The sequence below is a fragment of the Methylobacterium sp. SD274 genome (assembly GCF_017355285.1).
In the GTDB taxonomy this organism is placed as follows: domain Bacteria; phylum Pseudomonadota; class Alphaproteobacteria; order Rhizobiales; family Beijerinckiaceae; genus Methylobacterium.
In genome coordinates this window covers 1-53,383 of record NZ_JADIJP010000031.1, presented here as the reverse complement: position 1 = coordinate 53,383, position 53,383 = coordinate 1, and the positions used below count along the sequence as shown (strand labels likewise).

At 65.5% G+C, this 53,383-nt stretch carries 53 protein-coding genes and 1 pseudogene; 27 read left to right on the top strand and 27 right to left on the bottom strand.

Annotated features, from left to right (window positions below):
• From IPV08_RS20810 to IPV08_RS20800, 3 genes are all read right to left on the bottom strand, one after another.
• Positions 1–382, bottom strand: a 382-nt coding sequence (locus IPV08_RS20810) for a hypothetical protein (protein ID WP_207413388.1), incomplete at its 3' end; no start/stop codon positions are given.
• Positions 375–1,211, bottom strand: coding sequence for a hypothetical protein (locus tag IPV08_RS20805; RefSeq protein ID WP_207413386.1), 837 nt, complete (start codon positions 1,209–1,211; stop codon positions 375–377). The genes IPV08_RS20805 and IPV08_RS20810, both read right to left, overlap by 8 nt.
• A gap of 12 nt (positions 1,212–1,223) precedes the next feature.
• Positions 1,224–1,451 (bottom strand): DUF6471 domain-containing protein, encoded by a 228-nt coding sequence (locus IPV08_RS20800; protein ID WP_207413384.1) that lies wholly within the window; start codon positions 1,449–1,451, stop codon positions 1,224–1,226.
• 110 nt (positions 1,452–1,561) lie between these two features.
• Between IPV08_RS20800 and IPV08_RS20795 the strand changes: the two are divergent.
• The 3 genes and pseudogenes from IPV08_RS20795 to IPV08_RS20785 form a co-directional block, all read left to right on the top strand.
• Positions 1,562–1,858 (top strand): annotated as a pseudogene (locus IPV08_RS20795) (transposase); the annotation flags it as partial.
• 349 nt (positions 1,859–2,207) lie between these two features.
• Positions 2,208–3,830 (top strand): Na+/H+ antiporter, encoded by a 1,623-nt coding sequence (locus IPV08_RS20790; RefSeq protein ID WP_207413382.1) that lies wholly within the window; start codon positions 2,208–2,210, stop codon positions 3,828–3,830.
• A 278-nt stretch (positions 3,831–4,108) separates the two neighbouring features.
• On the top strand, positions 4,109–4,375 hold the full coding sequence (locus IPV08_RS20785; protein ID WP_207413380.1) for a hypothetical protein: 267 nt from the start codon (positions 4,109–4,111) through the stop codon (positions 4,373–4,375).
• 34 nt (positions 4,376–4,409) lie between these two features.
• On the opposite strand, the gene IPV08_RS20780 is transcribed toward IPV08_RS20785, so the two are convergent.
• The gene (locus tag IPV08_RS20780) at positions 4,410–6,425 is read right to left on the bottom strand and encodes a PAS domain-containing sensor histidine kinase (protein WP_246748104.1); all 2,016 of its coding nucleotides are present in this window, start codon (positions 6,423–6,425) and stop codon (positions 4,410–4,412) included.
• A gap of 137 nt (positions 6,426–6,562) precedes the next feature.
• Entirely contained in the window at positions 6,563–6,973 is a 411-nt protein-coding gene (locus IPV08_RS20775) for a DUF1236 domain-containing protein (RefSeq protein WP_207413376.1), read from the bottom strand.
• Between the two features lie 296 nt (positions 6,974–7,269).
• On the opposite strand from IPV08_RS20775, the gene IPV08_RS20770 reads away from it, so the two are divergent.
• On the top strand, positions 7,270–7,494 hold the full coding sequence (locus tag IPV08_RS20770) for a hypothetical protein (protein ID WP_207413374.1): 225 nt from the start codon (positions 7,270–7,272) through the stop codon (positions 7,492–7,494).
• Positions 7,495–7,581: 87 nt separating this feature from the next.
• On the opposite strand, the gene IPV08_RS20765 is transcribed toward IPV08_RS20770, so the two are convergent.
• Both IPV08_RS20765 and IPV08_RS20760 read right to left on the bottom strand, forming a co-directional pair.
• The gene (locus tag IPV08_RS20765; RefSeq protein ID WP_056422073.1) at positions 7,582–7,818 is read right to left on the bottom strand and encodes a hypothetical protein; all 237 of its coding nucleotides are present in this window, start codon (positions 7,816–7,818) and stop codon (positions 7,582–7,584) included.
• 255 nt (positions 7,819–8,073) lie between these two features.
• Entirely contained in the window at positions 8,074–9,111 is a 1,038-nt protein-coding gene (locus tag IPV08_RS20760) for a calcium-binding protein (RefSeq protein WP_246748102.1), read from the bottom strand.
• A gap of 367 nt (positions 9,112–9,478) precedes the next feature.
• On the opposite strand from IPV08_RS20760, the gene IPV08_RS20755 reads away from it, so the two are divergent.
• Complete coding sequence (locus IPV08_RS20755) at positions 9,479–9,700, top strand: hypothetical protein (RefSeq protein ID WP_311275828.1); 222 nt, start codon at positions 9,479–9,481, stop codon at positions 9,698–9,700.
• A gap of 103 nt (positions 9,701–9,803) precedes the next feature.
• On the opposite strand, the gene IPV08_RS20750 is transcribed toward IPV08_RS20755, so the two are convergent.
• On the bottom strand, positions 9,804–10,163 hold the full coding sequence (locus IPV08_RS20750; RefSeq protein WP_056422068.1) for a hypothetical protein: 360 nt from the start codon (positions 10,161–10,163) through the stop codon (positions 9,804–9,806).
• 294 nt (positions 10,164–10,457) lie between these two features.
• Here IPV08_RS20750 and IPV08_RS20745 point away from each other — a divergent pair, with 294 nt between their 5' ends.
• On the top strand, positions 10,458–11,345 hold the full coding sequence (locus IPV08_RS20745) for an MBL fold metallo-hydrolase (RefSeq protein WP_207413370.1): 888 nt from the start codon (positions 10,458–10,460) through the stop codon (positions 11,343–11,345).
• Between the two features lie 266 nt (positions 11,346–11,611).
• Positions 11,612–12,505 carry a hypothetical protein gene (locus tag IPV08_RS20740; RefSeq protein ID WP_207413368.1) on the top strand — a complete coding sequence of 298 codons (894 nt, stop codon included), beginning with the start codon at positions 11,612–11,614 and terminating at the stop codon, positions 12,503–12,505.
• Between the two features lie 108 nt (positions 12,506–12,613).
• Here the strand turns inward: IPV08_RS20740 and IPV08_RS20735 are convergent, their stop codons facing one another.
• Together IPV08_RS20735 and IPV08_RS20730 are read right to left on the bottom strand one after the other, a co-directional pair.
• Complete coding sequence (locus IPV08_RS20735; protein ID WP_207413396.1) at positions 12,614–14,665, bottom strand: hybrid sensor histidine kinase/response regulator; 2,052 nt, start codon at positions 14,663–14,665, stop codon at positions 12,614–12,616.
• Positions 14,665–16,182 (bottom strand): ATPase domain-containing protein, encoded by a 1,518-nt coding sequence (locus IPV08_RS20730; protein WP_207413394.1) that lies wholly within the window; start codon positions 16,180–16,182, stop codon positions 14,665–14,667. Before IPV08_RS20730 ends, IPV08_RS20735 begins: the two co-directional genes overlap by 1 nt.
• Positions 16,183–16,516: 334 nt before the next feature.
• On the opposite strand from IPV08_RS20730, the gene IPV08_RS20725 reads away from it, so the two are divergent.
• Positions 16,517–17,407 (top strand): NAD(P)H-dependent oxidoreductase, encoded by an 891-nt coding sequence (locus tag IPV08_RS20725; protein ID WP_246748100.1) that lies wholly within the window; start codon positions 16,517–16,519, stop codon positions 17,405–17,407.
• A gap of 169 nt (positions 17,408–17,576) precedes the next feature.
• Here the strand turns inward: IPV08_RS20725 and IPV08_RS20720 are convergent, their stop codons facing one another.
• Positions 17,577–18,317 carry a 3-oxoacyl-ACP reductase family protein gene (locus IPV08_RS20720; protein WP_207413364.1) on the bottom strand — a complete coding sequence of 247 codons (741 nt, stop codon included), beginning with the start codon at positions 18,315–18,317 and terminating at the stop codon, positions 17,577–17,579.
• Positions 18,318–18,398: 81 nt separating this feature from the next.
• On the opposite strand from IPV08_RS20720, the gene IPV08_RS20715 reads away from it, so the two are divergent.
• From IPV08_RS20715 to IPV08_RS20705, 3 genes are all read left to right on the top strand, one after another.
• Positions 18,399–19,046 (top strand): TetR/AcrR family transcriptional regulator, encoded by a 648-nt coding sequence (locus IPV08_RS20715; protein WP_207413362.1) that lies wholly within the window; start codon positions 18,399–18,401, stop codon positions 19,044–19,046.
• A 218-nt stretch (positions 19,047–19,264) separates the two neighbouring features.
• Positions 19,265–19,444 (top strand): hypothetical protein, encoded by a 180-nt coding sequence (locus IPV08_RS20710; protein WP_207413360.1) that lies wholly within the window; start codon positions 19,265–19,267, stop codon positions 19,442–19,444.
• A 109-nt stretch (positions 19,445–19,553) separates the two neighbouring features.
• Positions 19,554–19,787 (top strand): hypothetical protein, encoded by a 234-nt coding sequence (locus IPV08_RS20705; protein ID WP_207413358.1) that lies wholly within the window; start codon positions 19,554–19,556, stop codon positions 19,785–19,787.
• Between the two features lie 115 nt (positions 19,788–19,902).
• Here IPV08_RS20705 and IPV08_RS20700 read toward each other — a convergent pair whose 3' ends face one another.
• From IPV08_RS20700 to IPV08_RS20680, 6 genes are all read right to left on the bottom strand, one after another.
• Positions 19,903–20,172, bottom strand: coding sequence for a hypothetical protein (locus IPV08_RS20700; RefSeq protein WP_207413357.1), 270 nt, complete (start codon positions 20,170–20,172; stop codon positions 19,903–19,905).
• Positions 20,173–20,407: 235 nt separating this feature from the next.
• A complete protein-coding gene (locus IPV08_RS24975) occupies positions 20,408–20,533 on the bottom strand; it encodes a hypothetical protein (protein ID WP_281435356.1) in 126 nt (41 codons plus the stop codon).
• Between the two features lie 229 nt (positions 20,534–20,762).
• On the bottom strand, positions 20,763–23,339 hold the full coding sequence (locus IPV08_RS20695; protein WP_207413392.1) for a TonB-dependent receptor: 2,577 nt from the start codon (positions 23,337–23,339) through the stop codon (positions 20,763–20,765).
• 119 nt (positions 23,340–23,458) lie between these two features.
• On the bottom strand, positions 23,459–24,403 hold the full coding sequence (locus IPV08_RS20690) for a FecR domain-containing protein (protein WP_207413355.1): 945 nt from the start codon (positions 24,401–24,403) through the stop codon (positions 23,459–23,461).
• Between the two features lie 96 nt (positions 24,404–24,499).
• Positions 24,500–25,009 (bottom strand): sigma-70 family RNA polymerase sigma factor, encoded by a 510-nt coding sequence (locus IPV08_RS20685; protein WP_056422051.1) that lies wholly within the window; start codon positions 25,007–25,009, stop codon positions 24,500–24,502.
• Positions 25,010–25,338: 329 nt separating this feature from the next.
• Entirely contained in the window at positions 25,339–27,279 is a 1,941-nt protein-coding gene (locus IPV08_RS20680) for a PAS domain-containing protein (protein ID WP_207413352.1), read from the bottom strand.
• A 579-nt stretch (positions 27,280–27,858) separates the two neighbouring features.
• Here IPV08_RS20680 and IPV08_RS20675 point away from each other — a divergent pair.
• Both IPV08_RS20675 and IPV08_RS20670 read left to right on the top strand, forming a co-directional pair.
• Entirely contained in the window at positions 27,859–28,125 is a 267-nt protein-coding gene (locus IPV08_RS20675; protein ID WP_207413390.1) for a hypothetical protein, read from the top strand.
• A gap of 261 nt (positions 28,126–28,386) precedes the next feature.
• Positions 28,387–28,725: a hypothetical protein gene (locus tag IPV08_RS20670; RefSeq protein WP_056422045.1), complete on the top strand. Its 339-nt coding sequence runs from the start codon at positions 28,387–28,389 to the stop codon at positions 28,723–28,725.
• Between the two features lie 134 nt (positions 28,726–28,859).
• Here the strand turns inward: IPV08_RS20670 and IPV08_RS20665 are convergent, their stop codons facing one another.
• Positions 28,860–29,009: a hypothetical protein gene (locus IPV08_RS20665; RefSeq protein ID WP_156467615.1), complete on the bottom strand. Its 150-nt coding sequence runs from the start codon at positions 29,007–29,009 to the stop codon at positions 28,860–28,862.
• Between the two features lie 530 nt (positions 29,010–29,539).
• Here IPV08_RS20665 and IPV08_RS20660 point away from each other — a divergent pair.
• The 8 genes from IPV08_RS20660 to IPV08_RS20635 all read left to right on the top strand — a co-directional run bounded on the left by IPV08_RS20660 (position 29,540) and on the right by IPV08_RS20635 (position 34,631).
• Entirely contained in the window at positions 29,540–30,049 is a 510-nt protein-coding gene (locus IPV08_RS20660) for a ferritin-like domain-containing protein (protein WP_056422041.1), read from the top strand.
• 176 nt (positions 30,050–30,225) lie between these two features.
• Entirely contained in the window at positions 30,226–31,380 is a 1,155-nt protein-coding gene (locus IPV08_RS20655) for a zinc-dependent alcohol dehydrogenase (RefSeq protein WP_056422038.1), read from the top strand.
• Positions 31,381–31,391: 11 nt separating this feature from the next.
• Entirely contained in the window at positions 31,392–31,913 is a 522-nt protein-coding gene (locus tag IPV08_RS20650; RefSeq protein ID WP_207413350.1) for a hypothetical protein, read from the top strand.
• Positions 31,914–32,181: 268 nt separating this feature from the next.
• The gene (locus IPV08_RS20645; RefSeq protein WP_207413348.1) at positions 32,182–33,042 is read left to right on the top strand and encodes an SDR family oxidoreductase; all 861 of its coding nucleotides are present in this window, start codon (positions 32,182–32,184) and stop codon (positions 33,040–33,042) included.
• 311 nt (positions 33,043–33,353) lie between these two features.
• Positions 33,354–33,539, top strand: a complete 186-nt coding sequence (locus IPV08_RS24770; protein WP_246748098.1) for a hypothetical protein — start codon at positions 33,354–33,356, stop codon at positions 33,537–33,539.
• On the top strand, positions 33,539–33,757 hold the full coding sequence (locus tag IPV08_RS24765; protein WP_056422031.1) for a hypothetical protein: 219 nt from the start codon (positions 33,539–33,541) through the stop codon (positions 33,755–33,757). Before IPV08_RS24770 ends, IPV08_RS24765 begins: the two co-directional genes overlap by 1 nt.
• Positions 33,758–33,802: 45 nt before the next feature.
• Positions 33,803–34,123 carry a hypothetical protein gene (locus IPV08_RS20640; protein ID WP_056422029.1) on the top strand — a complete coding sequence of 107 codons (321 nt, stop codon included), beginning with the start codon at positions 33,803–33,805 and terminating at the stop codon, positions 34,121–34,123.
• 148 nt (positions 34,124–34,271) lie between these two features.
• Positions 34,272–34,631 carry a hypothetical protein gene (locus IPV08_RS20635; protein ID WP_056422027.1) on the top strand — a complete coding sequence of 120 codons (360 nt, stop codon included), beginning with the start codon at positions 34,272–34,274 and terminating at the stop codon, positions 34,629–34,631.
• Positions 34,632–34,710: 79 nt separating this feature from the next.
• On the opposite strand, the gene IPV08_RS20630 is transcribed toward IPV08_RS20635, so the two are convergent.
• The 3 genes from IPV08_RS20630 to IPV08_RS20620 are packed head-to-tail and all read right to left on the bottom strand — an operon-like array spanning position 34,711 to position 37,137.
• Positions 34,711–35,205: a DUF2243 domain-containing protein gene (locus IPV08_RS20630; RefSeq protein WP_207413346.1), complete on the bottom strand. Its 495-nt coding sequence runs from the start codon at positions 35,203–35,205 to the stop codon at positions 34,711–34,713.
• 27 nt (positions 35,206–35,232) lie between these two features.
• A complete protein-coding gene (gene egtD, locus IPV08_RS20625) occupies positions 35,233–36,180 on the bottom strand; it encodes an L-histidine N(alpha)-methyltransferase (RefSeq protein ID WP_207413344.1) in 948 nt (315 codons plus the stop codon).
• Positions 36,181–36,198: 18 nt separating this feature from the next.
• Positions 36,199–37,137 (bottom strand): methyltransferase, encoded by a 939-nt coding sequence (locus tag IPV08_RS20620; protein ID WP_348646167.1) that lies wholly within the window; start codon positions 37,135–37,137, stop codon positions 36,199–36,201.
• A gap of 488 nt (positions 37,138–37,625) precedes the next feature.
• Between IPV08_RS20620 and IPV08_RS20615 the strand changes: the two genes are divergently transcribed.
• The 4 genes from IPV08_RS20615 to IPV08_RS20600 all read left to right on the top strand — a co-directional run bounded on the left by IPV08_RS20615 (position 37,626) and on the right by IPV08_RS20600 (position 43,230).
• Positions 37,626–39,632, top strand: coding sequence for an oligopeptide transporter, OPT family (locus tag IPV08_RS20615; protein ID WP_207413340.1), 2,007 nt, complete (start codon positions 37,626–37,628; stop codon positions 39,630–39,632).
• A gap of 452 nt (positions 39,633–40,084) precedes the next feature.
• Complete coding sequence (locus IPV08_RS20610) at positions 40,085–40,603, top strand: MucR family transcriptional regulator (RefSeq protein WP_207413339.1); 519 nt, start codon at positions 40,085–40,087, stop codon at positions 40,601–40,603.
• A gap of 189 nt (positions 40,604–40,792) precedes the next feature.
• Positions 40,793–41,479 (top strand): YoaK family protein, encoded by a 687-nt coding sequence (locus tag IPV08_RS20605; protein WP_207413337.1) that lies wholly within the window; start codon positions 40,793–40,795, stop codon positions 41,477–41,479.
• Between the two features lie 494 nt (positions 41,480–41,973).
• Positions 41,974–43,230 carry a histidine kinase dimerization/phosphoacceptor domain -containing protein gene (locus IPV08_RS20600; protein WP_207413335.1) on the top strand — a complete coding sequence of 419 codons (1,257 nt, stop codon included), beginning with the start codon at positions 41,974–41,976 and terminating at the stop codon, positions 43,228–43,230.
• Positions 43,231–43,548: 318 nt separating this feature from the next.
• Here the strand turns inward: IPV08_RS20600 and IPV08_RS20595 are convergent, their stop codons facing one another.
• The 3 genes from IPV08_RS20595 to IPV08_RS20585 all read right to left on the bottom strand — a co-directional run bounded on the left by IPV08_RS20595 (position 43,549) and on the right by IPV08_RS20585 (position 47,455).
• Positions 43,549–45,015 (bottom strand): UdgX family uracil-DNA binding protein, encoded by a 1,467-nt coding sequence (locus IPV08_RS20595; protein ID WP_207413333.1) that lies wholly within the window; start codon positions 45,013–45,015, stop codon positions 43,549–43,551.
• Positions 45,016–45,240: 225 nt separating this feature from the next.
• Positions 45,241–46,455, bottom strand: a complete 1,215-nt coding sequence (locus IPV08_RS20590; RefSeq protein ID WP_027171783.1) for a putative DNA modification/repair radical SAM protein — start codon at positions 46,453–46,455, stop codon at positions 45,241–45,243.
• Positions 46,456–46,810: 355 nt separating this feature from the next.
• A complete protein-coding gene (locus IPV08_RS20585; protein ID WP_207413331.1) occupies positions 46,811–47,455 on the bottom strand; it encodes a RecX family transcriptional regulator in 645 nt (214 codons plus the stop codon).
• Positions 47,456–47,544: 89 nt separating this feature from the next.
• On the opposite strand from IPV08_RS20585, the gene IPV08_RS20580 reads away from it, so the two are divergent.
• Both IPV08_RS20580 and IPV08_RS20575 read left to right on the top strand, forming a co-directional pair.
• Positions 47,545–48,975: a TAXI family TRAP transporter solute-binding subunit gene (locus IPV08_RS20580; protein ID WP_207413329.1), complete on the top strand. Its 1,431-nt coding sequence runs from the start codon at positions 47,545–47,547 to the stop codon at positions 48,973–48,975.
• Positions 48,976–49,256: 281 nt separating this feature from the next.
• Entirely contained in the window at positions 49,257–51,503 is a 2,247-nt protein-coding gene (locus IPV08_RS20575) for a calcium-binding protein (protein ID WP_207413327.1), read from the top strand.
• 120 nt (positions 51,504–51,623) lie between these two features.
• Here IPV08_RS20575 and IPV08_RS20570 read toward each other — a convergent pair whose 3' ends face one another.
• The 3 genes from IPV08_RS20570 to IPV08_RS20560 all read right to left on the bottom strand — a co-directional run.
• The gene (locus IPV08_RS20570) at positions 51,624–51,842 is read right to left on the bottom strand and encodes a SlyX family protein (RefSeq protein ID WP_207413325.1); all 219 of its coding nucleotides are present in this window, start codon (positions 51,840–51,842) and stop codon (positions 51,624–51,626) included.
• Between the two features lie 13 nt (positions 51,843–51,855).
• Positions 51,856–52,605 carry a rhodanese-like domain-containing protein gene (locus IPV08_RS20565; RefSeq protein ID WP_207413323.1) on the bottom strand — a complete coding sequence of 250 codons (750 nt, stop codon included), beginning with the start codon at positions 52,603–52,605 and terminating at the stop codon, positions 51,856–51,858.
• 28 nt (positions 52,606–52,633) lie between these two features.
• A partial coding sequence (locus tag IPV08_RS20560) for an AprI/Inh family metalloprotease inhibitor (RefSeq protein ID WP_207413321.1) occupies positions 52,634–53,383 on the bottom strand: 750 nt, incomplete at its 5' end.

Sequence of the window (53,383 nt, the reverse complement as noted above, 5' to 3'; positions counted from 1 at the left end):
AGGCAATCGTGATGAGGGCGAGCCCGTTCACCGCCGCCTGCCAAACCGCTACGTCGGGAATCAGTCCTTTGGTGAAGACGGTGGCGAGCGCCACGCACAGGGCCACAATCAGCGCCATGGCCGAATGGCGTAGATCGGCACGAGAGCGTTCAAAGGCGCTCTTGCCCAAGGCCTCATCATAACGGTTCAGTTCGATATGGATGTTGGCAGCCGAGGCTAGCGTGATGGTCACGAGCACGCCCATGAAGCCGAGGTATTCATGGTTCACGAAGTTCTTCAGGAACAAGTTTTCATCGCTCAGCACGGATGGCATGGTGAAGGTCAAAATGACCACTGCTGTCACCAAGCAAAAGAACGCACATATGGCAAAGGTCTTATTCATGATCCAAAATCTTTGCCAAGCTCCTTAACGCTCTAGCTAATGCAGAGCGCGGGGAGCCCTTGAACTCATACTGCACAATAGCCCTTTTAGATTTTGTTGTCGAGTTAAATGTTGCCCCATCGCGAGTTCTTGCCACGGCAGAACCACTACCATTTTCAATGTATGATATGGCTTCGGCAACTGGCTTACTATCAGTTCGTATCCCTTGCTCGCTTTTTATAGTGGTGACAATCTCTTCTGCATTCATTGTCTCCCCGGCAGAGCGGAGATCATCTTTGATATGTGAGTCTGTATTCCAGAGTCCGTTCGGGACAACAAAATCAAAAGTCAGAGAAGTGATGTTGCCTTTGTTTTTCGCGGCAAAATCCCAAAATGTTTCAGAGCTAAAAATTGGCTGGACCTCAAGCGTATAAGGAGCCTCAAGATTTAGATTGATATGCTTCACGAGCGATCTAAGAACAGAGAAGGGCTTTCCGACCTTTCTGTCGCGCAGCATGGATATTTTCTGGCCATCCTCGGTAGAGCTTGGATCAATAGCTATAACGGAAGCCTTCCAAGACTCCCTGACCTGCTCCTCAAATTCTTCCTCTGGAGCCGCGTTCTCTGGGACTTGTATCGCTCGCCCGAGCTTGCCAACTATTGTTCGTGTAGGCAAATCGGTTGATAGTGGAACATATGAGAACGGCGTTGTGTGATGTTCAAATTCTATCCGTCTGCTCAAAACGGACTCGATATATTCCTGACGGCTTTGGTCGAAGGACTCGAAAAGATCGCCGTGCCGACGCTTAATTAGAGTGAGCCGAAAAAGCTCATAAACGTCCGCCGCCATCCGTCCGCCCCGTCAAAGGCGCACTTCCGTGGCGCCGATTGCGACCAGACATTGCACAAAAAACACCGCCGTGAACTTCCCCCTAGCAAGCTTATTTCGCACGTTCGGCTCTGTCTCTTTCACGCCGATGGCGGCCAGCTTCTCGACAAGCTGCGCGTAGGTGACGCCCTTCCGTTTCAACTCCGCCTTGAGCAGACCCTTCACGCGCGTATCCCAGTGTTCCTCTAGGCCTTCGGTCATGCGTCTGCATCCTATCTGATTGCGGATGCCATCATACGCGATGCTTTTGCCCTTGACTATGATACAGTTATACCATCATATGCGATGCATAAGCATTCGAGACGATGGCAATGGCCTCCCACTTCCTCCTTTCCGCAGCCGCCCGCACTCTTTCGCTCAAGGCGATCTACAAGGGCGGTGAGGACGCGGCCTACCAGACCTTCAAGCGCCTTCGCTGGCCTGAGACGGATGGCGAGCCTGTGTGCCCCGGCTGCGGCTGCCTCGACCACTACGACATCTCGACCCGTCGTCGCTTTAAGTGCGCGGGCTGCGGCAAGCAGTCCAGCGTCACCAGCGGGGCCATCTTGGCTTCGCACAAGCTGGCCTTCTCGGACCTGTGCGCCGCGGTCGCCATCTTCGTAAACGCGGTGACTCGCCGAAATCCTTGGCTCTAAGGGGGTGATCCTCGCGATCCTCCTTGCGGTTCTCAAGACGAACCGAGCCGCTAAGATACACGCCGTCGATCTCGACCTCACCGTCGGGGCCAAGGCCAACTGTCTAAGCCGGAAGCACCCCGCGCCGCTCATGCGTCAGGACGAAGGCCGTCACATCGATCACTGTCATGCGATCGCCGATGCGGGTAATCCGAGGAGGTTGGCGCCGCTTCGCCCTACGATGCCCCGCAGGTGACGATGGCCACGACGCGCCATCGCGCCCCTATGACGCCACACCGCCGGGGCATCGACACCGCCATCGGCTCCACCATGAAAGAGGCGCATGGAAAGCGTTACCGTCGTCCTGGCCCTGCTGCTGTCCGTCCTCGTCAGCGGCGCCCTCGGCCGCCTGCTTCCGCTGCCGTTGCCGCTGATCCAGATCGCCATCGGCGTGGCCCTGGCCCTGGGTCCGCTGCCGAGCACGTCGCTCGACCCCGAAATCTTCTTCCTGGTCTTCCTGCCGCCGCTCCTGTTCCTGGACGGCTGGCGCATTCCCAAGCGCGACCTGTTCCGGGACGGCAAGACCGTTCTGGCCCTCGCGCTCGGCCTCGTGGTCCTGACCGTGCTCGGCATCGGAATGCTGATCCACGTCATGATCCCGGGCATCCCCCTCGCCGTGGCCTTCGCCCTCGCGGCCGTCCTGTCACCGACCGATCCCATCGCGGTCTCGTCCGTGGCGGCGCAGGCCCCGGTGCCGCGGCGTCTCATGCACATCCTCGAAGGTGAGGCCCTTCTCAACGACGCCACCGGTCTCGTCTGCCTGCGCTTCGCCATCGCCGCCGCCCTCACGGGCACCTTCTCGCTGCCCCAGGCCGCGACGACCTTCGTCTGGCTCGCGCTGGGCGGAATCGGCATCGGTGCCGCGACCACCTTCCTCCTCATGGGCGCGCAGGATCTCCTGCGCCGGCGCACGGGGGAGGACCCCGGCCTGCAGATCCTCTTCAGCCTGCTCACGCCCTTCGGCGCCTATCTGGCCGCCGAGCATGTCCACGCTTCCGGCATCCTCGCCGCCGTCGCGGCCGGCATCGCCATGACTTATGTGGAAATCCAGGGGCGCAGCCTGGGGGCCACGCGCGTCCGGCGCACCGCCGTCTGGGACACGGTCGCTCTTGCGGCCAACGGCTCGATCTTCGTCCTCCTCGGCGAGCAGCTGCCGGCGGTCCTGAGGGAGGCCGCCAAACAGTCCGACGTGGAGGGCGCGGGCTGGCTCGTCGCCTGGATTCTGGCCATCACCGCCGGCCTGATGGCCATCCGCTTCGTCTGGGTCTGGGTCTCGCTCCAGTTCGTGCTGATGAAGGCGCGCCGGAACGGCGACCGGCGAGAGGCGCCGACCCTGCGCCTCGTGGCCGCGACCACCCTGGCGGGCGTGAAGGGCGCGATCACCCTCGCGGGTATCCTGACCCTGCCGCTCACCCTGGCGGACGGCACGCCGTTCCCCGCGCGCGACCTCTCCATCCTACTGGCGATGGGGGTGATCCTCACCTCCCTGCTCGTCGCGAGCACGATCCTGCCGCCTCTCCTGCGCGGGCTTCGCCTCCCGCCCGAGCCCAGCCACGATTCCGAGGAGGATGCGGCCCGGGCAGCGGCCCGCGACGACGCCGTGAAGGCGATCGAGGCCCTGCAGCATCGCCTCGTGGAGGAGCAGGAGGATGCCTCCATCGCGGTGGAAGCCGGCGCCCGCGCCATGGATCGCTACGAAGGTCTGGAATCGCCGACGGAGACGCCCCGCAAGGATGTCAGCCGTGTGAAGCAATTGGCGCTCACCGAGAAGCGCCTGCGCCTCGCGGGCATCGATGCCGAGCGCCAGGCGCTCTACCGCCTGCGCCGTTCGCAAGCCATCGACGACGTTCTTCTGCGGCGGCTCGTTCGGGAGATCGACCTGATCGAGGCGCGGCTCGTCGCCTAGAGCTGCGCCCGACCCCATTGGGTCGGGGCACATCTCCAGGCCTTTGTTTGCCGCGCTCTTTTTCGCCGAACCGGCATCCACTTCGGCGGAGAGCGCTCTCGTCGCGCCTCGGTCCGGGAGACGCGCGGGAATGCGAGATCCGGCGGCGCATCTTATAATCCGCGATCGCGCGTGCGGGTCGGCACGTCATAGATCGCGATGACGCCCCATATTGGTTTCCAACAGCAACAAGCAGACACTCTTTCAGGTCTGCAGCTTATAGGAGCCAAGCAATCCTCATGAAGTCCCGTATTGCCGCCATCGCCACCGTCCTTGTTATTGGTGTTGCCCCGATCTCGTCGGCAATGGCCTACGATAGTCCTTCGCGTTACACGACGGTCTCGCCCTACGATGTCGAGACGACAGGTTCGATCCAGTCTCGCGACGATCTCTTTTCGCGCAACCCGGCCACCTGCCCGATGAGCTCCGCCGCCGAAGGCAATGCCAATCAGCAGAACTTCCCGGTCCAGCAATACGGCCAGACCTCCGGCGGAAACCGCTGCTGATCGGTGGCCGAGGGGGCGACGATAGGGTCCCCGCTCAATGGGCGGGTGAGCCGGACTCGTCGCCCGTCCCGGCAATGACCGGCTGGAACGCCGGGACCTGAGGATCGGCCTGCAATCGCGTCAGGATGGCGCGCGCGAGATCCGTCTGGTCGAACGGCTTGGTCAAGCGCACGAGATCGGTCTGCGCGTGCTCCGTCGGTTCGGCGTAGCCGCTGGCGAGGATGACCGGCAATCCCGGATACGCCGCCTCGATCGCCGCAATGAGCTGCAGGCCGTTCATGCCGGGCATCAACTGGTCGGTCACCACGAGATCGAACGGTTCGGCGCTGCCGAGGACGTGCAGGGCCTGCGGGCCCGACACTGCCTCCTGTACCCCATGACCGAGATCTTCCAGCATGGCCGCGGTGTTCATGAGGACGAGCGGGTCGTCGTCGACGACCAGCACCCGCAACGGCCTCGTCTTCGGCAGGGGAAGCCCGTGTTCGGGCGCTCTCTTGTCCGGGCCGCCGGCCTGGGCCACGGGCAGCCACAGCTCCGCGACGGTGCCCTGGCCCGGAACGCTCTTGAGGATCAGCCGTCCGCCGGATTGCTCGGCGAACCCATGGATCATGGAGAGGCCGAGGCCGGTGCCCTTGCCGACGCCCTTGGTGGTGAAGAACGGCTCGGCGGCGCGTGCCAGGGTCCGTTCATCCATGCCTTCGCCGGTATCGGCGACCGAAAGACAGACATAGCGGCCGGGCGCGAGTCCCGGAATCTCGTGGGGGCCGATCTGTGCCTCGCGGGCCGAAATGGTGATCCGCCCCCCCTCCGGCATGGCATCGCGGGCGTTGACGCTCAGATTGAGCAGGGCCAGCTCCAGCTGGTTGGCATCGGCGCAGGCGAGGGGCAGCTGCAGGGGAAATTGCGTGTCGACCCGGACGACGGAGCCGATGGAGCTCTGCAGAAGCTCGGCCATGCCGCGCACGAGAGCCGGCACGTCGACGGGGCCGGTCTCCAGGGTCTGCTGGCGGGCGAAGGCGAGCATGCGCCGGGTCAGCGTTGCCCCGCGCTCGGCCGCCTGAATGGAATTGTCCACCAGTCGCAGGAGCTTGCCATCCGGCGGCAGACGCTTGCGGGCGAGGTGCAGATTGCCCAGGACGACCGCCAGCAGGTTGTTGAAATCATGGGCGACACCGCCGGTGAGCTGGCCGATCGCCTCCATCTTCTGTGACTGGACGAAGCGCGCGCGGGTCTCTTCGAGGGTCTGTTCGGCGTTTCGCCGCTCGGTGACGTCCCGGGTGATCTTGGCGAAACCGATCAACTGGTCGTGCTCGCCCCGGATCGGATCGATGACGACATGCGCCCAGAAGCGCGTGCCGTCCTTCCGGACGCGCCAGCCTTCCGCTTCGAAACGGCCTTCCTTCGCGGCCGTCCGCAGGGCGTGGCCGGGCAGGTCCGAGGCGCGATCCTCGTCGGTATAGAACCGCGAGAAATGCTCGCCGATGATCTCGTCATCCGCATAGCCCTTGAACCGCTGCGCGCCACGGTTCCAGCTCGTCACCTTACCCTGCGGATCGAGCATGTAGATGGCGTAATCGTGCACACCCTGGACGAGCAGGCGGAAATGCTGCTCGCTCTGCCTGAGCGCGGCCTGGGCGGCGTGCCGCTCGGTGAGGTCGCGGGTGACCTTGGCATAGCCGAGGAGGGTGCCGTCCTCATCGCGGATCGGGTCGATGAGCACATGGGCCCACATCAGGCTTCCGTCCTTGCGGACGCGCCATCCCTCCTGCTCGAATCGCCCCTCGGTCGCGGCGATCTTCAGCGCACGGCCGGGAAGATCGGTGGCCCGGTCGTCATCGGTGTAGAACCGCGAGAAATGCTCGCCGATGATCTCCGCGTCGGTATAGCCCTTGAAGCGCTGGGCGCCGCGATTCCAGCTCGAGACCCGCCCCTCGATGTCGAGCATGTAGATGGCATAGTCGACGATGCTCTCAACCAGTAGACGATACCGGTCGTCACCTACAATCGATGCATTGCTTGCTTGCGAGGCCTTCAGCTCTTGCTCGGGCATTGCAGAGTGAGGGATTGAATCATCGGGCATGGACCCACCATACGGGATACCGAACGCGATGTCGGCTGCGTCGCATTACGGACGCAGCTCCTGGCATGACGGCCGTCACATCGGCCCCGGCAGGGGAGGATCGGCGCTCAGTCGATCACTTCGACGATGCGGCGGGTGCCCGGCTCGACCAGGACGGGGAGATCGTTGACGATCGTGTAATTGTACCCTTTGAGGGCGAATTCCGGGGGCACGTCGTAATAGACGACGCCGTTCTCGGGCAGCACGGTGCCGACATGGACCTTGCCGCGATACGCGAAGGACGGGCGCCTTTCGCCGCGCGTATAGATGCGGAACCGCTCCCGGCGGTCGATCCCGAGAATGTCGTTCGCCGTGCCGACAGCCCCTCCGATCACACTGCCGACGGCCGCGCCCAGCGGCCCGGCAATGTTTCCACCGCGCTCCGCGCCATCCTGCGCCCCTCGGGCGAGGCCCTGCGCGTGGGCGGCCGTCCCAACGCTCAACGCCGCGAGCACACCCACCGCAACACGCATCCGCATCGGTTTCGCTTCCGTCTCTGATGGGCCGAACGGGAAAGAGCACTTCCGATCCGCGCTGCCTTTTCTTGCCGATGGATGGTTAACATAATCCACTGTCGGGACGGGTTCGCGTGCGAGACGCCCTGCGTCGTCGGACCACGACCTCATCGTGTCTCGACGCGGTCCCCCTCGCGCAGCCCCGTTCCGCCCAATGGTACGAGACCGGACGAAAGGTCGGAAAAAAACTTAGGTTATTGCCGGACAGGCCTCGTGTGCTTTCGAAAGGCATCAGGTCCCCTGTGCTGTGATGGCCCCTGATGTCCGATCCGCCCCAGCCTCCAGCCACGATCGTGGGAACACAGCCACGACCGGCCTACCGGGTGCTCGTCCTGTCCAAGGAGGGAACGATCCTCGACGTGAGACGGATCTCCGTCGATAGCGACGACGACGCCATCCAGCACACGCAAAGGCTCGTGGACGGGCACGCCCTCGAGCTCTGGGATGGTCTGCGCTTCATCGAGCATTTCCTGCCGACCGAGTGACCGCATTTCCGTCGCCGGGAGGGAGATGTCCCCGATCCCGGAGGGCGACCGAAGCAATCTCGATGACCGGACACCGGGGGAGGGCCGCTAATCCAGCTTCAGGGCCTCCTTGAACGGCACGACGGCGCGCAGTTCACCCGAATCGTCCATGATCTCGAAGCACTGCCCGTCCACGAGCCGCCCGGCCCGGACGAGTTCGGCGAGGATGTCCCGTGCTGATGCCAGCGCTTCCAGGCGAGCCGCATCGACATCGACGAGAACGCTCCCCTCCTGATCTTCGATGAGATCGTCGCCGTCGCGAATGTTGAGGTAAAAACGAGGCATACCAGTCAACGGCAGGCTCTAGCCCAAGTTGCTGTATGAAAGAAGACATAGCTTCCTCCAGTCCGATGCTTTTGCGTCGCCGCGCCGGATGCGAAGGTCGGGATTCGGGCACGCGCCTCTCGAAAATCCTCCCGGCTCGCGCGGACAGGCCTCGATGAGGCGAGCTCACCGAGGCCAAGCGTCATGTCACGAGTCTCACGTCACACGTCTCACATCACGAAAGCGGCCGGCCGTGGACGGACGCTCGTATGCCGATCACACGACATGCACATCCGTATGGGTGAGCGTGGCGAGGTTCTCCAGCGTGGCGAATTGCTGTTGGGCCTGGCTGCCGCTGCCATCGGAATCGTAGTAAAGGGCGCCGGTGTTGCTGTCGTAGAGCACCCTGTCGTCCCCATCGACGGTCGAACCCGCCGTACCGATGTCCTTGAATGCGGACTCGGTGAGTTCGCCGGGGGCCAGCGCCTCGAAGATCTCCTGCGACAGGCTGATCGTATCGAGATCGTGGGTGAAATCGGTGATCCGATCGACATTCGTCGAGCCCAGTCCCGTATCGAAGACGAAGGTGTCGTCGCCGCCGCCACCCGTCAGGATATCCCTGACCTGACCGCCCGCGAGCACGTCACGGCCCGCACCGCCTTCGAGCTGATCGAGGCCGGCGCCGCCGAGGAGCTCGTCCCTGCCGGTACCGCCGAACAGCTTGTCGTTGCCGGCATCGCCGAACAGGACGTCGGAGCCGTCGCGACCCAACAGAATGTCGTTGCCGGCGTCACCATCGACCAGATCATCGCCCTCGCCCCCGTCGAGACGGTCGACGTCAGCGCCGCCGGTGACGAAATCGTTGCCGCTGCCTCCGAGAACGGTGTCTCGCCCCAGCTCTCCGACAAGGAAATCATTGCCGGAGCCGCCGCTTATGTAGTCGTCACCCGCATTGCCGGCGATGTAATCGTCGCCGAAGATGCCATACAGGATATCGTTGCCGTCTTCTCCGATGATCTGGTCGCTACCGGCATTTCCTCTGATCACATCGTTGCCGAGGCCGCCGGCTATGTAGTCGATACCGTCACCGCCCGTGATCCGGTCGTTGCCGTCCTGGCCGTCGATGCGATCGAACCCGCCATTACCATTGAGGACATCGTCGCCTGAGAGACCAAGGATGATATCTTCATCATCCGTACCATTCAGAACATCACTTCCAAGAGTACCGTTCAGCTTAGCCATGGCGTTTGCCTCCGCTTCATGCGTGATCGCAGGGTTTTTATAGAGGCAACTGAAACATCGTCCATTGCTCATCACGGAAACAATTGTTTGCGGCGCTGCAGCATGCTTTGCAGTACCGATGGATATTTAACCTCAGTTTTTCTCATAGTATAAATAAATATTGGGAATTCGACCTGTCTGGGAGCACATCGCTTCGCGCCATTCGAATGCCTGCGACATTTCATCCCGCATAGACTTCGATGATGCGCTCTACGTATTTCACCTTGGGACGATGGCACGCATCCGGGGAGAGTGACTTACGGTTATTCTGTTCGGACGGATCCTCACCGCAGGAACATTCGCCGTCGAACCGGATTGATGCGTCACTCTCGGAAAACAAGGACGTTCGATGAATAGCCTACGCATCGTCGTGAGCGCGGGAGCGCTCGCATTGTCGGTCATGCCCGCTTTCGCACAGGGGTTGATGTCTCCCAACGGGGAACGTGGCGTGGTGATCCAGAACCAGCCGAACACGACCGGCAACAGCCGCGATCGCGTCATCTCCTATGGGGCGACGGGGGCCGATACCGTGACGACCAATTCCGCCGCGGGCGGCAATGCGAGCCGACCGGAGCAGGCCATTCCGAATGGCAGTGCCGGTGGGGGTCAGGGCGGCCGCTGAGAACCGGCGACGCCCACTCCCTCCACGGTCTTTCAGGCCGCGTATCGGGGATCGGCGCTGAGGCGACCGGTCGCCGGTCGGGCCACCATCACCGAGCTTGGCATCAGCCCTTGGTCCCCTTGAAGGGGCGGAACAGCCAGGCCAGGCGCTTGGCGTCCGCCTCCTCGCCTTCGGCGGGTTCAGGCACGGCCTCCTCGTCTTCGCGGTCGGCCACCGGTTTTGCCGAATCCTCGTCCTCGAGCTTGCCGATCATCTGCTCCAGCAGCGGCGGCAAGTCCCGTTCGTATTTTTCGAGGATGATGGCGGCATCGAGCAGGGCGTGAATATGCGCTTTGGGAATGGGTTGACTGGCGATCTGTGCGCTGAGGACGCGGTCGGCCAGAAGACTGGCGAGCCGCGAGACTTCGGACAACCGACCGATGGGATCCGTGGCGTTGGCGGACGGGTCCGGGCTCTCGTTCATGACAAATGTTCTCCCCCCTCAGATGTTTAACCCATTATCCGCCGTCCCCCTACATGCGCCAAGCACTTCTGCCCCGGTCGACTATGCCGTGGTCGAGTGGGAGGCGCTGCCGGTGCCCTAGAGCGCTCACCGCCGAAGTGGATGCCGGTTCGGCGAAAAAGAGCGCGGCAAAACAAAGGCCTAGAGTTGCACCCGACCCAACGTGGTCGGGCGCAGCTCTAGGGGAACCGGCATCCGCGGGATCGATTGGCCTATCGACCGGGCGGCGATGCAAACCCTTTTACGAGGTGCCCCATGGCGCAACAGGTTCCCGTCGACGCGACTGCGCAGATCGAAACGCCTCTGGGTGCGGACGGTACCCACACCATCACGGAGGATCTCGTCTACCAGCGCCATGCCATCGTGAATGTGATCTTCCATGGTCCGCCGGGAGCGGGCGACCGTGGCTGGACGCTGATCGATGCCGGGATCATGGGGTCGAAATCCGCGATCCGGAAAGTGGCGGAGCAACGCTTCGGCCCGAATGCCCGTCCGGCGGCCATCGTGTTGACCCATGGCCATTTCGACCATGTCGGGGTCGTGGAAGACTTGGCTCGCGAATGGGACGTGCCGGTCTGGGCCCATCCGCTCGAACGTCCGTATCTCGATGGGTCCGCCTCCTACCCGCCGCCGGACCCCTCCGTCGGCGGCGGCCTGATGGCCCGGCTCTCGCCCCTCTATCCGCTCGCGCCGGTCGACGTGTCCGCCCATCTCCGGGACCTGCCGGAAGACGGCTCGGTGCCCTCCATGCCGGGCTGGCGCTGGATTCACGTGCCGGGCCATTCGGTGGGTCAGGTCGCCCTCTGGCGGGAGGCGGACCGCACGCTGATCGCGGGCGACGCCTTCGTGACGACCGCTCAGGAATCGGCCTACGCGGTCATCGTCCAGGAGCCCGAGATCCACGGTCCGCCGATGTATCTCACCACCGATTGGGAGGCGGCGGGCCGTTCGGTGGCGATTCTCGCGGCTCTCGAACCGGAGCGGGCGATCACGGGCCATGGGCGCCCGCTGGAAGGGCCGGCCCTTCGCGAGGCGCTTCATCTGCTGGCGGATCGTTTCGATGCGGTCGCGATGCCGAGGCAGGGCATGTATGTGGATGAGCCGGCCCGAGCCGAGGACGGATCGGCCTACAAGGAACCCTGACGCGCCTGCGTGGCCGCGTCGGGTGACGGATCGGCGATGCGGGCTCGGCCCCATGCTGCTTGGGCGGTCGTGCCCGCGCGATCAGGGAGGACCGGGCCGGCACGACGAATCCCCACGACTTATTCCCTCGAAAAAGCATTCGCCGAGGCCGGATGCCGCTTTTCGCGCGTCCTGTGGCAGAACAATCGCAGTCATGGACCGGCTCGGCATGGTCTAACGGCCGAGCCCATTCGGCTCATGCAGCGTTGAGTTGCCAAGACATCATCATGCGACTTTCAATCTATTGCCTGCTGGCGGCCTGTTTGCTGGCGCAGCCCTCGCTCGTCGACACAGCCTCTGCCGAGGAGGTGGACACCGAACATCTGTTCGGCTTCACCGAAGGGGCCGATGTGGGCAAGAAGGGCGAACAGGAGGTGGTGCTCGACACCGTCACCCGTATCGGCAAGCGGCGGGCCGGACCGGGTCCGTCATCCTACGACGCGGTCGGCACGAAGCTCAGCTATCAGATCGATCTCGTCGACGGTTTCAGCGTCCAGGTCGGGCTCTTCGGCGACCACCATCGCGTCCGCAACATCCTCGATCTCGACGACAGGAACGCGGGCAATTTCGACGGCGTCTCGGTGGAGTTCAAGTATCAGCTCGTCAAAAGCACGCCCGAGCAGCCCTTCGGCCTGGCCCTGGAATCGCGGCCGCGGTTTGCCCGCGTTCTGCCCATCGAGGGGCGCGGAGCCGACATCTTCGACTTCGAGAATGTCGTGCACGTCGATTGGCAGATCGTGCCGAACAAGCTCTGGTATGGCACAAACATCAGCTTCGATCCGGCCGCCGGACGCCAGCGCGGCTCCGGGGAGGGATACCGCTCCTCGACATTCCTGTGGTCGAACGCCCTCGTCGGGGAGGTCGCGGACAAGACCTATCTCGGACCGGAACTGCGCTATCTGCGCAGCTATGAGGGAATTTTCCTGAACGGGCTGCAGAGCGAAGCTCTGACCCTCGGCCCCGCCCTGCATCACCGCTTCACCGAAAAGGCCTGGATCACCGTGGCCTATGCCGGTCAGGTCTGGGGCCGGGACACCGACAAAGCCCTCGCCAACCGGGGATTGGGTCTGAACCAGTTCGAACGCCATGCCCTTCGGGTGAAGCTGGGCATGGAGTTCTAGGGGGCGGTCCTCATCACCCTGGCGATGGCCGTACGGTCGCCGGATCGTCGCGCGCTCGCTTCAACGAACCGCCCGACGGATCGCCGGAATGACCGTGGCGCGTATGGATCAGCCGGTTCCGCCCGTCAGGACCAGCCGTAGGGAGCGGGCGAGTTCATCGCGGCGGTACGGCTTGTTCAGGACGGTGAGTTCGCCCTTGCCGATGATCTGTCCCTCGTCGAGGTTGGCGACGTAGCCGGAGGTGAGGAGCACCTTCAGGCCCGGTCGCAGGCGCTGCGCCTCGACCGCCAGCTGCGAACCGTTCATGCCGCCCGGCATCACCACGTCCGAGAACAGGATGTCGATGCGCTCGACCCCCCTGAGATGCTCCAGCGCCTCGGCGGCGTTGCGCGCGACGATCACCCGGTAGCGCAGTTCCTCCAGGCTCTCGACCGCCATGCCGAGGACCTGCTCGTCATCCTCGACGAGCAGGACGGTGTCGCCGTCCCCCGCCCGCTTGAGCGGGAGCGCGGTGCCGGAGCCCGTCCCCGCTTCCTCGCCGACCGGGTCGGAGGATCGCGGGATGAGAAGTCGGAACGTGGTTCCGGCCCCGACGGTGGATTCGATGGCGACGTAGCCGCCGGCGCTGCGGGTGAAACCATAGACCTGGGAGAGCCCGAGACCGGTGCCCTTGCCCACTTCCTTCGTGGTGAAGAACGGTTCGAACACCCGGGCCAGGGTCTGGGGCGGGATGCCGCTGCCGGTGTCGGCGACCGAGACCTCGACGTAGTCGCCGGGGGGCACGCCCTTGTCGGCGACGGCGGCGGTGTCGAGGCGGACGTTGCGGCTGCGTACGTCGATGCGGGCTGCGCGGCCGCTACCCTCCATCGCGTCGCGGGCGTTGACGACGAGGTTCAGCACCGCGGCCTCGAACTGGGCGGGGTCGATGCGGATCGGATCGAGCGCCGGGTCGAGATCGAACGTCATCTCGATGGCGCCGCCGGCCGCGCGCTGGGCCAGGGGCCGGAAGTCGAGGAGCAGGCGGTTCGGGTTGAGGGTCTGGGGCCGCAGCATCTGCCGCCGCGAGAAGGCCAGAAGCTGCTGGGTGAGCTGCTCGCCCCGGCGCGCCGCGTTCATCGCGGCCTCGGCCAGGCGCACCACCCGCTCGGTGTTCTCCGGCTTGCGGATCACCATGTCGAGGCCGCCGACGATGACGGTGAGCAGGTTGTTGAAATCGTGCGCCACCCCGCCGGTCAATTGCCCGATGGCCTCCATCTTCTGGGCCTGGCGCAAGGCGTCCTCGGTCGCCCGCTGGTCGGTGCGGTCCATGACGATACCGGCGAGGCGGACGGGATTTCCCTCGCGACCGTATTCGGCGCGGCCTCTTGCGGCGATCCATCGGATCGCGCCGTCCGGGCGCCGGATCCGGCATTCCATGTCGAGGTTTCCGGTCTCGACCGCCTGCGTGAAGGCCGCCGCGACGATGGAATGGTCCTCCGGGACGACGTGATGGAGGAAGTCCGCCCATCCCCAGGAGGGCAGAGGCTCGTCGTAGCCGAAGATCGCGTCGTGGCGTCTCGAACGCCGGGAGGTATCGTGGACGAGGTCCAGGTCCCAGGAGCCCATGCCGGCGGAATCGAGGGCGAACAGGAGCGTCTCGCGCGCCGCATCGACTTCGCGGGTGCGCTCGGCGACCCGGCATTCCAGCGTCTCGTTGGCGTGCCGGAGGCGCTCCTGCGCCTGTTCCCGCTCCAGGATGTGGCCGCGGGCCTGATATTGCCGGCGCCGGCCCCGAAGCGCCGACGCGACGGCGCTCGCCAGAGTCTCGGCGTTGATGGGCCGTTCCAGCAGCACGACGTTGCCGAGCCGCTCGATGATCGCGGCCGCACGCGCGGGGCGGCGACCGACCTGTCGGGTCGCCAGCATGATGAATGGGAAGTCCGACCAGGGCGGCTGGGTCTCGACCCAGGCGTCGAGGGCGGCCGTATCGGCCTCGGCCAGGGCCTCCTCGGTGACGAGGGCCGCGGCCGCGCCCGCCCGCAGGCCGGCGATCAATGCCGGCGCATCCGCACAGATGGCGGCCGGCGTGCCCGATTTGGCGAGCAGCTGCTGGACGACCCCGGCGTCGCGCCCGCGCGGCGCCAGGATCAGCACCCGCTCCTCGATCTCCGACGATGGCATCACGCGGCGGGTCCGGACGTCTCGGCGTTGCCGTCCAGCATCGCGACCTTGCCGCCATAGGCCGGCAGCCCGGTGAGCACGCCCTGGAAGTCGCTCAAGGCCTCGCCGACCTGCAGGCCGGTCGGGGAGATCCGCAATTCCCGGATGGTGCGCTCGTGTGCGTTGACCCGGCTCTTCACCACAGAGATCGCGGTGCGGACCGCGCCTTGGGCCTCGAAATACCGGAACAGCACGATGCCGTCGCTGAGATAGCTCAGGTCGACGTCGGTGCGGACCTCGCCGATGACCCCGTGCTGGCCCAGCACGAGGACGGTCGTGGCGCCCTTCTGGTTGAGGTAGCTCAGGAGCTCGTGCATCTGCAGGACGAGGTATTGCTCGCCCGGCATGGCGTGGACGTAGGCGTTGAGGCTGTCGATGGCCACGAAGGACGATCCCTGCGCCTCGACGGCCTCGCGCACCCGGCAGGTGAACTCGCCCGGCGAGATCTCGGCCGGGTCGATCTGCATCAGGTCGAGCGCGCCGCTCGCGATATGGGGACGCAGGTCCATGCCGAGGAGCGCGGACCGGGCGAGCAGGGTCGCCCTGCCCTCGTCGAACAGGAAGTAGGTCGCGCGCGATCCGCCCTCCAGGGCGGTGAGCAGGCAGCGGATGGCGGTGGTGGTCTTGCCGACGCCGGACGGCCCCATCAGCAGCGTGTTGGTGCCCGGCACGAGGCCGCCCCCGAGCAGCAGGTCGAGCTCCACCAAACCGGTCGAGGTGGTGACCGGGTCGAACTCGTCCGCGTGCTCGGCCGCCACGAGGCGCGGGAACACGGTGAGGCCGCCGGTGCGGAGCACGAGGTCGTGGAAGCCGCCACGGACCTTGACGCCGCGCATCTTGACGACGCGGATGCGCCGACGCTCCGCCCCGAACTCGCGCTCGATCTGCTCCACGACGATGACGCCGTGGGCGATGCTGTGGAGCTGGACGTCCGCCGTGTTGTCGTCGAGCAGCAGCACCGTGCAGCCGCGCGACGCGAAGAACTGCTTCAGGGCAAGGATCTGGCGTCGGTAGCGCAAGGGATTCTGGGCCAGGAGCCGGAGCTCGGACAGGCTGTCGAACACGATCCGGGCCGGCTGCAGCGCGTCGACGCGCTCCATGACCTCGCGCACGGTCTCGCCGAGCTCCACATCCGACGGGTGCAGGATCGACTGCTCGCTGTCGGGGTCGAGGCCGAGTTCGCTGACGAGTTCGTAGACGTCGATGCCATCCAGGGACCAGCCGTGGGACGCCGCACCTGCCCGGAGCTCGTCGGCACTTTCCGACAGCGTGACGTAGAGGCCCTTCTCGCCCCGGGCGACGCCTTCGAGGAGGAACTGCAGCGACAGGGTCGTCTTGCCGGTGCCGGGCCTGCCCTCGACGAGGTAGAGCCGGTCACGGGTGAGACCGCCGGCGAGGACGTCGTCGAGCCCGGATATGCCGGTGGAGAGCGCGTTGCGGGAGCCGGTCGGGGCGGTAGGCTGACTGTCGTCTGGCATGGTCACCATGATGCGGGAGAGGCGCATCGGGCGGCCGCCCATCGAGGGGGCGGCCCATGGCCTTCTGTCGGAATCCATCATGCATCAGCCCGTGTCACCGCGATAGGTCGGATTGGACACATCGCCCGGAACAATGGTGGAGGCTCTGTCGTCCTTCACACCAGGACATGGCGTCGGCACGTCGAAGATCAGGCATAGGTTGAAGGCGATCAGGAACCTGCCATTGCGCCTCCTGTTTTTGTTGGACGGGGTCGCGGCTCGGTGCCGGGACCGTATGGACACTTCAGCCGGTGAGCGGAAAACGTTGGATAACTTGCAAGCCGAAGTCGAAACGTTGCCACTGGAGACACGCCCATTCCAGGTTCTGGTGGTCGCCGGATCGGCAAGGCGGCTCGATGGATGCCCCGGCATGGACGGCAAGGCCCGGTTTCTGATGCACCGGATGCTCGGGCGCCTGCCGGCGCGCTGGCAGGTCGACCATGTCGATATCGGTAACGAGCACGGCAAGCCCAAGATCCAGGGCTGCAATGGCTGCGTCGGCTCCTCGATGGCGCTCTGCGTCTGGCCCTGCAACTGCTATGGGCCGGACAGCGACCACCAGCCCGACCTGATGTGGAACGAGAAGCTCTACCAGCGCCTCGCCCGTGCCGATGCCTGGGCGATCATAGGGCCGGTCTGGTGGTATGGTCCCTCCACCAACCTCAAGGCGATGTTCGACCGCCTCGTCTGCATGAGCGGCGGCAACCCGCGCCCCGACCTCATCGACAAGAAGAGCACCCTGAAGGCGCAGGCGCTGGAAAAATCGCCGCTCTGGCGGGAGCTGACCCGGAACCACCTGGAGGGGCGCACGGCCGGGTTCTTCTGCTACGGCAACGAGGGCGGCAACGAACTCGACGACGATCGCCGCCCCCGCATCCTCCGGCAGAAGGACTGGTTCGACCCGGCGCGGGAGCCTTACCAGGGCGATGAGCGCAAGGCTTACCAGGGCCTGGTCTGGCAGTGCCGCTACAGCGGCATCGAGGTGCCGGACGAGCTCTGGCGGCATGCCTCGGTCGGTCTGGAGCGGCCCTATGCCGACGATCAGGCCGACGACATGATTCAGGAACGCGAAGCCATGGCCTGCTTCGATTCCTGGGTCGACGCGTTCGTGCGGCACGTCTCGGCCAAGGGCATCGTGCCGGGGACGACCGAGGCCGAACGGGGCGCGCGATCCACGACGGATTGATGCCGGCGGCCTCGGTCTTTCCGCTAGAGCTGCGCCCGACCACGTTGGGTCGGGACACGTCTCGAGGCCTTTGTTTTGCCGCGCTCTTTTTCGCCGAACCGGGATCCACGTCGGCGGAGAGCGCTCCAAGGCCGTGTCTCGGAGGCGCGCGGCGGGGTCGGATCCCCGCTCAGGCGTTCACGCCGCCATCCACGGTGACGACCGATCCGGTGATCTGCCGCGCGGCCGGGCTCGCGAGAAAGCCCACGGCGGCGGCGACGTCCTCCGGCGTACCGTAGCGGCCGAGCGGTGTCAGCGCGCGGATACCATCGGATTGGGGACCGTCGGCGGGGTTCATGTCGGTGTCGGTTCCACCCGGCTGGACCAGGTTCACGGTGATGTCCCGAGGCCCGAGTTCGCGGGCCAGCCCCCGGGTGAAGGCGAGAAGCGCCGACTTGGTCATCGAGTACACGGTCACGCCGGGAAAGGGGACGCGCTCGGCGAGGCACGAGCCGATCGAAATGATGCGCCCCCCTTGTCCGAGATGCGGAATCGCGGCCTGGGAGGCCAGCACCACCGACCGCACATTGACATTCAGGAGCGCGTCGATGTCGACGAGGCCGATCTCCGCGACCGCGCCGTAGCGGGCGATGCCGGCATTGTTGACGAGGATGTCGAGACCGCCCAGTCCCGCCACGGCCTCGTCGACCGAGCGTTTCACGGCCGCCGCATCGGCGCTGTCGGCCTGAATGGCGAGCCCGTGCCGGCCTTTCGCCTCGATGGCGCGCACCAGCTCGGCCGCGCGGTCGGCCGACCGCTCGTAGGTGATCGCCACGTCCGCGCCTCTGTCCGCGAGATCGAGCGCGATGGCGGCGCCGATACCTCGTGAGCCACCCGTGACGAGTGCGCGCTTTCCAGCCAGTTCCTGCATCACTCAACCTTTATGTATCGATCGACACAAAAATAGCTAGGCGTGTTGGTGATCGGGGTCAAGAGATTTATATATCGATCGATGCAGAAATCAGAGCAGAAACCGGGACGCGTCGCGGAGGGGTCGGTCCGGGGGCGCGGACGCCCTCGTGCCTTCGACCGCGAGGCCGCCCTCACGCAGGCGACCCACCTGTTCTGGCGCAAGGGCTACGAGGCGACGTCCATCGCCGACCTCACCGAGGCGATGGGGATCGGATCGCCCAGCCTCTACGCCGCTTTCGGATCGAAGGAGGCGCTCTTCACCGAGGCCCTGCGCCACTACAACACGACCTACGAGGCGCTGGTCTGGGGCAGGTTCCGATCCGCCGGGACGGCGCGTGAGGCGGTGCTGTCCTTACTCATGGACTCGGCCGCGGCCCTGACCGGATCGCTCGCCGACAATCCCCTCGGCTGCATGGTGACGCTCTCGTCCGTCGGCGGCGAAGGGCGATCGGACCTCGGCGATCTGGTTCGGTCGGCGCGTGCCGTGACGCTGGAGCGTCTGGAGGCGTGCCTGGCCGGGGCCGTGTCCTCGGGCGAGCTTGCGGGCGAGACGGACGTTCACGCCCTCGCCCGCTTCGTGCAGACCGTCCAGAGCGGCATGTCGATCCTGGCCCGCGACGGCGCGAGCCGGGCCGAACTGGAGGGCGTGGCGCAGATGGCGATGCTGAGATGGGACGCCTGCGGCTGAACTTCGCCGGACCGTGCCAGGGCTGCGCCCGACCGCGTTGGGGCGGGGCACATCTCAAAACCTTTGCTTGGCGATCGTACCATTCGCCCATACGGCCTGACGGTCTGGCTTCCTCTTCATAGGGTTGGCCCGATATCTGCCCATTCCGCCAAGTTCTTTCATCATGAGACCGCAGCTTTCGGGACGCTGGAGGACTTCTTTTAGGCGGAAGGCCCCGTGTGACCTCATTGCGGTGGCATGTCGGCAGCGGCGGCCTTGTCGAGGGCGATGAGACCTTCGTCGGCAACGACGGCACCGTGAAGCCGAAGGGCGAGAAGACGGGCCGTGGCTACGCTCACAGGCACAGGGCGACGAGCCAGGCTCGCCGTAACGTGTCCTCCCGAGGCGGCACATCATGAATCGCGGGACGCGGATACTGCAAATACGGGGCTGCCGGATCGGGTTCGGAGGCTTTTTGCTGTCCGCCGCGTTGGCTCTACATTCCTCGACGATGCAGGAGCCACAGTCATGACCGCCGACACACCCTCCAAGCCGGGGCGGACAGCGTACCCGCTGACGCCAGGACAGGCCATGCAAGCCAGTGACGCCGAGTTCCTCGACTTCATCTTGCAATCGGCTGCGGACGCCCGACAGTCCGCCGCAAAATCCAAAGCGGTGGTCGAAGAAACGAGGGCGATTCTGGACGAGCCTGAGACCGAACCAAGGCCGCCCGCAAAGCGGGGCGGGGTCGTCGACGCGTGAGGAACAAGTAGCGCCGCTTCATCGAAGCCGCCCGTGACGCCGGGGCGAGCGAGGATGAAGCGGACTTTGTTCGTGTGTTAAAGCCGATATCGAAGCCGTGCAGATCAGATGAAAGTCATGTTTGATAGCTTGGCCGTCTTCTCATGGTTTCGACGATGGGCGACTCGATCATCGTAAAATCCAGCCAGATCAGCAAAAGCCCATTTTCATCCGCGACCTCGAGGCGCCACTCATCGCTCGAGCAAATGTGTTTGAAATTTTCGAGAATGATCCTGCCGGCTAGACACACTGCCGCAAACCTGGCTTCCTCAAAGCTATTGAGCTCTGTCCCATCCTGATCGAGGGTTGTATTTCCATCGTACACGTTGAAATGATAGCGCGGCATGTCCCGCCTCATCCTGGTGGAGGCGGGAGCGATGACGCTCTCACTCACGGGCATGCCTAGGATAGGGCGCGCGATTGCCCTGACATTAGGCAGCTATATTTGTCGCTGCTATTTCTTGCGTTATTTTTTGACGGCGGTCGACCACATGTCGCATCCGGCTGTGCGATCCGACCATGCCGATGGGGATGATCGGGGGGACGATTCCGGCGCGGGGCGGGAGGGAGGCCTCCATGGCTCAGCCCGCCCGCTTGATCGCGAAGGAGTTCAGGTACTCCTCGGGTTTGGCCGGATCGAAGGCCTTGCCCATCACCGAGAAAGTCTTGGTGGTCGCCGTCGGCGGGGTGAGGCCGGCCTCGTTCATCAATCTCGCGGTGCACCTCGGATTCGCGATCGAACGCCCGACAGTTTGCGTGATCGACCGCCCGACGGTTTGCAAGCTTCGTACACATTGCCCGACGCGACGGCGCGTCAGGCAAAGGGCATGACCTCTAAAGCTGCGCCCGACCACGTTGGGTCGGGACACATCTCTAAGCCTCTGTTTTGCCGCGCTCTTTTTCGCCGAACCGGTATCCACTTCGGCGGAGAGCGCTCTAGAAATCGACGGAGGCGGAGACGATGACGGTTCGGGGGGCGCCGACGGCGAGGAAGCCGCGTGCGGCGGAGGCCCAGTACGAATCGTCGAACAGGTTCTCGACGGTAGCCCGCAGCACCACGGGTTTGCCCGAGACGCCCTCGAAGGCGTAGCGCAGGCCGGCATCGAAGCGGGTCCAGTCGGGGACCGACTGGGTGTTGGCCTGATTGTAGAACTGGCGGCTGGTATGGATGGCCCGCCCGGTGAGGGTCAGGCCCGGGGCCAGCCATGGCGGTAGGTCGTATTCGCCGTAGAGGTTGATCGCCATGTCGGGGACGCCGGGAGCGGCGTTTCCGTCGAACTGCCCTCCGAGCGTCCTCACCAGTTCCGCGTCGATGAAAGCGATGCCGCCGAGCAGGCGGATCCCCGTGACGGGCTCGCCGAACACGGTGAACTCGGCGCCCCTGTTGCGCTGCAGCCCGCTCACGGAGAAGCGCCTCGTGCCGGGATCCGTGAAGGCGCTCGGCTGCTCGATCTCGAACAGAGAGGCGGTGACCGAGACGGTGCCGAAATCGTATTTGGCGCCGACCTCCTTCTGCCGGCTCACGGTGGGGGCGAAGATCTCGTTGGCATTGACCGCGGTGACCGGCGCGCTCGGGCCTGCGTCGAGGGACTCGATGTAATTGCCGTAGAACGACAGGTTCTCGAAGGGGCGGATGACCAGGGCGATGGCGGGGCTGAACCGGCCCTGGTCGTAGCTCGATGCCAGCGACCCCTGATTGGCCACCGGGCGGGTGACGTAGCTGTTGACCGCGATGTCCTGGAAGCGCCCGCCGAGCGTCAGCATGAAGCGATCCTCACCCAGCGACAGGGTGTCGGCCACGGCCACGCTGCGTGCGCTCAGCTCCGTGAAGAGGGGTTGCCGGCTGGAGCGGGGATAGACCCCCGTGGCGACGGATCCGAACGGCAGGTAGGTCGGAGCGTAGATGTTGGTCTGGAAGCTCGGGAGGCTCGGGGGGAAGTAGCCGCGCGAGAAGTTCTTGTTCACGGCCTCGGTCGCCGAGACCGAGACCTGATGCCCGATGAAGCCGGTGTGGAAATGCGAGCGCAGCCCGATCTCGCCGGTCAGGCCCTGCAATTCGAGGGGAGCGATGGCGAGCGTGTTGGTCGCCTGCCCCGAGGCTCCGGTGATCAGGTAATAGGAACTCAGCGAATCCTCGCGGTAGCGGCTGATGCCGCCCGCGGCGTAGATCGTCGTCTCCGGCAGGAGATCGAATTCGACCCGGCCGGCGGCCATGCCGTAGGTGGTGTCGATATATTCGTTCGTGTTCGCCGTGTTGCGCCGGTTGTTCGGGGCGCGGGGCACCGCGATGTTCGGTGCGGCCGCGTTGAACAGCGATGTCGGCGCCGTGATGTTCTGGTTGGAATGGTTGAGGTCGAGCGAGGCGCGGAACCGGTCGCCGCGATAATCGAGCCCGAGGGCCGCGATGCCCACCTCGATGGCGTTCTTGTCGAGGGGGGTGCCCCCGTTGCGGTAAGCGCCGTTGAAGCGGATGCCCCATTCCTTGGCGGCGCCGTAGCGGCGTCCGACATCCAGATGGGTTCCGACCTGGGAATCGCTGAAATAGCTCGTCGTGATCCGCGTGAGCGGCTCGTCGAAGGCGCGCTTCGGGATGAGGTTGATGGTGCCGCCGACACGGCCGACGCCGCCGTTGAGGAAGGCGGTGGGGCCCTTCAGCACCTCGACGCGCTCGAGGCCTTCGGTGAAGGTTCGGCGCGCATTGGCGATGTAGAACAACCCGTCGAAGGCGGTGTCGAGGTTGGTGACCGAGAAGCCGCGGATGAAGAAGGAATCGCGTTCGCTATAGGGCGGCGCGTCGTTGCGCACCGAGGGATCGTTCTGCACGACGTCGCCGACCGTGCGCGCCTGCTGGTCCGTGATCAGCTTTTCCGTGTAGCTCGTCACGTTGAAGGGCGTGTTCAGCACGGAGCGGTTGCCGAGGAGGCCGAGCCGGCTTCCCGTCGCCACCTGGCCGCCGGCATAGGGAACCGGCGGCTGGCCCACCGTTCCGCTCGACGGGGGCAGCCCCGCATGCGACGCCCGGTTCAGGCGCTGGGCCTCGACGCTCAGCTCGGCCAGGGTCACCGCCCCGGCCGGCTCCGGGCCGAGCTGGACGTAGCTCGGATTGACGAGGGTGATGGTGGAAGGGCCAACCGCCCGGTGGGTCAGGCCGGTGCCTTCGAGGATCCTGGCCAGGCCGTCGAGGGGCAGGAACGCGCCGTCGACGCCGTTGGTGTTCAGTCTCGCCGTCAGCTCGGTGGCGTAGACCAGCTTGACCTTCGCCTGTTCGGTGAAGGTGACCAGGGCCGTTTCCAGAGGCCCTTTCGGAATCGACAGGGACACGCTGTCCCCGTCTCGCGGGGCCGAGGCTTCGGGAGCGAGGGCGATGATGCTCGCCTTCCGGTCCTTGGCCGATGGCGGGCGCTTCGCCTCCTGGCTCTGCGCGGCGGCGGGGACCATCACCAGCATCGACACGCCGGCGAGGAACACCCTCGCGCGCCGCTCCCCTGCAAACCCAAGCTCTCGCGCCGCCATTGCACGCCCCATCCGTCGGTTGAACAGGACGGTGCGCTTCGCGCTCTCTCGTCCCTTACCGATTGAGATCAACGGGCCCGCGATCTCCTGACGTCCGAGAACGGAATTATTTCGGCCTCCTATAGCGGCGACCCGACCAGGACGAGGAGGGGCGTGAGCCGGGTGACGCGCACGTTCATCGTCGCCGCGATCACGTCCAGGGCCTCGTCCGTGTTGTGGGGGTCGAAGGCCCCGGTGACGCGCCGCTCGCCGGCCTTGGCGTCGATAAGGACGACGCGGCCGTGGCGGTAGCGGTCGAGTTCCTGCAGGACGGCGGAGAGCCGTTCGCCCGAGAAGACGAGGCGCCCATCCCGCCACGCCACGCTCCGGCTCGGATCCGCCGCGACGACGCCGAAGGGCGCCCCGTCCTCGCGGCGAACCGCCTCGCCCGCCGACACCAGCATGTGCCGGTGCTCGTCCGCCACATCGACGCGTCCCTCGGTGACCCCGACGGGGCTGTCCGCACCGTCCGCCCGGACGAAGAAGCGCGTGCCGATCGCCCGCACGCTCAAGCCATTGCCGCGCACCACGAAGGGGCGCCGGGAATCCGGGACGACGTCGAAGAACGCCTCGCCGCGCAGGAGCTCGATTCCGCGTTCGGTGTCCGTGAACCGCAGCGCCACCGCCGTGTCGGTGTTGAGATCGATGCGGCTCCCATCGGCCAGGACGGAATGGCCGATCTCGCCGACGCCGCTCCAGAGGTCGGAGCGGAACCGGTCGATGAGGCCGAGTTGATGGATCAATGCCGCGCACAGGATGGCCGCCACGGCGAGGGCGGCGAGTCCTGTCGGCGAGGTGCGGCGTCTGCGTGGGTCGGGCACATGGCCGAGCCTGCGCCAGAGCGCATCCATCTCGGCATGAGCCTCGGCATGGGCGGGATCGGCATCGCGCCATTCCGCGAAGGCGTCGCGGTCCTCCCTCGTCGCATCGGGGGAGGAGAGCCGCGCGACCCAGCCGGCCGCGGCCTCGAAGACGGGATCCTCGTCGTCGCGCGCGTCCGCGTCTGTGGTTTTGTCCTTGGTCACGGTTCTGCTCTCCGGACCCGATCCCGGCTCGGATCGCCGAGCCGTGTGTCCCTACCGTCTCAGATCAACAAGGCGGCCGATCCCTGACGTCGCGTGTCACGAACGTTCGCGGCTCCGGCTGCGGCAATGCAGGAGGGCCTTGATGAGGTGCTTCTCCACCATGTTGCGGCTGATGCCCAGGCGCGTGGCCACCTCGCCGTTGGAATGGCCGTCGATGCGGACGAGGAGGAACACCTCCCGGCACCGGGGCGGCAACGCGTCGATATCGGCGGCGAGCCGCCGGAGCTCCTGGCGCGCCATCACCTGCCGTTCCGGCAGCGCATAGGCATCGACGATGTCCGACATCTCCGCGTCGCTCACGGAATGGAACAGCGTCCCTTCCAGCCGCTGCCGGTTCCGCATCCGGAGGGCGACATTGTTGGCGACCTGGAACAGGAAGGCGGAGGGGTTCTCGACGCTGGTGCGCGAGAGCGCCGCGAGCATGCGCAGGTAGGTCTCCTGGTGGGCGTCGGCCGCGTCGGCGGAATTGCCGAGCAGGCGCAGGAGGAAACGCTGAAGCTTCGCGCCTTGGCTACGATGCAGCGCATCCATCGATACCAGCTGCATAAAACCAGCTCCCACCACCTTGGGATCACCGCGGGACCGCACGATCTCCTGGCGCCGAAACAAGCGGGTGGATTCAAAATTATGCAAGCACGTCAATAGTTTATATGATTTCTAAAATGTCCTGCCCCTGACGGATCAAGCCCTTGTGTTTCTGTCGGAAACATCTTGCCGGCCGGCCTTGCCCGCCGGGACGCCCTGCTTCTCACTGGGCGCGAAAGCCCCTGTCCTGTTGCGCTGCGGACACAGATATCGGCCATCCCGCCGCCGGACGGGCCCCCGGAGCGTGTCGGGATGGCCGGCCCGGCGCGGAACGCCCTGAGGCGTCGGCGTCACGCCACGCGGTCGAGGCTCGTCTCCGTGGCGTCGCGGAACTGAACGTTCAAGCCCGCGCCCGAGCGATGCCGGACTTCACAATCGAACCGGCGTCCGTCCTCGTCGATGGTGACGGCGAACCGGTCGGGAACGTCGGCGCGTCGCGACACATGCAACCGCGCGCCTCCCTCCGACAGGTCGCGGACCGAACACGCGATGCGTTCGCCGCCGGGGAGGTGGATATGGGCCGGCAGCAGGACGCGCCTCCGGCGCTCCGCGCGGCGTTCCTCCATGCCGACGGTCCAATTGTCGAGGCCCGTGCTGATGCTCGACACGCCATCGGCCGCCTGCCGCATGCTGACCAGGATGTCCCCCGTCGTCCGTGCCTGCTCATCCACCGCCTCGGTGACTCCGGCCACATGCGTGCTGATCGTCCCGATCGCCTGTGTGATGGAGGCCAGGGTCGCCGCCACTTCGGTCGAGACCGCCTGCATGCCGGCGATCTCGCTGCTGATCCGGTTCGTGGCGGATGCCGCCTGACTGGCGAGGCTCTTGACCTCTGTCGCGACCACCGCGAAGCCGCGCCCCGCGCTGCCGGCCCGCGCCGCCTCGATCGTCGCATTGAGCGCCAGCAGATTGATCTGCTGAGCGATGCCGGCGATGACCGAGGCGACGCCGCCCATGGCCTCGGTGGCGGTTCGCAGCCGCTCGGTGGCGGCATCCGCTTCGCCGGCACGCCCATGGATGTCGTCCACCACCGTCTTGGACTGGGCCATGCTGCGGGAAATGGCCTCCGCGGACGCGTTCATGGCGTCGGCGGCGTCGGTGACGGACTGGACGTGGTCGAGGGTCCGCTCCGCCGCCTCGACCGCGACGGATCGCGCCTCCATGTTGGCGGTGACGTCCGAGGCGTATTTGACGATCTTGGTCAGCCGGCCGCTGGGATCGAAGATCGGGTTGTAGCTCGCCTGGATCCAGACCGAGCGGCCTCCCTTGCCGAAGCGCTGGAACATGCCGGAGGAAAATTGTCCTGCCCGCAGGCGGTCCCAGAAGGCGGCGTAATCCGGCGTCCGCGCATAGCTGGGCTCGACGAACATGGCATGCGGGCGCCCCCTTATGTCGTCCAATTGGTAACCGACCGCGTTCAGGAAGTTCTCGTTGGCGTCGAGGACCGTTCCGTCCGACGCGAACTCGATCACCGCCTGGGACCGATTGACGGCCTCCAGTTGCCCCATGGCATCGGCGGTCTGCAGCTTCTGCCGGGTGATGTCGCTGGCGAATTTCACCACCTTGATCGGGACCCCATTCCGATCGCGGATCGGGTTGTAGGTCGCCTGAATCCATACTTCGCGGTCGCCCTTGGCGATCCGCTTGAACTCGCCCGAACGAAACTCGCCACGGGCGAGCGACGTCCAGAATTCGCGGTAGGCGGCGCCCACCCGCTCCGACGGGTCGACGAAGAGGCTGTGATGACGCCCGCCGATCTCCTCGAGCGTGTAGCCCATCGCCGACAGGAAGTTCGCGTTGGCGGTCAGGATGGTACCGTCGAGGGCAAACTCGATCACGGCCTGCGAGCGATGGAGGGCGTCGAGTTGCCCGTCATGTTCGATGTTGCGCAACACTTGAGCGGTGACATCGGTCGCAAACTTGACAATTCGGCTGACCTTCCCGGCGCGGTCCAACACGGGATAGTAAGTCGCCTGGATCCATACCTCGCGCTCATGCTTGGCTATGCGCTTGAACTCGCGCGTCTGTGCTTCGCCGCGGCGCAAGGCCTCCCAGAACAACCGGTAATCGTCGCTTTTCTGATCTTCGGAAGAAACCAAGAGTGAATGATGCCGACCTTTCAACTCGGAGAGGGAATATCCCATCGTATCGAGGAAGAGCGGATTGGCATCCAATACTATGCCGTCTGGGTTGAATTCGACCCGAGCACTGGACTCGTCTATCGCGGTCATGAGCGCGCGGCGGTCTGCATCGAAAAATAACACAGGTCTCATTCCCTGTAGCATCGGTGGCGTTCCGCTACCCTTGGCACGACTTGGTTAAATGAAAACAAGTCATCCTTCAGCTTTCGAGCCCGGGGCTCGCCGAAGATGGACGGGCCGCGTGAGGCATTTCGTACCAGGGAGTCTCCGTTCGACATTCGATGGAGACAGGACATGAAAGCTTTTCTCCGCAGCCTCGTGGTCGATCCTCGCCGTCGCGACATCCGGTCCCCCTCCGAAACCGTCCGGCTCGCTCCTCCCGGTCCGGTCCGCTGGGGCCACGGTGACGATGTCGCGCTGTCGGCTGACATCGTCGAGCCTCATCGGCCCCTCGCAACCTGCTCGTCCTCTTCGGTCGCCGGTCGCGCGGCGGCCAAGCAGTTGTTTTGCCTCTGGTATATCACTGACAGAAGAGTAGCCGGGTCTAATCCACGATGCTGAGTGCGGCTCAGCACGTCAGGAATGAGATTGCTGCCCCATATTCAAATCACACAAGGCGAACGAGCCGAGTTGTTCGGCATCGGCGTCAAGAAGGAGCTCGTAATACAGATGAAGACCCGTATCGCCGCTATCGCCACTGCGTTTGTTCTTGGCGCTGCTTCGATCTCGTCCGCGATGGCTTTCGAGCGCCCGGCCCGTTACAGCTCGTTCAATGCCTACGACGTCGAGGCCACGGGGTCTCTCGGTCTCCGCGACGGCAATGCCGGGCGCAACCCGGCCACCTGTCCGATGAGCTCTGCCGCCGAAGGCAATGCGAACCAGCAGAACTTTCCGGTCCAGCAATATGGTCAGACCTCGGGCGGGAATCGCTGCTGAATGAAGATCTTCTCATACGCCATGGCGGCCGCCGCCACCCTCATGCTGGCAGCGACGCTGGTGAGTTCGGCAAGCGTACTGATGAGTGTCTGAACTCCGGCTCGAACAGGGATCGTCGCGCAGAAAGGCCGCCCCTCGGGCGGCTTTTTTTGCTTTCTCGGATGAGAATGTGAACTAAGTGAAAGATGGGGACTTAAGCAGTTTCGCGGGCAGATGGACTGCCCGTCAGCGAACCGGCGCCGTAGCCGACAGTTTTACCCCATGAACGACAACCCGCTCAATATCTGGCAGCTTCGCAGCCATGCCAGCGAGGCTATGCCGTTCAGGGACGGCGTCGACCGGGCCATGGCGAAGGCCTTTCCGCCGGTCGAGGGGGAAATCCCCGACCGTATCGCGAAAGCCCTGCAGGCCTTGGAAGCCGCGATGGGCGGGACGCTGGCGAGCCGGCCGTCGTCACGCTGCGGATCGAGCGGGACTCCTCGAGATGCGGCGCATTGGCATCTGATGTCGCCGATGGCGGCGATGACCAGTTCGGCCTTCCTCCCGAACGGCATCCGCCACGGCCTGCGCCATCCCTCCGAGATCGGTATCCGTCCGTAGAACGCAGAGGGCTGTTGGGCGCACGGTTCGACTGTGCGCCCCGGTGACCGCAGGTCGAGCGAATGTGAGGAAGCCCCGGCGACCCGAGAGGTCCGGGGCTTCGTGCGTTGAACACACCGATGAAGGATGCGGAATCAGCTCGGCTGCTCTTCGGTCTTCTCGATCTCCGGATCGTCTTCCTCCGGGATCGAGGGCGGCTGCCGCTCAGGCTTTTCGGGGGCAGCCGGCGGAGTGTCGATGGGCTGCAGATCGGCGCCAGGCTGCGGTGTGTCGGCTGTCTTCACGGATGTGCTCCCTCGTCGTTGCAGGGAGCAAAGCCCCTTGGATCGGAAGCGTTCCAGCGCGCGTCCGGCGCCCTCCCTCGCGCGAGCCTCACGGATATCCAAGGCCGCGCTAAGCCGTTGCGCGATCACGGAATGCGCGCTGACGTCGCGAGTCCGATCCACACCGCCGGCCTCCCTCTCCCTTGTGCCATTCGGTCTCTTCGCCGATCCGATGCGGGTAAGCTCTCCGCCTCTGGCTGTCGGTGCAAGTCGTCGGCGCATGTGCCGCCTTCCGGCTCGCTTTTGGAGCGAGGTGGCGAGACCGGCGATGTCGCGACGACGAGCGACCCCGGTCCGGCCCGGCCAAGCTCGATCCGTTCAAGGGTATCTTAGGAAATAAGATCGCATTCGCTGCGGCTTATGGGCACCGAGCAAGCGTATCCGCATTTTGAGCGAGGCTTTAAGCAACCGGCTGCAGCGTTAACAGTTAGAGAGACAAGGATTTCGTCCAATCGAGACATAACACAGTTTAATATTCGGAGACAGTCTACATGGCACTCGACCCGCGCTCCATCTATGTTACTGCCCTGAAGAACACGCATGCCCTGGAGTTGCAGGCGCTTCAGATCATGGAAAGGCAGGTCGAACGCCTGCAGCGCTATCCTGAAATGGAAGCGGCGTTGCGTCGCCATATCCAAGAGACGCATGGCCAGCGTGACCGGCTCGAAGAGGCGCTGTCATCCCTCGGCGATGGCCCCTCGGCGATCAAGGAAGGGTTCCTCGGCTTCGTCGGCAACATGATGGCGCTGGGGCACGTGCCGGCTCAGGACGAAATCCTGAAGAACACCTTCGCCAATCATGCCTTCGAGAATTTCGAGATCGCGGCCTATACCTCCCTGGTGACCATCGGGGATGCCGCCGGGCAGAGTGCGCACCGCACCGCATTCGAGCAATCCCTGAGGGAGGAGCAGGCTATGGCGAAGACCGTCGCCGAGCTCATCCAGCCGACGACGTTGCGCTATCTGGAACTCAGCGCCGCCGACGAAAAAGCAGACCGCTGAATTCCGGGCGCTGAGTATTCGCCGGGCGCCATGGGGTCGACGATCACCTTGGCGAACGGTGGAAGCTCGGCGCCAATCGGTGTGAGCCGAATACCGTCCGGCTTGGCTGCGAACTGTCGCCGCGGGGAGCCTCCGCGGACGGTCCAGGGATCAGGATTCAGGGGAGGATCCGAGACATGTTGGCGATGAACTATCGCGGGCCCTACAGGGTTCGGGTCGACAGGAAGCCGGTTCCGGTCTGCGAACATGTCCAGGATGCCGTCGTGCGGGTGACCCGCACCTGCATCTGCGGCTCGGACCTTCATCTCTACCATGGCCTCGTTCCCGATACCCGGGTGGGCATGACCTTCGGCCATGAATTCATCGGTGTCGTCGAGGAGGTCGGGTCGCAGGTCGGCAACCTCTCGGTCGGCGACCACGTGATCGTCCCGTTCAACATCGCTTGCGGCCAATGCCATTTCTGCCGGCAGGGTCTCTTCGGCAATTGCCATGAAGCCAACCCGCAGGCGAGCGCGCTCGGAGGCATCTTTGGCTATTCGCACACGGCCGGCGGCTACGATGGGGGCCAGGCGGAGTATGTCCGTGTCCCCTATGCCGATATAGGCCCCTGCAAGATCCCATCGACCATGGATCTCGACGACGCGGTGCTTCTCACCGATGTCGTGCCGACAGGGTACCAGGCGGCCGAGATGGCCGGCATTCAGCCGGGCGACACGGTCGTGGTTTTCGGTGCCGGTCCCGTCGGGATCATGGCGGCCCGGTGCGCGTGGCTGTTCGGTGCCGGACGTGTGATCGTCATCGACCACATCGACTACCGGCTCGATTTCGCGAGGACTTATTGTCCGGCCGAAGTCTACAACTTCCGCTCGATGGACGATCCCGTCGTCTTCCTGAAGAAGACCACCGATTCCCTCGGTGCCGATGTCTGCATCGATGCCGTCGGCGGCGACGCGGCGGGCAGCGCCCTGCATACGCTCCTCGGTACGAAGTTGAAGCTCGAGGCGGGTGCCGCGACCGCGCTCCATTGGGCGATCAATTCGGTGAAGAAGGGCGGCGTCGTATCGATCGTGGGCGTCTACGGTCCCACGGGCAACCTCATCCCCATCGGCAATGTCGTGAACAAGGGCATCACGATCCGCGCCAACCAAGCCTCTGTCAAGCGCCTCCTGCCGAGATTGATCGAGCATATCGAGGCCGGACGCCTGAACCCGAAAGCACTGATTACGCACAAAGTGCCTCTGGAGGAGATCGCGGACGCGTATCACATCTTCTCGGCCAAGCTCGACGGATGCATCAAACCCGTACTCGTCCCCCCTTCGGCGCGCGGGTGAGGAAGACCGACATGCGAAACCTTCCGATCGACCCATCCAAGATCCCCGGCTGGGGTGCCGATGCCAATCCGGAGAACGACCCGACTTACCCGATGCGCGACCGATCGCGCGACGACAAGGGCGGGATGAACTGGCCGCGGCCGCCGCAACAGAGACAGACGGTCGAGATCCTGCAATCCATCGAGCGGAACAACCTCACGGCGGTGTTCGGCACCTCGACACCGCCGAGCGGCGTCAGTGGTGCCATGCGGCGTCAGGCCTTCAAATACAGTGAGTCCGAATGGGCTCATTGGTTGATGCTGATGGCGGCCGACCGGGTGAATGTCGTCGAAGGTCTGGTGCAGGATTTCGGTCGCGGCACGGTTCCGAACATCCCCGCCGAAATGGGTTTCCGTTCGGAACTCCGACACAACCGTGCCGGGCTGGTCAGGAAAGCCGCGGTTTCAGGGGCCGTTCTGGCCCTCGGTGTCCTGGCCTTCCGCCTGCTGTCGTCAAAGGACGGCAACCGCCATACGCGGCGGCGTAGTGGTTGAGTATCGATAAAACGGCCTGACTTTTAAAACCGTCTTCGCTTTCGAAACAATAGCCTCCGCCATGAATTGTCCCATCGAGTGAGGTGATCGACAGCAGGGCCCATGGCAACATAGCTATTATGTTTGTTAATGCTGTGTGTTTCAGCCGTAATTTCTGAATAAGAATGGATAATGGCTTTTGATGGCTTGCCGTGCTGACGGATAAAGCTTGCGGTCACCTCATGCGCCGCCAACGCAGATATGATTGTTCTTGCAAGGATCGCTTGAGATGACCGATTTCCCGAAGCCGCCATTCGAGAATCAGCGGCCCCTGACGCCACCGGGCCGGGATGCCGATATGGACCCGCGCCCGGATTACGGCGAGGCGCATTACAAAGGGTCGGGGCGCCTTTCCGGTCGCAAGGCGATCATCACCGGCGCCGATAGCGGCATCGGGCGGGCCGTGGCCCTGGCCTATGCCCGCGAAGGGGCGGATGTCCTGGTGAGCTATTATGACGAGCATGAGGATGCCGACGAGACCTGCCGGCTGGTCGAGTCCGCCGGCCGCAAGGCGGTGCGGATGGCGGGCGATGTGAAGGATCCCCGGCATTGCCGCGCCATCGTCGAGACAGCCGTCTCCGAGTTCGGCCAGGTCGATATCCTGGTCAACAACGCGGCCCACCAGAAGACATTCGCCAGCCCCGAGGAGATCTCCGACGAAGAGTGGGAGATCACCTTCGCGACCAATATCCACGCGATGTTCTACCTGGTGAAAGCCGCGCTCCCGCATATGAAGCCCGGGAGTTCCATCATCAACACGACCTCGGTCAACGCCGATACGCCGAGCCCGCAGCTCCTGGCCTATGCGACCACCAAAGGGGCGATCCAGAACTTCACCGGCGGTCTGGCCCAGATGCTGGCCGAACGGGACATCCGGGTGAATTGCGTGGCTCCGGGTCCGATCTGGACGCCGCTCATCCCCGCCACGATGCCGTTGGAGAAGGTGAAGAGCTTCGGATCGCAGGTGCCGATGAAGCGACCGGGGCAGCCCTGCGAACTCGCCCCCGTCTATGTGATGCTGGCAGGCTCGGAAGCGAGCTACGTCTCCGGCGCCACCGTCGCGGTGACCGGAGGCAAGCCGATCATCTGAGGCGCATCCGTTTTCGGATGGACCGGACTGCGGAGGCGGCCCCAAACGCTGCCCCGAGGGCTTTACCGTCCGCGAGGCCCACGAAAGATCCCTGCCGCCATCGCGGCGGTAGCAGGCGGCTTCGTCGTGCCGCCTGCATTCCTGCGTCAGTCGATGAACCCACGGCTGGATCTTGTTGCCTGCCGCTGACAGTAAACATGCAGACAAATACGGTTCAGGCTTCGCGATGATTTGCCGAGGATAAATATCGGAACTGACATTGCGATGAATCGTTCTCTCTGCAAGGCAACGCTATTCGATAGGTGTACCGAATGACTGCTAAGCCGCCACCCGTTCCACCTGCCAACCAATCCGACAAGGGGCCCGGCAGCGCGCCGGAGGCGCCCGTGTCGACGGCACCCAAGGGTTCCGCCCAGACGCAGAATCCCGACAAGATGGGCCAGGCTGGAAATTCTAAGGTCAACACGACGCATCAAGGCTATCAACAGGACCGCTGATGAGCACCTCGAAGAAAACTCCAGCTGCCGATCGTCATCATGGCGGGCCCGGTAGCAGCCACCAGGATGCCACCGAACCTCGGTCCGAGCCGGATCGCGGCCCGCGCCCGGGCAGTCCCACCAACGATCCCATCTCGCATGTGTCGGGCGGCGGCGGCGAGCGCGACCGCCACCATGCGCATGACGCGGAAGGGAAGGGCGGTCACCGCTCGCACTGAGCGGCGGCATAGGGCTTCGAACTCGGACACAGGAGGAGATGTTTCATGGCCAAGGCCGATCGCCATTCCATGGGGCCGGGTGCTCAGGGCAAGGGCACCGGAACGGGCGCGATGACGGATCTGCCCGAGGGAATCCTCGAAGAGAACATGGTCTTGAGTAACCGCGACAAGTCTCGGCATACCGATCAGCGCGGGTTGGACAGCAAGACGGTCCAGACCGAGCAATACCAGGATCACGCGGCCAACCGCGAAATCCCCCCGGATGCCATCGAATCCGGTGTTTCCGGGAACACGAGCGGCCTGGCCAATCCGAAAACCGATCTTTCGGGCGGGGAAAGCAGCCTGAAAAGCCAGGACCGGGACTAAAACCCGTTTCGATCGTTCACCTAGCCAATGGTGCTCCGGTCTTCACGAGGCAGCGGGGGCGATCCGGCCCCCGCTGCCTCGACGCTGGGACGTCGAGCACGAGGTGGCGTCGCGTGTGCGGGCCATGAACCGCCAGTGGAGTTTTCTCATGGGCCTACGATCCGAGACGCCTCCGCCGCCCGCCGACCTCGCGGTCGAATCGCCTGCGGATTCCGATCGCCCCACCAGCGCGATGCTGAAAGCGGACATCGATTCCGGCAGGACGGGTGACAAGATCCCCCATTACGATGTCGGCCTTTCGCCGCTTGGCACCGATGACGAGGCCGCCGGGAATACGCCCTCGAAGGAACGGATCGCGATGGCGCGGGGCACGGAGGCGGCCTCGCCACGGGTTCAGGCCACCGCCCGAGCGACGGGGCGCGATTCCTGGGTCATGCCACTCTATATCGGCCTCGTGGTGCTCGCGGCCGTGGTGATCGGCGGTTCGCTGTATCTGTTTCGGGCCTGACGCGAGGGCATCGACGGAAGCTGAGGCTGGCAATCCTCAGTCGCTACGCGAGCCCGCCTACATCGCTGTGCGAGGTCGCCTACACCGCGGTGTGAGCCCGACCGCGTCGGTACAGGACCCAGCCGGCGACGAGCATCGCCGCGCCCCATAGCAGGAATCCGACGTCCCAATAGATCCACTGCGCCCGTGGCACGGTCTCGTTGACGTGGTGAAGGCCGAGGAGGTGGTGATTGATCGTCCCCTCCACGAGATTGAAAATGCCGAAGCCCATCAGGATGCCGCCCGGAAGCAGCCAGCCCGACCACCGGAGATGGTTCTGCCTCGAGTAACGCCACAGCACGAACAGTCCGGCGAGGGTGAAGAGATAGGTGCAGGCGTGAAACAGACCGTCCCAGAGCGTGTTGATCTGCAGGTTCTCGACGCTGTCCGCGGGATATCCGGCGCTGCTGAGCATGTGATGCCATTGCAGGATCTGGTGGAGCACGATTCCATCGAAGAACCCGCCGATACCCAGGCCGAAGAGAATGGCCGCCGAGAGCGGGAAGCCGGTCGGACGCGCGTCGTCGGTTGTCATGGGGATGTCCGGGTGATCTGGGGGAAATCAGGCGGCGAACAGGTGAAGGCTGAAGAGGCCCGCTCGGTCGAGCCAGACCCGCTCTGGCCGCCACCCGGCGCGCTCGGCGAGTCTCCGGAACGTATCGGGCGCGTATTTGTGCGAGTTGTCGGTGTGGATGCTCTCGCCCGCCCCGAACCGGATCTCCGTCCCCGCGAGCCGGTAGCGGCCCGGCTCCCGCGCCACGAGATGCGCTTCCACGCGAAAGGGATCGGGCAGGATGCGGGGTTCGTGCCGGAAGTTGTCCAGGTCGAAATCGGCGTCGAACTCCCGGTTCAGCCGCTCGAGGAGGTTGCGGTGCAGGGCCGGCATCAGTCCGTCGGCATCGCCATAGGCGCGGCTCAGGCGGTCCGCGTCCCGGTTGGGGTCGGCCCCTATGAGAAAGCGGCTCGGCCCCAGGGTGGCGCGCGCCCGCTCCAGGAACAGTTCGGCCTCTGCGGGTGTGAAATTGCCGATGCTGGTGCCGGGAAAGAACCCGAGCACCGGCCCTCCCGACAGGTCGACCGGTAGCCGGACCGGTTCGGAGTAATCGGCGCAGACCGGGATCATCTCGATCTGCGGATAATCGCGAGCGAGCCGCCGGATCGCGGCGTCGAGATAATCCCCCGATATGTCGATGGCGATGAAACGCGCCGGCCGGTCGAGGGCATCGAGCAGCGTGCGTATCTTGCGGCTCGCTCCGCTGCCGAATTCGACGATGGTGGCGCCCGGTCCGATCAGGGGGGCGATTTCGGCCGATACGGACGGCAACAGCGCCATCTCGGTTCGCGTGGGATAGTAATCGCCGCTGCTGCAGATGCGGTCGAACAGGTCGGAGCCGGTCTCGTCCCACAGGAGCTTGCCGGGAAGACGCTTCTGCGGCTGCGCCAGTCCCGCCAGAACCTCTTGCAGCAGGTCGGCCTGGTTCGGGGACAGGGCGGCGTCACCATCGATCATGGAAGGGCCTTCCTCGGTTCAGGCTGGGCGCGTCGCCGTCAGCACCACCAGGGCGATGCGATCGGCCTCGGCATAGGCCGGGTCCTCGAGTTCCTCTCCGTAAGCATCCGGATCGAACTCGCGATACTGCGTGCGCAGCCCATGTCGTTCACAGGTCGCCAACGCGGCGTCGCGGAAGGGATCGGCGCCATCGACGATGACGGAGCCGGTGAACAGAACGAGGCTGCCCCCCGGTGCCAGACGTTCGGCCGCCGCCTCGACCACGGCCTGTGACAGCCCTTCGCCGAAGGTCCCCCCACCATGGCGGTAGGTGCGGCCGCTCCGGTCGATCATGAAGGGCGGGTTGGAGACGATGAGGTCGAAATCGCCCTCGACGTCGTCGAGCAGGTTGCTCCGTCTCGGCTCGATGCCGGCGACCCCGGCGGCCCGGGCATTGATCCGGCCGGCCTGCAGAGCGGCCGGATTGATGTCGACGAGGAGTACTTCGGCGCCCGCGGCGCGCTTGGCGATGGCGATCCCGGCCGCTCCCGATCCCGAGCCGATATCGACGGCCCGGTGAACCGGTTTCTCGCGTTGGGCGAGATGAGCGATGACGGCGGAGACGAAGCGCATCGTATCGGGGCCGAAAAAGACCGCGTCCGTCGAATCGGGCGGATAGGCCGAGTGCAGGAAGAGTTCGTCGTCGAGGCTCGAGAGGCGGATCGTGGCGCGCCGGAACTCACCCTCGCTGTCGACGACGCCCGCCCGTTGCAGGGCGGCGAGAACGTCCGACGGCACGGCGTCATCCGAGAACGGGCGGCTCCAGCCGAGGACGTCGCGCAGGTGGCGGGCGCGCGCCGCGTCCGGGCGTGCATTGACGCGGGCATGGCTCGCCGGCGTCACGGTCGTGAACCTGTAGCCCGTGTCCCGCACCGTGCGGATGAGATCGACGAGGGCGTCCTCTGTTTCAGGTCCCACACTCTGCACTCCGGTCATCTCCCATGGTCTGTTTGCCGGGTTCGGCCCATCTTTTCGCGTCGGAGCCGGATCGCGCATCCGCCCGTGTCGGGTTCCTCGTTCGCTGGCCGTCGGGCTCGTCGCGCGGGTGGACGCGCTGGCCCCCTCTTGGGCGGCGTAGATCTCGGTTCACCAGCGGGCGGCGCCAGAAAGGAAAAGCGATCCGTGTTCGGCCGATGTTGCGTCGATGGGGCTTGATCCAGGCTGGATATACGCGACCACAACCGGGCTTGACTGTGGTTGTTCCTAGTTATGGCGGCGTTGCATTGGTAACATCGGTTAAAACTAACTTCGATCACGCATTATGCAGATGTTAATCAAGGCGCCTTGCCTGATACTGGATCGGGTTCGGGCGAGGCCGATGACCCGAAGAGCGCCATCCTGGACGTATCGCGCGCCGCCGCTTCACTCACCGATGACGAGCCCGATGGGCCGATGAGGCATGATCGATGGACGCGCGGACCGGCCGACAGCTTCACGGAGAAGAGCGGCGTTTCCGGGAATTGACCCTCCGAGGCCTGGTGCTCGGAGCGGCCATCACAATCGTGTTCATGGCCGCCAATGTCTATATGGGCCTGAAGACCGGCATGACGTTCTCGTCATCGATTCCCGCCGCGATGCTGTCGATGGGCCTGCTGCGGTTGTTCGGCGAGACCTCGATTCTCGAGAACAACATCGTGCAGACGCAGGCCTCGGCCGCCGGGACGCTCTGCAACGTCATCCTGGTCCTGCCCGGCCTCGTGCTGATCGGCCATTGGCAGGGATTCCCGTTCTGGCAGACCGGAGGGGTCTGCCTCGTCGGCGGCTTGCTCGGCGTCGCCTTCTCGATCCCGCTGCGGCGGGCGCTCGTGGCCGAGGCCGGGCTGCCGTTTCCCGAAGGCGTGGCCGCCGCCGAGGTGCTGAAGGCCGGTGCCGGAACCGAGGACGGAGACGGCAGCCGGCACGGTCTGCGCGATCTGCTCCGCGCCGGAGGGGCGGCGGCCCTGATCGCAGTCGCGACGAGCGGCTTGCGCGTCCTCGGCGAGGGTCTCCACACCACCCTGCAGGCCGGTGGGGCCGTGTTCCGGCTCGGGACCGGCTTTTCCCTTGCCCTCGTCGGCGTCGGCTATCTCGTCGGCATCGGAGCCTGCCTCGCGCTGCTCACCGGCGTGATCATCGCCTGGGGGGTGGCGGTCCCGGTCCTGACGGCCCTCGGGCAGGGGGAGGGGATGGACCCGGGCGCGGCCGCCGAGGCGGTGTGGTCGGGCCGCGTCCGCCTGATCGGTGCCGGGATCATCGCGGTCGGCGGCGCCTGGACCGTGGCGACGCTGGCGCGGCCGATCCTGGCGAGCATCCGCGTCGCCCTGACATCGGCTCGCGGCAGCCATGGGGGCCTGCGCGACCTGCCGCGCCAGGAGCGGGACATTCCGATCACCTGGGTCGGCGGAGCGGCCGTGACCCTCATGCTGCCGATGGCGCTCCTGCTCGGCCAGTTTTCGGCCGGGGCCGAACTCGGCGCGCTCTATCCCGTGCTGATCGTGGTGGCGACCGTGTTTGCGGCGGGGTTCGGCTTCTTGATGGCGGCGGCGTGCGGCTATCTCGCGGGCCTCCTCGGCTCGTCGTCGAGCCCGATCTCGGGGATCGGCATTCTCACCACCATGCTGGTGGCTCTCCTGCTGCCGCTCCTCATCGGACGGAGCGCGGGACCCGAAGGCGACCGTTTCGTCATCGGCCTGGCGCTTCTGGTCGCCTCGGTCATCGTCACCATGGCGTCGATCGCCAACGACAACCTGCAGGATCTGAAGACCGGCCAACTCGTGGACGCCACGCCCTGGCGGCAGGAGGCGGTGCTGGTTGCGGGCGTCGCCGTCGGCTCGCTCGTGATCGGTCCCCTGCTGGCGCTCCTCTACAACGCTTACGGGTTCGTTGGCGCCCTGCCGCGAGACGGCATGGATGCGAGCATGGCCCTGCCGGCGCCTCAGGCGGCGCTGATGACGCAGATCGCCAGCGGCATCGTTCACGGCGAGCTGCCCTGGAGCATGGTGCTGACGGGTATGGGGCTGGGCGCCGTCCTCGTCGCCGTGGAGGCGCGGCTGCGCCGAAGCGGGCGCGTGTTCCCGGCCCTCACGGTGGGCATCGGCATCTATCTTCCGCTGAACGTGGTGGTGACGATCGCGATCGGAGGCGTGATCGCGTGGCTGAGCGAGCGGTCGTTCCGGAAGCGGTTCGAGGGGGAGGGGGCCGAGCCCGCCTATGAGGCCGTGCGTCGCCGTGGAATCCTGCTCGCATCGGGCTTTCTCGTGGGCGAGAGTTTCGTCGGCGTCCTGCTCGCCGCCGCCGATACCGTCACCGGACGCAGCGCCTCCCTGACGATCGCCGGTCCCGAGCTTTCCACCGTCACCGAAACGGCGGGCCTCGCCGTGTTTCTGATCGCGATCGGGATCTTCTACCGGGTCGTATCCCGCTCTCCGCGCTGACCGGCACGCTCTCGTCATCGGGCTCCCGTGCCGCACCGGGCCCCTTTTCGAAACCTCGCCGCCGGACTTGCGGATCGACCATTATCCAGGGCGGTCCGGCGCGGTTTTACTTGGGTGTCATGTTTTCCACTTCACCACGCGATCAAGGCTATCATTTCAATCGCATTGTAATTCAATATGCATTCTGGCGATTTGCTTTTGTGCCGCGAGAGAATTGAAAAATATGGAAAAGTCTTTCCTGGAAAAAATCAGTATTATGAGATGGGCACTGATTATATGAGGCGAAAATAAGACGTTCGTTAATAAATGTTTGTGAACGATGACTGAAAAACAGCGCTCTGTCCGGTTTTATACCAACGGTTCCTGCCCAGGGAATTATAGCTCTTGAAAGATTGTCATTCTCGCCGAAGTCAATCTATAGCCGTTGATGGATTGGCAGGAGTACCTACCACATGAGCGATGATGCCCAAGAATTTCAGGCCGATTATATCGAACTCACGGCCGACCTCGTATCCGCCTACGTCTCCAACAACTCGATACCTGCAAGCGCGCTGCCTGATCTGCTAAACAACATTCACGCCGCGATCAGTGGTCTGGCTTCCAGAGGATCGGAGGCAACCGAGATCGACAAGATCGAAAAGGCGACACCGGCGCAGATCAAGAAATCGATTTCCCCGGACGCTCTGATCAGCTTCGAAGACGGTAAGCCCTACAAGACGCTGCGCCGCCATCTGACCCTCCGTGGTCTCAGCCCCGAAGCCTACCGGGCGAAATACGGCCTGCCGCCGGATTACCCGATGACCTCCGCGAGCTACTCGGCGCAACGCTCGGAACTCGCCCGGTCGCTCGGCCTCGGGCAGCCGCGCCGGGCCCCTGCGCCCGAACCGGAGGAGACGGTCGTTCAGGACGACGCTCCGGTATCCGAGAAGCCGAAGCGGGCGGGCCGTCCGCGCAAGGCCGCTACTGCCTGAGGGACACGTTCGGCCTGAGCCGAGGCCCGGTCGAAGCCGATCCGCACGCGACAGGCCCGAGCCGGTTGCGCGATCGGCTTCGAGTGACGCCGATCCGAAGGTGAGCGCGCTCGCCTTCGGCAGGCCTTGCGCACGGGGAAGATCAAAGGCCCAGGAAAATCAAAGGCCCGGGAAGATCAGAGGCGCGGAATGCCTGTTCGGGATCATGGGGACACCTTGATCGGTGCCGGCCTGGCCTTCACCGCGGGGTTTGTGGACGCCGCCGCCTTCATCGCCCTCACCGGCCTCTTCACGGCGCATGTCACCGGCAATTTCGTGCTCATCGGTGCGGAGCTGATGTCCACATCGAGCGGCGTCATCGCCAAGCTGCTGGCGTTGCCGGTCTTCATCCTGGCCGTCGCCCTGACGCGACTGGTCACCCTGGTCCTGGAGCGGAGAGGGATGGCGCCGCTTCGGCCTTTGCTGGCCCTCGAGGCTGCCGTTCTCATCGCCTTCGCGGTTGCGGGCATCGCCCTGTCGCCCCTCGGATCGCCGGACGGCATCGCGGCGATCACCGTGGGCATGCTGGGCGTCGCCGCCATGGGCATTCAGAACGGGATCGGCCGTCTCGTCATCGGTCATCTGGCGGCGACGACCGTGATGACCGTGAATGTCACGCAGGCCGTGATCGACCTGACCGATCGCTTCTGCGGCGCGCGCGCCACTGCTCAGACCAATACCCGCCTGAAGCGGACGCTCTCGGCCGTGCTGGCTTTCGCCGTTGGGGCGTTGGCCGGGGCTTTCGGCGTGGCCGCCCTGTCCTTCTGGTCGATCTTCGTGCCGGCCCTCATCCTGACCGGATTGATGATGATCCCCGCGCGAGGCCCGAACGCGTGAAAAGGCGCGGCGGCTGTATGGTCAGGGGCGAGGTCGACGGTCGTCTTATCCTGAAGCAGCCCCGCCGCCCCGATCTGCTCACGGGGTCGGCGGGGTGCATCGTGTCGTGTCCACACGACGGGAGCCGATACGCAACTTGGCTCGACATCAGGATGCACCGCTTCGGTTAGCAGAAGGCAAACTCCCCGTCGGGCGACTGGCCCGGATCGGGAATGCGGGATCGTCCCGTCTCGAACCCCCTCGGGTCCGGCCTTCGCGACTTTTCGCAATCCCGAATCCTCGCGGAAACAATCCAGGCGACGGCGCAAGCATGCCTGCCCGTGGGAACCGTCTGTCCGCCACCATGCATCCCCGCGGCGTCTGAAGAGTTTGATGGAGGCACGACCGCGTGAATCGAGGGCGCTCGACGAGTCACATCTCGTGAGATCACACTGGGATCGCGGGGAAAGCCTTGGCTGTTTGAGGCCGCGGCCCCGCTGGGAAGAAAGCCGGACATGACGGCAGATCGATCGATGCCTCCGGGGGTGCCCATGGAGCAGGGAGGCGGAGCCGCGGAGCAGCTGGCCTACCGGCTTCGCCAGCAAGAACTCACCGCCGAGTTCGGGTTGTTCGCGCTCAGGACGCGCGTCATCGACACGCTCCTGCAGGAGGCGACGCGTGTCTGCGCGCAGGGGCTCCAGAGCCGGTATTGCAAGATCATGGAATACTTGCCCGCCGAGCATCAGTTCGTGGTGCAGGCGGGGATCGGCTGGAAGCCCGGAATCGTCGGTATCGCAAAGACGGGGGCCGATGCGGCGAGCCCATCCGGTTACGCCTTTCAGACCGGGCAACCGGTCATCTCGAACCATCTCGGGGGCGAAAGCCGCTTCCGCACGCCCAAAGTGCTCGAAGACCATGGGATCCAGCGGGCGATCAACGTCATCATCCGTGGCGAGGGCGAGCCGTTCGGTGTCCTCGAAGTCGACAGTCCGACGGAGGGACGCTTCACCGAGGCCGATATCGCGTTCCTCCAGGGGTTCGCCAACCTGCTCGGCGGCGCGATCGACCGGCACCGCAAGGAAGAGGAGCTGCAACAGACGGAAGCCCGTCTACGGCAGGCCTTGGCGCATCAGGAGGTTCTCACACGGGAAATCAGCCACCGGGTGAAGAACAGCCTTTCGATCGTGGCGAGCCTGCTGAACATGCAGGGCGACATGGCGACCGATCCCGTCTTGCGCGCCGCTCTGGGCGACGCGCGGAGACGGGTCCTGACCATCGCGACGGTGCACGACCGGCTATGGCGCACGGACGAGGTCCAGGTCCTCGATCTGGCCGAGTTCCTGGCGGAGCTTTGCGAACATCTGGGCGCATCGGTGGGGCCGAACCAAACACTGATCTGCGAGGTCGCGCCGGTCATGGTGGCGACGAACCATGCCGTTCCGTTGGGGCTCATCGTCAACGAGCTCGTCACGAACGCCTTCAAATATGCCTATCCCGACGGGGCCGGCGAAGTGCGGGTCTCGGTGACGCGGGAGGAGCCGGGACGGCTCCGTCTCGAAGTCTGCGACAGCGGCGTCGGCCTGCCAGCGGGCTTCGACCCGTCGCGGTCGAAGAGCCTCGGCATGACGGTGATCACCGGGCTCGGTCGCCAACTCGGCGGTCAACCGGAATGGCAGGATCTGCAGCCCGGCACACGGGTCGTGCTCGCATTTCCGTACCGGGAGGCCAATCTACGAGAGGGGGCCGAGGATCCGGACACCCTCTCGTCCTGAAGCCTCACAGGCCTCGGAGATCTGGGATGAGGAGCCAAGATCTTTTGGTCGGCAAGGTCTCTTGATCGGTATGTCTCGACCCGGCATCGCGTCATGCTGCCGATCGACGGATGACGGTCCGACACGCCATGCTCTCGCTGGATCGCTGCATGACGTCCAGCAACGCGGACGATCCGTCTTCCGGGGTCGCTACGGTCATCAGACTTTTCTATCCTACCCGAGGCATCTCAGGCGGACCCGTGACACCCGAATGCGCAGGTCGTACCCGCAGCTAGGGCAAGGTCATCGATCGTAGCGCCGGATCCCGTGGCCAAGCCGCTATCCCCCCAGCGTGCGCGCGAGATCCCCGACCCGTTTCAGGTCGGCCACGAAGGCTGCGTAAGCGTCTTCCTTGGCTTCGTCGGGGAGGCGCAGGAGGTAGGAGGGGTGCACGGTGATGAAGCCCTCATAGGGCTTGCCGAAAGAAGCGGGGCCGCGGGCGCGGGTGATCGGGATCGCCTTGCCCGTCAGGGCCAGGACGGCGGTGGCGCCGAGGGCCACGACGAGTTTGGGGGCCACGAAATTCAGCTCCCGGTCGAGCCACCAGCGGTAATGGCTCACCTCGCCGGCGGTGGGCTTCTGGTGGATGCGGCGCTTGCCGCGCTCCTCGAACTTGAAATGCTTGACCGCATTGGTGAGGTAGGCCGCGTTCCGCTCTATTCCGGCATCCGCCATGGCGCGGGACAGGAGCTGTCCGGCCGGTCCCACGAAGGGGCGGCCCTGCCGATCCTCCTGGTCGCCCGGCTGCTCGCCGACGAAGGCGATGGCGGCATGGGCAGGGCCTTCGCCGAGGACGGCCTGGGTCGCGCCCGGCACCAGGGGCTCCGAGCGCCGGATGATGGCGTTGAGCTCCTCCAGGGAGGTGGGATCCTGGTCGGACATGGCGGCGACGGCCTTGGCGGGGTTACGCTTGGTCGGCATCTGCGGCTCCCGTTCGATCATGGCTTCCGTGCGGGCTGAGGCGGCGCGGACGAGGCCGGGAATCGCTGCTGTTTCCGGCATGTTGCGCCAATACTTCTTCGGCATCTCCGCCCGCATGGCGGCAAGGTTGGTGCGGGCGGGGTTGAAGGTGCTCTCATAGTAATCGCGCCAGCCGGCCTCGAACCCGTCCGCCTCGGGCGCATCCTCGCGTCGTCCCGGCGGGCCGAAGGTCAGGGTCTCCCCATCCCAATGGGCGGAGCCGTCCGGCGTGAGGATCGTCCAGTGCAACGACCGGAAACGCGAGACGAAGAACGTAGTTGCTGCCTCCAGGATGTGATGGTCCGGCTCGAACCAGGCGACGAAGCGCTCGACGCCGTCGGCCTCAATCCGCCGGAACCGCAGGAAGGCGTGCATCTTGTGCAGGTCGCGGGCGATGGCCTTGCGCATCCGGTCGAGCCGATGGACCAGCGGATCGCTTCCCACCTCCAGCAGGCCGCGTTCGCCGTGCGTGATGCGCCAGATCAGGGTGTAGAGCAGGGCGTAGCGCTCGGGGTCGCGGTGCGGGACGACCATGCGGATCAGGTCGGCCACCGCGCGCGGCAGGCTTAGTGGCGCATCGGAGCCGGATTCTGGCTGGGAGACCTGTCCGAACAGGCCGGGGGCCTGCCCGATGGACCAGACTACTCTATCGGGCGGGACCGATGCGGCGGCGAGCCGGCGCGCTGCGGCGCGGAACCCGTCGAGATCGGCACCCTCGTGGAGGATGACCGTTTGGAGTGATCCACCCGACCCTCCCCCCTCTGCGGAACTCCTGGATTGATCCATCTGTTCGACGGCTGTTCCCTTTGCCAGAGAGTGTTCGACATCAGGCGCGACGGGCTCCCTCTCCTGGAAGGAGAGGGTTGGGGTGAGGTGTGGTCCAGCTCCGAAGAGGTCACGCACCTCACCCTGTCCCTCTCCTTCCAGGAGAGGGGACCCGCGGTGCCAGCGAGAGGTGCGGATATCGGAGGGCAGAGGGGGGAGAGAAGAGCGGCGTGTCATCCGACCCCGTCAGAACAGGCTCAGCTGCCGCGCCGGCTCGACGAGCTTGGCGCGCAGGTCCAGCCGGTCGGTACCGCCGGGGCCCGGGTGATAATCGGCGGCGATCAGGAACGGGCGGGCGCGCTTGAGGCCGGAGGTGAGACGGGCGACGTCGTCCAGGCGCAGCCGTGTGTGACGGCGCGCCTTCACGATCTTGTCGACGGCACGCGCACCGAGGCCCGGCACCCGCAGCAGCATCTCGCGGTCGGCGACGTTCACGTCCACGGGGAAACGCCCCCGATGCTTCAGCGCCCAGGCCAGTTTCGGATCGATGTCGAGGGAGAACATGCCGTCCTCGGCGGCATCCGCCACGTCGTCTGCGGAGAAATCGTAATACCGGATCAGCCAATCGGCCTGGTAAAGCCGGTGCTCGCGCTGGAGCGGCGGGGATTTCAGCGGCAGGATGGCGGAGCCGTCGGGGATCGGGCTGAAGGCCGAGTAATAGACCCGCTTCAGGTTGAACGAACCGTACAGGAGGGCGCTCTTGCGGATCAGCGCCTCGTCGGTGGTGGTGTCCGCGCCGACGATGACCTGCGTCGACTGGCCGGCGGGCGAGAACCGGCGCTTCTCGGCCTTCGCCTCGGTGATCCGCGCGCCGATCTGCTTCATCGCGTTCTGGATGACCGGGCCGTTCTTCTCCGGCGCCAGCCGGTGCAGGCTGGCATCGGTGGGGAGTTCGAGGTTGATCGAGAGCCGGTCGGCATAGAGCCCCGCCTCCTCCACCAGCCAGGGGCTCGCCTCCGGGATCGACTTGAGGTGGATGTAACCGCGAAATCCGTGGTCGCGCCGCAGGCTCTTGGCCACTCGCGTCAGCAATTCCATCGTATGGTCGGGCGACTTGATGATACCCGAGGAGAGGAACAACCCTTCGATGTAGTTGCGCTTGTAGAACTCCACCGTGAGAGTCACGACCTCCTCGACGGTGAACTTGGCGCGAGCGACGTTGGAGGAGCGCCGGTTTACGCAATAGGCGCAATCGAAAAGACAGTAATTGGTCAGCAGGATCTTCAGGAGCGAGATGCAGCGCCCGTCCGGCGTGTAGGCGTGGCAGATGCCGGCGCCCGTGGTCGAGCCGAGTTCGCCCTTGCCCGCCACCCGTTTGGGTGCCCCCGACGAGGAGCAGGACGCATCGTATTTCGCCGCATCGGCCAGGATGCGCAGCTTCTTGGCGAGGGTCTCGTCCATGACAGGGACATGCGCGTCGTTCGTGTTTCGTTCAAGTTTTTGTCGGGCCGGGTCGGAAATGCCGCAGGGTGCGCAGGCCCCTTTCCCCGCGCGTGGAGCCGCCGCGTTCAGCAGGCATCGCGCGTCCCTCTCCCCCTTGTGGGGAGAGGTTAGGAGTGGGGGTGGCTCCGCCAGCCTCCGCAGCGTGAGGGTCGCCCAACCACCCCCACCTCCAACTCCTCCCCACAAGCTCGACGGATCTCGGGCAGGCCCGAGATCCGCTGGGGAGGAGGGCCGCGTAGCGCGCGAGAGGTGTGAATGCCCTAGGCGTGCGGGGAGAGGCGGAAGCACCGCTCGGCTCACGGAGATACCTCCATCACCGGCCGAACCCGTCCTCCGCATTCACCTCCTCGTCGACGATCGCCTTCGCCAATCCGTACGAGAATCCGGCCCGCGCCATCGAGGCGAGATCCTTGTCGCGGTGGGCGGCACGGAGGTCGGGGCGGCGGAACGGGCCGAGGCGGCGGCGCTTGGCATAGGCGCGGGCCGCCACCTCCTCGGCATTGGTGCCTTCCTCCTCGCCCCGGTCGCGCTCGGTCTCCAGGGTTTCGGCGATCAGCGTCCGGTCGACCCCCTTGGCGGCGAGCTTGGCCGCGAGGCCGCGGGCGGAGGTCCCGCGCCGGCGCAGGGTCGCGGCCCGCGCGGCGGTGAACCGGGCATCGTCCACGAGGCCGGAGGAACGGGCGCGCTCCACGATGGCGGCAATGGTTTCGGCGAAGGCGGCCGGGTCTTCGTCCCGGAGCCGGCACCTCTTGGCGACCCGGCGCTCCAAGGTCTGGCGCAGCATCGCCACGGAGGCGCTGTAGCGCTCCAGATAGTGCAGGGCGACGCGCTCCAGATACGCCGCCGTGACCGGCGGCGTGGGCCTTGCCTCGCGGGTATTAGGTTTCGCCTCGCGGGGCGTGGGTTTTGCCTCGCGAGAGGCCCCAGGCCGACCCGCTGCAACGTTTCGAGCGTTCATCGGTTCATCACGCTTCGGACAGGTTTCAGGATCATGTCGCGCATCGTCTCGACCGTGAACCGGTTTCCTGTCTTACCCCGAGAGGACGCATGCATGTCATGCCGGCATTCCTCCTGAAGCGCGAGTGGCTCCTGGTCGCGCTCGGCCTCGGCTTCGCCGTCCTGGCGGCCGCCGTGGTCTACCTGTCGCGCCCGACCGTTCTCACGGTGGCGGTCGGTCCTCGCGACGGGGCCGAGGCGCAATTGCTCGAAACCTACGCCCAGGCCTTGAGCCGGGCACGGGAGGACGTGCGCCTGAATGTGCGGGCCTATGACGACGTGCGAGACAGCGCCGCGGCGCTCCAGGCGGGTCGCGCCGACCTCGCCGTGGTCCGGCCCGACGTGTTCCTCCCCGATAACGGCCTGACCTTGGCCCTCCTGCACGAGGAGACGCTGCTCATCGCCACGCCGGAAGCGAGCGAGATCGAGAGCTTCCCCGACCTTGCGAAGAAGCGCCTCGGCATCGTCGAGCGCCACGCCGCCGACCGGCCCTTCGTCACCAATCTCCTCGCCTTCTACGATTTCACGGCCGTTCCGGCGCCCGAACCCGGCCAGACGCTCGCCGCCAGCCATATCGCCCTCGTGCCGCTCAAGCCCGGCGAGGTCACGGCCGCCCTGCAGGCCGGCACCGTGGACGCCGTCGCCGTCATCGCGGCCCCGACCTCGAAGGCCGCGATTTCCACGGTGCGGGCGGTGGAGATGGCCTCCCACGAGAAGAAGATCACCATCGTCTCCGTCCCCGATGGCGACGCGATCGTGCAGCGGATGCCGGAACTGCAATCGGCGACGATCCCAGCGGGTACGTTCGGCGGCCGGCCCAAGCGCCCGGATGAGGACGTGAAGACGGTGGGCGCCTCCTACCGGCTGATGGCGCGGGGCGCGGTGAGCCGCTACTCGGTGGCGTCCGTGACCCAGCACCTGTTCGAATGGCGCTCGAAACTCGCGCCCAACGCCCCCATCGCCAACCTGATGAAGGCTCCGGATTTCGAGACGTCGGTGGCCGCCACCAGCGCCCGCCTGCCCAACCATCCGGGGGCGGTCGATTATTTCGAGCGTGAGCAGCAGACCCTGTTCGAACGCTACGAGGATTACGTCTACCTCCTTGCCTTCTTCGGCGGCACGATCGGCTCCGGCATCGCCTGGCTCGGCCAGCGCCTCGCCCGCCAGCGCCGCGAGCGGGTGGACGTGGTCCTCGACCGGCTGCTCGACATTCTCAGGGACATCCGTTCGGCCACCACGAGGGAGCAGCTGGACGGCCTCGTTCGCGAGACCGACGATCTCGTCACCGACGTCGTCCAGCACGCCCGCGAGCGCAATGTCGACACCCGCGCGATGAACGCCCTGATCCTGGCCATCGATGCGGTGCACGGCGCCATCGCGGATGCCCGCCGTTCCCTCGTCACCGGCGCCGAGCCCGAGCGCCGGCCCCTGCGGACGCGGTCCGCGCGTCTCCTCAGGCTGGATCGGCCGGCGGCGGAATAGCAGCGGTGACGATGTGGTTGCTCCGCTGCCGGCGGAACACGGGGAACGAGCGCTAGCGGCTGCCGTTCGTGAGCAATCTTCGTTTTAATCCATCCAATGCGTAGAATTCATCTCATTCTCTCGTGGGAGTAAACTGCCACGCTTAACAAGAGATAAGATCAGGGATCGCCGGATATTATTTTCGAATTCTGAAACCTTCGTGGTTAGCCATCCGTACCAGCCCGACCGCAAGCCTGCGAGCCGCATATGCATTTCAGGCAGCGCGTAAGGGAGACGACGCAATGGCTACGATCAATGGCGATAACGGCGACAACGTCCTGAACGGCACCGAAGACGAAGACACCATCAATGGCCTCGGCGGCAACGATACGATCGACTCGGTCGATCGCCCCGCAAACATCTTCGCAGGTTCGATCAATCCTGTGCGTGATGAAGTTCGCGCCGGATCGGGCGACGACACGGTGACTGGCGGCAAGCTCGATCGGTTGGTCGGCGGCGAGGGCAATGATTCCCTGTCAGTGAATTTCAATTTCAACGGACCGGTTGCCGGCTCGGCAACTCCGATCAGGTTGACGCTGAACGAGAACGGCACGGGCAGGGCGTCCGACGGTACCGTGATCTATGGCTTTGAGTCGGTGAACTTCAACCTGTCCGACACCGGAGACAATGTCGTCGATACCGGCAATGTCCGGGCGCAGCTGACGGGTGGAAACGGAAACGACACGCTCACCACCGGATCAGCCGACGATGTCGTCTCTGGCGGCGGCGGCGACAACGTCATCTCGACGGGCGGCGGCAACGATACGATCGGTGGCGGCTCCGGGATCGACACCGTCTTCGGCGGCGACGGCGACGATACTTTCGGCGTCAGCATCTCCACCGACGGCAGTGACCAGGTGAATCTCGGCGACGGCAACGACACCGTCCGGTTCGATCGCGCCGACGGTGGTGCCGGCAACGTGCGCCTGACCTTCACCTCGGCCGAGGTGGGCAACGGCAACACCAACGATGCCGGCAGCCTGACCAACCAGGATGGCGGGCTCGCGGTCCGCGTCCAGGCGGAGGATGCCGACGGCAATCTGACGGGGCCCATCTCCCGCTACGACGATGAGGGCATCACCTTCGTCGCCGGAACGCAGGGCATCACCTTCGACGTCCGCGACCTCGTCTCGGGCACACAGCGCGGCAACACGTTCGAGGGCGTCGTGCTCGGGACCGATGGAGACGACGCGCTGACGTTCTTCCCGCCCTTCCGCGCCGGGCAGGACTTCTATTACAACGCAGGCCAGGGCAACGACACGATCACGGCCGGCACCGGTAACGACTTCCTCGTCGGCGGTGCCGGTGACGACACCATGATCGGCGGTCTCGGCAACGACAGCTACATCGTCGATTCCCTCGGCGACACGGTGGTCGAAGGTGCCGATGAAGGAACCGACACCGTTCTGTCCTCCATCACCTACACCCTGCCCGACACGATCGAAAACCTCGTCCTCACCGGGATGGGCGCCGTCGACGGCACCGGTAACGCGCTGGACAACAGCATCACCGGCAATATCGCCGACAACCGGCTGGATGGGGGAGCCGGGAACGATCGTCTCACCGGTGGCGCTGGCAACGATGTCCTGCAAGGAGGCGTCGGCGACGACATCCTGCAGGGAGGTGCCGGCGACGATGTCTACGCCGTGGATGGAGCAGGAGATCAGGTCATCGAGTTGGCAGGCGAGGGCAACGATACCGTTCGCTCGTCCGTGAGCTACACCGTGTCGGACCATGTCGAGAACCTCGTCCTGAGAGACAATGGCGACCTGAGCGGCAGCGGCAATGACCTCGACAATCGCATCACCGGCAATGACGGCGACAATCGTCTGAGCGGCGGCGCCGGAGACGATACGCTCGTGGGTCGCGACGGCGACGATACGTTGCTGGGCGGTACGGGAGCCGATGCTTTGATCGGTGGCGCCGGGAGCGACACCTACGTCATCGACAACGCAGGCGATCGTGCCCTTGAGCAGCCGGGCCAAGGCTTCGATACGGTTCGGTCCAGCGTCAGCCACACGATGGAAACCAACATCGAGAAACTGGTGCTCTACGGTTCGGACGATCTGACCGCCAACGGAAATGTCGGTCGCAATCAGATCTACGGCAATGCCGGCGACAACGCGATCTACGGCGATGACGGCCGGGATCTCCTCTTCGGCCGCGACGGGGCCGACACCTTCGTGTTCAAGGCCATCACCGACAGTGACGTCGCGGTTTCCGGACGCGACATCATCAAGGACTTCGGTTTCGCCGAGGGCGATCGCATCGACCTCAGCGGGATCGACGCGGACTTCGGACAGGCCGGAGATCAGGGCTTCCAGTTCGTCGGAACGGACGCCTTCTCGGGTCAGGCCGGCGAACTGCGCACGAAGTTCGGTGGCGGCAACACCCTCATCCAGGGCGACACGAATGGCGATGGAGCGGCGGACTTCGCCGTTCTCCTCCAGGGCCATCAGACCCTGGACAACGGATCGTTCGTGGTCTGATCCACTCGCCATCAAAAGGGGGGCTGCTGTCGAGGCAGCCCCTTCTCATGTCCGAAGGCCGCCTCCTCGGCGCGGGTGGCGGCGGCCCCCTCCTCAGCCCGACCACGGCCGGGCAGGGGCTCAATAATGCGGCGGGGGCGGTTCCGGGGCGCCGGTGCCGGTGCGGGCGCCGGCCTCCTCGACCTGCTCAACGAGCTTGGCCAGATGCCGCGTCAGGGCATCGATCTGGCGCCATTGCGCGGTGATCGTCGCGTTGAGGTCGTCGATGACCATGTCCTGCTCGGTCAGCCGCATCTCCAGGGCGTCGATGCGGGCGGAGAGCGTATCGTCGTCGGTCATGGCTGGCCCCGCCTCATCGCAATGTCTCGGGATCGTGGTCGGGCCGCTCGACGAGGCCGGGTCCGAGCGCGATGCGGTGGTCGAAGACGAAGCAGTCGCCGCGCCAGCGGCTCTCCGCCTCGGGGATCGTCTCGAGATAGCGCAGGATGCCGCCCTCGAGATGGTGGACGGTGGCGAACCCCTTGGCGCGCATATAGGCCCCGGCCTTCTCGCAGCGGATGCCGCCGGTGCAGAACATCGCCACCGCCGGATGCTCGGCGGGGTCGAGGCCGTCGACATAGGCCCGGAAATCCGAGAACCGCGACAGATGCGGGTCGGTGGCGCCTTCGAACGTGCCGAGATTGACCTCGAAGGCGTTGCGGGTGTCGAGGAGGAGGAGGCCCGGCGTATCGAGCAGAGCGTTCCACGCCTCGGGCGGCACGGGTGTCCCGGCCTCGCCCGCATCGGTGGCGCCGTCGTCGAAGGTCACGATCTCCCGCTTCACCCGCACCTTGAGATGAGCGAAAGGCGCGGCCTCCGCGCTCGAAAGCTTCACGTCGAGATCCCTCAGGCGCTCGCCGAAGAGCGGCCCGTCGCGCAGCTCCGACAGGAGCGTGGCCATGCCGGCCGCGCTGCCCGCGATGGTGCCGTTGATCCCCTCGCGAGCCAGGAGGAGCGTGCCGAGGATGCCGAGTTCCACGCAGCGCCGCTCCAACGCGTCGCGCAGGTCTGCGGCGTCGGGCAGGGGAACGAAGCGATAGAGGGCGGCGACGGTGTAGGGCATCGGCGGCAGGGTCTATCAGGCGTGGTCGTTAGGGGGAACCGCTCGGAGGGGCGCTCTCGATCCGGCGCAGGATGAAGGTGGTGCCGACCTCGGGCTCGCGCCGCCAATGGTTCTCCCCCGCCGGCACCAGCCCCACCACATGGCCGCGCCTTGCCACCAGGGTGAGCCGGCCGGGAGCCGCCAGCCACGCGGCCGGATCGAAGGTCGTCAGCCCGCTGTCGCGGCAGCCCTCGAGCAGGCGGACCGTGGCGGTCCCGCCTCCCTCCGCGGGTTTCAGTTCGAGGCGGCAGACGTCCTGCTCGCGGTAGCGGTCGAGGGCGTAGATGCCGGCCGTCGGCCGCGGGCCGGCAGGCGTCGCTGCGCTCGTCTGCGCCCCGGTATTCTGGCCGCCTGCCGCCGTTGGATCGTCCCGCTCGAGCTTGTACCCGGAGCCGCCATCCGGCGCCGGCGCGGGAGGGGGCGCCATCGCCACGATCTGGAGCGGAACGAGGCTGTAGACCTCGCCCCCCTCGGTCTTGGCCATGAGGCTGCGCCGGTCATCCCGCGCCTTGAAGATCAGGACCGGCCGGACGTTCTTGTCCACGAGGCGGACGACGCCGTCCACGAACAGCCAGGCGGCGACCTCGTTCAGGATCGGCAGGGCACGGCGGCACCCGGCGGGAAACGACAGGCGCCGCCCGCTCTCGAAGCTCTGCGACGCGAGGGTCATGACGCAGCGCCGCGTGCTGCCGTCCCGCGACAGGTCCCAGGTGCCGGGAACGCCTTCGATGGTGGGCGG

What these genes read in the sequence shown, in the direction of transcription:
- IPV08_RS20805 (WP_207413386.1), bottom strand. Translation starts at nt 1,211, where the DNA reads ATGGCGGCGGACGTTTATGAGCTTTTTCGGCTCACTCTAATTAAGCGT.
- IPV08_RS20800 (WP_207413384.1), bottom strand. Translation starts at nt 1,451, where the DNA reads ATGACCGAAGGCCTAGAGGAACACTGGGATACGCGCGTGAAGGGTCTG.
- IPV08_RS20790 (WP_207413382.1), top strand. Translation starts at nt 2,208, where the DNA reads ATGGAAAGCGTTACCGTCGTCCTGGCCCTGCTGCTGTCCGTCCTCGTC.
- IPV08_RS20785 (WP_207413380.1), top strand. Translation starts at nt 4,109, where the DNA reads ATGAAGTCCCGTATTGCCGCCATCGCCACCGTCCTTGTTATTGGTGTT.
- IPV08_RS20780 (WP_246748104.1), bottom strand. Translation starts at nt 6,425, where the DNA reads ATGCCCGAGCAAGAGCTGAAGGCCTCGCAAGCAAGCAATGCATCGATT.
- IPV08_RS20775 (WP_207413376.1), bottom strand. Translation starts at nt 6,973, where the DNA reads ATGCGGATGCGTGTTGCGGTGGGTGTGCTCGCGGCGTTGAGCGTTGGG.
- IPV08_RS20770 (WP_207413374.1), top strand. Translation starts at nt 7,270, where the DNA reads ATGTCCGATCCGCCCCAGCCTCCAGCCACGATCGTGGGAACACAGCCA.
- IPV08_RS20765 (WP_056422073.1), bottom strand. Translation starts at nt 7,818, where the DNA reads ATGCCTCGTTTTTACCTCAACATTCGCGACGGCGACGATCTCATCGAA.
- IPV08_RS20760 (WP_246748102.1), bottom strand. Translation starts at nt 9,111, where the DNA reads ATGAGCAATGGACGATGTTTCAGTTGCCTCTATAAAAACCCTGCGATC.
- IPV08_RS20755 (WP_311275828.1), top strand. Translation starts at nt 9,479, where the DNA reads ATGCCCGCTTTCGCACAGGGGTTGATGTCTCCCAACGGGGAACGTGGC.
- IPV08_RS20750 (WP_056422068.1), bottom strand. Translation starts at nt 10,163, where the DNA reads ATGAACGAGAGCCCGGACCCGTCCGCCAACGCCACGGATCCCATCGGT.
- IPV08_RS20745 (WP_207413370.1), top strand. Translation starts at nt 10,458, where the DNA reads ATGGCGCAACAGGTTCCCGTCGACGCGACTGCGCAGATCGAAACGCCT.
- IPV08_RS20740 (WP_207413368.1), top strand. Translation starts at nt 11,612, where the DNA reads ATGCGACTTTCAATCTATTGCCTGCTGGCGGCCTGTTTGCTGGCGCAG.
- IPV08_RS20735 (WP_207413396.1), bottom strand. Translation starts at nt 14,665, where the DNA reads ATGCCATCGTCGGAGATCGAGGAGCGGGTGCTGATCCTGGCGCCGCGC.
- IPV08_RS20730 (WP_207413394.1), bottom strand. Translation starts at nt 16,182, where the DNA reads ATGCCAGACGACAGTCAGCCTACCGCCCCGACCGGCTCCCGCAACGCG.
- IPV08_RS20720 (WP_207413364.1), bottom strand. Translation starts at nt 18,317, where the DNA reads ATGCAGGAACTGGCTGGAAAGCGCGCACTCGTCACGGGTGGCTCACGA.
- IPV08_RS20715 (WP_207413362.1), top strand. Translation starts at nt 18,399, where the DNA reads ATGCAGAAATCAGAGCAGAAACCGGGACGCGTCGCGGAGGGGTCGGTC.
- IPV08_RS20705 (WP_207413358.1), top strand. Translation starts at nt 19,554, where the DNA reads ATGACCGCCGACACACCCTCCAAGCCGGGGCGGACAGCGTACCCGCTG.
- IPV08_RS20700 (WP_207413357.1), bottom strand. Translation starts at nt 20,172, where the DNA reads ATGCCGCGCTATCATTTCAACGTGTACGATGGAAATACAACCCTCGAT.
- IPV08_RS24975 (WP_281435356.1), bottom strand. Translation starts at nt 20,533, where the DNA reads ATGAACGAGGCCGGCCTCACCCCGCCGACGGCGACCACCAAGACTTTC.
- IPV08_RS20695 (WP_207413392.1), bottom strand. Translation starts at nt 23,339, where the DNA reads ATGGCGGCGCGAGAGCTTGGGTTTGCAGGGGAGCGGCGCGCGAGGGTG.
- IPV08_RS20685 (WP_056422051.1), bottom strand. Translation starts at nt 25,009, where the DNA reads ATGCAGCTGGTATCGATGGATGCGCTGCATCGTAGCCAAGGCGCGAAG.
- IPV08_RS20680 (WP_207413352.1), bottom strand. Translation starts at nt 27,279, where the DNA reads ATGACCGCGATAGACGAGTCCAGTGCTCGGGTCGAATTCAACCCAGAC.
- IPV08_RS20675 (WP_207413390.1), top strand. Translation starts at nt 27,859, where the DNA reads ATGAAGACCCGTATCGCCGCTATCGCCACTGCGTTTGTTCTTGGCGCT.
- IPV08_RS20670 (WP_056422045.1), top strand. Translation starts at nt 28,387, where the DNA reads ATGAACGACAACCCGCTCAATATCTGGCAGCTTCGCAGCCATGCCAGC.
- IPV08_RS20660 (WP_056422041.1), top strand. Translation starts at nt 29,540, where the DNA reads ATGGCACTCGACCCGCGCTCCATCTATGTTACTGCCCTGAAGAACACG.
- IPV08_RS20655 (WP_056422038.1), top strand. Translation starts at nt 30,226, where the DNA reads ATGTTGGCGATGAACTATCGCGGGCCCTACAGGGTTCGGGTCGACAGG.
- IPV08_RS20650 (WP_207413350.1), top strand. Translation starts at nt 31,392, where the DNA reads ATGCGAAACCTTCCGATCGACCCATCCAAGATCCCCGGCTGGGGTGCC.
- IPV08_RS20645 (WP_207413348.1), top strand. Translation starts at nt 32,182, where the DNA reads ATGACCGATTTCCCGAAGCCGCCATTCGAGAATCAGCGGCCCCTGACG.
- IPV08_RS24770 (WP_246748098.1), top strand. Translation starts at nt 33,354, where the DNA reads ATGACTGCTAAGCCGCCACCCGTTCCACCTGCCAACCAATCCGACAAG.
- IPV08_RS24765 (WP_056422031.1), top strand. Translation starts at nt 33,539, where the DNA reads ATGAGCACCTCGAAGAAAACTCCAGCTGCCGATCGTCATCATGGCGGG.
- IPV08_RS20640 (WP_056422029.1), top strand. Translation starts at nt 33,803, where the DNA reads ATGGCCAAGGCCGATCGCCATTCCATGGGGCCGGGTGCTCAGGGCAAG.
- IPV08_RS20635 (WP_056422027.1), top strand. Translation starts at nt 34,272, where the DNA reads ATGGGCCTACGATCCGAGACGCCTCCGCCGCCCGCCGACCTCGCGGTC.
- IPV08_RS20630 (WP_207413346.1), bottom strand. Translation starts at nt 35,205, where the DNA reads ATGACAACCGACGACGCGCGTCCGACCGGCTTCCCGCTCTCGGCGGCC.
- egtD (WP_207413344.1), bottom strand. Translation starts at nt 36,180, where the DNA reads ATGATCGATGGTGACGCCGCCCTGTCCCCGAACCAGGCCGACCTGCTG.
- IPV08_RS20615 (WP_207413340.1), top strand. Translation starts at nt 37,626, where the DNA reads ATGGACGCGCGGACCGGCCGACAGCTTCACGGAGAAGAGCGGCGTTTC.
- IPV08_RS20610 (WP_207413339.1), top strand. Translation starts at nt 40,085, where the DNA reads ATGAGCGATGATGCCCAAGAATTTCAGGCCGATTATATCGAACTCACG.
- IPV08_RS20605 (WP_207413337.1), top strand. Translation starts at nt 40,793, where the DNA reads ATGCCTGTTCGGGATCATGGGGACACCTTGATCGGTGCCGGCCTGGCC.
- IPV08_RS20600 (WP_207413335.1), top strand. Translation starts at nt 41,974, where the DNA reads ATGACGGCAGATCGATCGATGCCTCCGGGGGTGCCCATGGAGCAGGGA.
- IPV08_RS20595 (WP_207413333.1), bottom strand. Translation starts at nt 45,015, where the DNA reads ATGGATCAATCCAGGAGTTCCGCAGAGGGGGGAGGGTCGGGTGGATCA.
- IPV08_RS20590 (WP_027171783.1), bottom strand. Translation starts at nt 46,455, where the DNA reads ATGGACGAGACCCTCGCCAAGAAGCTGCGCATCCTGGCCGATGCGGCG.
- IPV08_RS20585 (WP_207413331.1), bottom strand. Translation starts at nt 47,455, where the DNA reads ATGAACGCTCGAAACGTTGCAGCGGGTCGGCCTGGGGCCTCTCGCGAG.
- IPV08_RS20580 (WP_207413329.1), top strand. Translation starts at nt 47,545, where the DNA reads ATGCATGTCATGCCGGCATTCCTCCTGAAGCGCGAGTGGCTCCTGGTC.
- IPV08_RS20575 (WP_207413327.1), top strand. Translation starts at nt 49,257, where the DNA reads ATGGCTACGATCAATGGCGATAACGGCGACAACGTCCTGAACGGCACC.
- IPV08_RS20570 (WP_207413325.1), bottom strand. Translation starts at nt 51,842, where the DNA reads ATGACCGACGACGATACGCTCTCCGCCCGCATCGACGCCCTGGAGATG.
- IPV08_RS20565 (WP_207413323.1), bottom strand. Translation starts at nt 52,605, where the DNA reads ATGCCCTACACCGTCGCCGCCCTCTATCGCTTCGTTCCCCTGCCCGAC.